Annotated in this window: 44 protein-coding genes, 2 tRNA genes and 1 riboswitch; of the genes, 20 read left to right on the plus strand and 26 right to left on the minus strand. The window is 70.9% G+C overall.

The genetic code is table 11. The features are described 5' to 3' along the window. A partial coding sequence (locus HKK72_RS16180) for a Tex family protein (protein WP_410050309.1) occupies nt 1-2,548 on the minus strand: 2,548 nt, incomplete at its 3' end. Between the two features lie 144 nt (nt 2,549-2,692). Here HKK72_RS16180 and HKK72_RS16185 point away from each other — a divergent pair. Continuing rightward, complete coding sequence (locus HKK72_RS16185) at nt 2,693-2,935, plus strand: hypothetical protein (protein ID WP_222720781.1); 243 nt, start codon at nt 2,693-2,695, stop codon at nt 2,933-2,935. Nucleotides 2,936-2,943: 8 nt separating this feature from the next. On the opposite strand, the gene HKK72_RS16190 is transcribed toward HKK72_RS16185, so the two are convergent. Further along, nucleotides 2,944-3,606, minus strand: coding sequence for a TetR/AcrR family transcriptional regulator (locus HKK72_RS16190; RefSeq protein WP_187235201.1), 663 nt, complete (start codon nt 3,604-3,606; stop codon nt 2,944-2,946). A 49-nt stretch (nt 3,607-3,655) separates the two neighbouring features. Continuing rightward, nucleotides 3,656-4,501, minus strand: coding sequence for an SDR family NAD(P)-dependent oxidoreductase (locus tag HKK72_RS16195; RefSeq protein ID WP_187235202.1), 846 nt, complete (start codon nt 4,499-4,501; stop codon nt 3,656-3,658). A 99-nt stretch (nt 4,502-4,600) separates the two neighbouring features. Here HKK72_RS16195 and HKK72_RS16200 point away from each other — a divergent pair, with 99 nt between their 5' ends. After that, on the plus strand, nt 4,601-5,179 hold the full coding sequence (locus HKK72_RS16200; RefSeq protein ID WP_187235203.1) for a TetR/AcrR family transcriptional regulator: 579 nt from the start codon (nt 4,601-4,603) through the stop codon (nt 5,177-5,179). Nucleotides 5,180-5,201: 22 nt separating this feature from the next. Here the strand turns inward: HKK72_RS16200 and HKK72_RS16205 are convergent, their stop codons facing one another. Both HKK72_RS16205 and HKK72_RS16210 read right to left on the minus strand, forming a co-directional pair. Continuing rightward, nucleotides 5,202-6,017 carry an SDR family oxidoreductase gene (locus HKK72_RS16205; protein ID WP_187235204.1) on the minus strand — a complete coding sequence of 272 codons (816 nt, stop codon included), beginning with the start codon at nt 6,015-6,017 and terminating at the stop codon, nt 5,202-5,204. Continuing rightward, complete coding sequence (locus HKK72_RS16210) at nt 6,017-7,366, minus strand: cytochrome P450 (protein ID WP_187235205.1); 1,350 nt, start codon at nt 7,364-7,366, stop codon at nt 6,017-6,019. Before HKK72_RS16210 ends, HKK72_RS16205 begins: the two co-directional genes overlap by 1 nt. Nucleotides 7,367-7,679: 313 nt before the next feature. On the opposite strand from HKK72_RS16210, the gene HKK72_RS16215 reads away from it, so the two are divergent. Then, nucleotides 7,680-8,546 (plus strand): siderophore-interacting protein, encoded by an 867-nt coding sequence (locus HKK72_RS16215; protein WP_187235206.1) that lies wholly within the window; start codon nt 7,680-7,682, stop codon nt 8,544-8,546. 69 nt (nt 8,547-8,615) lie between these two features. Here the strand turns inward: HKK72_RS16215 and HKK72_RS16220 are convergent, their stop codons facing one another. The 5 genes from HKK72_RS16220 to HKK72_RS16240 all read right to left on the minus strand — a co-directional run bounded on the left by HKK72_RS16220 (nt 8,616) and on the right by HKK72_RS16240 (nt 15,835). Then, the gene (locus HKK72_RS16220) at nt 8,616-10,052 is read right to left on the minus strand and encodes a sulfatase (protein ID WP_222720782.1); all 1,437 of its coding nucleotides are present in this window, start codon (nt 10,050-10,052) and stop codon (nt 8,616-8,618) included. 200 nt (nt 10,053-10,252) lie between these two features. Next, complete coding sequence (gene nrfD, locus HKK72_RS16225; RefSeq protein ID WP_187235207.1) at nt 10,253-11,287, minus strand: NrfD/PsrC family molybdoenzyme membrane anchor subunit; 1,035 nt, start codon at nt 11,285-11,287, stop codon at nt 10,253-10,255. Further along, complete coding sequence (locus tag HKK72_RS16230; RefSeq protein WP_261986875.1) at nt 11,284-12,144, minus strand: 4Fe-4S dicluster domain-containing protein; 861 nt, start codon at nt 12,142-12,144, stop codon at nt 11,284-11,286. Before HKK72_RS16230 ends, nrfD begins: the two co-directional genes overlap by 4 nt. A gap of 83 nt (nt 12,145-12,227) precedes the next feature. Then, on the minus strand, nt 12,228-15,479 hold the full coding sequence (gene fdh, locus HKK72_RS16235; RefSeq protein ID WP_187235209.1) for a formate dehydrogenase: 3,252 nt from the start codon (nt 15,477-15,479) through the stop codon (nt 12,228-12,230). A gap of 41 nt (nt 15,480-15,520) precedes the next feature. After that, nucleotides 15,521-15,835 carry a threonine dehydratase gene (locus tag HKK72_RS16240; RefSeq protein ID WP_261986873.1) on the minus strand — a complete coding sequence of 105 codons (315 nt, stop codon included), beginning with the start codon at nt 15,833-15,835 and terminating at the stop codon, nt 15,521-15,523. A 208-nt stretch (nt 15,836-16,043) separates the two neighbouring features. Between HKK72_RS16240 and HKK72_RS16245 the strand changes: the two genes are divergently transcribed. From HKK72_RS16245 to HKK72_RS16265, 5 genes are all read left to right on the plus strand, one after another. Continuing rightward, nucleotides 16,044-16,700, plus strand: a complete 657-nt coding sequence (locus tag HKK72_RS16245; RefSeq protein WP_222720783.1) for a TlpA family protein disulfide reductase — start codon at nt 16,044-16,046, stop codon at nt 16,698-16,700. Nucleotides 16,701-16,791: 91 nt separating this feature from the next. Then, entirely contained in the window at nt 16,792-17,394 is a 603-nt protein-coding gene (locus HKK72_RS16250) for a TlpA family protein disulfide reductase (RefSeq protein WP_187235210.1), read from the plus strand. 10 nt (nt 17,395-17,404) lie between these two features. Continuing rightward, complete coding sequence (locus HKK72_RS16255; protein ID WP_187235211.1) at nt 17,405-18,304, plus strand: cytochrome c biogenesis CcdA family protein; 900 nt, start codon at nt 17,405-17,407, stop codon at nt 18,302-18,304. Continuing rightward, the gene (locus HKK72_RS16260; RefSeq protein WP_187235212.1) at nt 18,301-19,224 is read left to right on the plus strand and encodes a 3-hydroxyacyl-CoA dehydrogenase family protein; all 924 of its coding nucleotides are present in this window, start codon (nt 18,301-18,303) and stop codon (nt 19,222-19,224) included. Before HKK72_RS16255 ends, HKK72_RS16260 begins: the two co-directional genes overlap by 4 nt. Further along, nucleotides 19,221-19,967 carry an enoyl-CoA hydratase/isomerase family protein gene (locus HKK72_RS16265; RefSeq protein ID WP_187235213.1) on the plus strand — a complete coding sequence of 249 codons (747 nt, stop codon included), beginning with the start codon at nt 19,221-19,223 and terminating at the stop codon, nt 19,965-19,967. Before HKK72_RS16260 ends, HKK72_RS16265 begins: the two co-directional genes overlap by 4 nt. Before the next feature lie 43 nt (nt 19,968-20,010). On the opposite strand, the gene HKK72_RS41025 is transcribed toward HKK72_RS16265, so the two are convergent. Together HKK72_RS41025 and HKK72_RS41030 are read right to left on the minus strand one after the other, a co-directional pair. Beyond that, nucleotides 20,011-20,793, minus strand: coding sequence for a helical backbone metal receptor (locus HKK72_RS41025; RefSeq protein WP_315987288.1), 783 nt, complete (start codon nt 20,791-20,793; stop codon nt 20,011-20,013). Between the two features lie 62 nt (nt 20,794-20,855). After that, nucleotides 20,856-21,440, minus strand: a complete 585-nt coding sequence (locus HKK72_RS41030) for a hypothetical protein (protein ID WP_187235214.1) — start codon at nt 21,438-21,440, stop codon at nt 20,856-20,858. Between the two features lie 110 nt (nt 21,441-21,550). Between HKK72_RS41030 and HKK72_RS16280 the strand changes: the two genes are divergently transcribed. Together HKK72_RS16280 and HKK72_RS16285 are read left to right on the plus strand one after the other, a co-directional pair. Next, nucleotides 21,551-22,312 (plus strand): polysaccharide deacetylase family protein, encoded by a 762-nt coding sequence (locus tag HKK72_RS16280; protein WP_261986874.1) that lies wholly within the window; start codon nt 21,551-21,553, stop codon nt 22,310-22,312. A 165-nt stretch (nt 22,313-22,477) separates the two neighbouring features. Beyond that, on the plus strand, nt 22,478-22,621 hold the full coding sequence (locus HKK72_RS16285; protein WP_187235216.1) for a hypothetical protein: 144 nt from the start codon (nt 22,478-22,480) through the stop codon (nt 22,619-22,621). A 24-nt stretch (nt 22,622-22,645) separates the two neighbouring features. On the opposite strand, the gene HKK72_RS16290 is transcribed toward HKK72_RS16285, so the two are convergent. Then, nucleotides 22,646-23,479, minus strand: coding sequence for an ATP-binding protein (locus HKK72_RS16290; RefSeq protein WP_187235217.1), 834 nt, complete (start codon nt 23,477-23,479; stop codon nt 22,646-22,648). 126 nt (nt 23,480-23,605) lie between these two features. Between HKK72_RS16290 and HKK72_RS16295 the strand changes: the two genes are divergently transcribed. The 3 genes from HKK72_RS16295 (at nt 23,606) to HKK72_RS16305 (ending at nt 25,120) form a co-directional block, all read left to right on the plus strand. Next, a complete protein-coding gene (locus HKK72_RS16295; protein ID WP_187235218.1) occupies nt 23,606-24,406 on the plus strand; it encodes a helix-turn-helix domain-containing protein in 801 nt (266 codons plus the stop codon). Continuing rightward, complete coding sequence (locus HKK72_RS16300; protein ID WP_187235219.1) at nt 24,397-24,576, plus strand: DUF397 domain-containing protein; 180 nt, start codon at nt 24,397-24,399, stop codon at nt 24,574-24,576. Before HKK72_RS16295 ends, HKK72_RS16300 begins: the two co-directional genes overlap by 10 nt. A 76-nt stretch (nt 24,577-24,652) precedes the next feature. Next, the gene (locus HKK72_RS16305; protein ID WP_315987289.1) at nt 24,653-25,120 is read left to right on the plus strand and encodes a hypothetical protein; all 468 of its coding nucleotides are present in this window, start codon (nt 24,653-24,655) and stop codon (nt 25,118-25,120) included. A gap of 57 nt (nt 25,121-25,177) precedes the next feature. On the opposite strand, the gene HKK72_RS16310 is transcribed toward HKK72_RS16305, so the two are convergent. From HKK72_RS16310 to HKK72_RS16320, 3 genes are all read right to left on the minus strand, one after another. Then, nucleotides 25,178-26,416, minus strand: a complete 1,239-nt coding sequence (locus HKK72_RS16310; RefSeq protein WP_187235220.1) for a hypothetical protein — start codon at nt 26,414-26,416, stop codon at nt 25,178-25,180. Further along, the gene (locus HKK72_RS16315) at nt 26,413-26,949 is read right to left on the minus strand and encodes a SigE family RNA polymerase sigma factor (RefSeq protein WP_187235221.1); all 537 of its coding nucleotides are present in this window, start codon (nt 26,947-26,949) and stop codon (nt 26,413-26,415) included. Before HKK72_RS16315 ends, HKK72_RS16310 begins: the two co-directional genes overlap by 4 nt. Nucleotides 26,950-27,031: 82 nt before the next feature. Further along, nucleotides 27,032-27,418: a YciI family protein gene (locus HKK72_RS16320; RefSeq protein ID WP_187235222.1), complete on the minus strand. Its 387-nt coding sequence runs from the start codon at nt 27,416-27,418 to the stop codon at nt 27,032-27,034. A gap of 220 nt (nt 27,419-27,638) precedes the next feature. After that, a riboswitch (TPP riboswitch) is annotated at nt 27,639-27,757 on the plus strand. A 178-nt stretch (nt 27,758-27,935) separates the two neighbouring features. On the opposite strand from HKK72_RS16320, the gene ftsH reads away from it, so the two are divergent. Both ftsH and HKK72_RS16330 read left to right on the plus strand, forming a co-directional pair. Continuing rightward, nucleotides 27,936-29,918: an ATP-dependent zinc metalloprotease FtsH gene (ftsH, locus tag HKK72_RS16325; RefSeq protein WP_187235223.1), complete on the plus strand. Its 1,983-nt coding sequence runs from the start codon at nt 27,936-27,938 to the stop codon at nt 29,916-29,918. 56 nt (nt 29,919-29,974) lie between these two features. Then, nucleotides 29,975-30,907 (plus strand): DUF6891 domain-containing protein, encoded by a 933-nt coding sequence (locus HKK72_RS16330; RefSeq protein ID WP_187235224.1) that lies wholly within the window; start codon nt 29,975-29,977, stop codon nt 30,905-30,907. Between the two features lie 38 nt (nt 30,908-30,945). Here HKK72_RS16330 and HKK72_RS16335 read toward each other — a convergent pair whose 3' ends face one another. From HKK72_RS16335 to HKK72_RS16365, 7 genes are all read right to left on the minus strand, one after another. Next, nucleotides 30,946-31,725, minus strand: a complete 780-nt coding sequence (locus HKK72_RS16335; protein WP_187235225.1) for a DUF72 domain-containing protein — start codon at nt 31,723-31,725, stop codon at nt 30,946-30,948. A gap of 109 nt (nt 31,726-31,834) precedes the next feature. Continuing rightward, nucleotides 31,835-32,602, minus strand: a complete 768-nt coding sequence (locus HKK72_RS16340; RefSeq protein WP_187235226.1) for an SDR family NAD(P)-dependent oxidoreductase — start codon at nt 32,600-32,602, stop codon at nt 31,835-31,837. Further along, complete coding sequence (locus tag HKK72_RS16345) at nt 32,599-33,465, minus strand: ABC transporter permease (RefSeq protein ID WP_187235227.1); 867 nt, start codon at nt 33,463-33,465, stop codon at nt 32,599-32,601. The genes HKK72_RS16340 and HKK72_RS16345 overlap by 4 nt, the downstream gene beginning before the upstream one ends. Further along, nucleotides 33,462-34,394: an ABC transporter permease gene (locus HKK72_RS16350; protein WP_187235228.1), complete on the minus strand. Its 933-nt coding sequence runs from the start codon at nt 34,392-34,394 to the stop codon at nt 33,462-33,464. Before HKK72_RS16350 ends, HKK72_RS16345 begins: the two co-directional genes overlap by 4 nt. Continuing rightward, on the minus strand, nt 34,391-35,341 hold the full coding sequence (locus HKK72_RS16355) for an ABC transporter ATP-binding protein (RefSeq protein ID WP_187235229.1): 951 nt from the start codon (nt 35,339-35,341) through the stop codon (nt 34,391-34,393). The genes HKK72_RS16350 and HKK72_RS16355 overlap by 4 nt, the downstream gene beginning before the upstream one ends. Before the next feature lie 32 nt (nt 35,342-35,373). Beyond that, the gene (locus tag HKK72_RS16360; RefSeq protein ID WP_315987290.1) at nt 35,374-36,378 is read right to left on the minus strand and encodes a LacI family DNA-binding transcriptional regulator; all 1,005 of its coding nucleotides are present in this window, start codon (nt 36,376-36,378) and stop codon (nt 35,374-35,376) included. Nucleotides 36,379-36,475: 97 nt separating this feature from the next. Further along, nucleotides 36,476-37,147 carry a FadR/GntR family transcriptional regulator gene (locus HKK72_RS16365; protein WP_187235231.1) on the minus strand — a complete coding sequence of 224 codons (672 nt, stop codon included), beginning with the start codon at nt 37,145-37,147 and terminating at the stop codon, nt 36,476-36,478. Nucleotides 37,148-37,533: 386 nt separating this feature from the next. Between HKK72_RS16365 and HKK72_RS16370 the strand changes: the two genes are divergently transcribed. The 5 genes from HKK72_RS16370 (at nt 37,534) to HKK72_RS16390 (ending at nt 42,002) form a co-directional block, all read left to right on the plus strand. Further along, nucleotides 37,534-38,754, plus strand: coding sequence for an ROK family transcriptional regulator (locus tag HKK72_RS16370; RefSeq protein WP_315987292.1), 1,221 nt, complete (start codon nt 37,534-37,536; stop codon nt 38,752-38,754). A gap of 155 nt (nt 38,755-38,909) precedes the next feature. After that, a complete protein-coding gene (locus tag HKK72_RS16375) occupies nt 38,910-39,890 on the plus strand; it encodes an N-acetylglucosamine kinase (protein WP_315987291.1) in 981 nt (326 codons plus the stop codon). 281 nt (nt 39,891-40,171) lie between these two features. After that, nucleotides 40,172-41,218 carry an NAD-dependent epimerase/dehydratase family protein gene (locus HKK72_RS16380; protein WP_187235233.1) on the plus strand — a complete coding sequence of 349 codons (1,047 nt, stop codon included), beginning with the start codon at nt 40,172-40,174 and terminating at the stop codon, nt 41,216-41,218. Nucleotides 41,219-41,358: 140 nt separating this feature from the next. Then, the gene (locus tag HKK72_RS16385; protein WP_187235234.1) at nt 41,359-41,754 is read left to right on the plus strand and encodes a luciferase family protein; all 396 of its coding nucleotides are present in this window, start codon (nt 41,359-41,361) and stop codon (nt 41,752-41,754) included. Nucleotides 41,755-41,795: 41 nt separating this feature from the next. Then, nucleotides 41,796-42,002, plus strand: a complete 207-nt coding sequence (locus HKK72_RS16390) for a three-helix bundle dimerization domain-containing protein (protein ID WP_187235243.1) — start codon at nt 41,796-41,798, stop codon at nt 42,000-42,002. Between the two features lie 145 nt (nt 42,003-42,147). Here HKK72_RS16390 and HKK72_RS16395 read toward each other — a convergent pair. The 3 genes from HKK72_RS16395 to HKK72_RS16405 form a co-directional block, all read right to left on the minus strand. Continuing rightward, a tRNA-Met gene (locus tag HKK72_RS16395) sits at nt 42,148-42,224 on the minus strand. A gap of 62 nt (nt 42,225-42,286) precedes the next feature. Next, complete coding sequence (locus HKK72_RS16400) at nt 42,287-42,796, minus strand: OsmC family protein (protein WP_187235235.1); 510 nt, start codon at nt 42,794-42,796, stop codon at nt 42,287-42,289. 148 nt (nt 42,797-42,944) lie between these two features. Beyond that, nucleotides 42,945-43,021 (minus strand) — tRNA-Met (locus HKK72_RS16405). Nucleotides 43,022-43,159: the final 138 nt, after the last annotated feature.

The raw sequence follows: 43,159 nt of genomic DNA on the forward strand, positions 1-43,159 counted from the left end.
GTTTGTCGAAGGCCTGGTCCAGGCCCTTGTCGAGGCCGGCGCGCCGGAGCGCGTCGGCGAGCGCCCCGCCACCGGATCCGCCCCGCTCGCCGGCCGGCGCGCCGCCTCGCGAACGGTTCGAGCCGCCGGACCCGGACCGCTGTTCACCGCGGCCGCCCTTGCTCCCGCCCCCCTGGCGTCCGCCGCCTTGGCGTCCGCCGTCGGACCGTCCCTGGCCCTTGCCGCCCTGGTCCGCGCCGGCCTCGCGCCCGCGGCCGTCACGCCCGCCACCGTCACGGCCCTCGCGGCCGGTGCCGGTCTCTTCGTCGAGCCGCAGGGTGAGCGAGATGCGCTTGCGGGGGATGTCGACGCTCAGCACCTTCACCCGTACGATGTCGCCGGATTTCACCACGTCGCGCGGGTCGTTGACGAAGTTCTTCGACATCGCCGAGATGTGGACGAGCCCGTCCTGGTGCACGCCGACGTCGACGAACGCGCCGAACGCGGCGACGTTGGTGACCACGCCCTCCAGCAGCATTCCCGGCTCCAGGTCCTGGAGCCTGTCGACGCCCTCCTTGAAGGTCGCGGTCTTGAAGGCCGGCCGGGGGTCGCGGCCGGGCTTGTCCAGCTCCTTGAGGATGTCGGTCACCGTCGGCAGGCCGAAGACATCGTCGACGAACCGGCGCGGATCGAGTTCGCGCAGCACTCTGCTGTTGCCGATCAGGGACGGGACGTCACCGCCCGCCTCCTGCAGGATGCGGCGCACCACCGGGTAGGCCTCCGGGTGCACGCTGGACCGGTCGAGCGGGTCGTCGCCGTCCGCGATGCGCAGGAAGCCGGCGCACTGCTCGAAGGCCTTCGGGCCGAGCCGCGGCACCTCCTTCAGCGCGCTGCGGGACCGGAACGGGCCGCCCGCGTCGCGGTGTGCCACGATGTTGGCCGCCAGCCCCTCGCCGATGCCCGAGACGCGCGTGAGCAGCGGGACCGAGGCGGTGTTCACGTCGACGCCGACAGCGTTCACGCAGTCCTCGACCACGGCGGTGAGCGAACGCGACAGCTTGAGCTCGGACAGGTCGTGCTGGTACTGCCCGACGCCGATCGACTTGGGGTCGATCTTGACGAGCTCGGCGAGGGGGTCCTGCAGCCGGCGGGCGATCGACACCGCACCGCGCAACGACACGTCCAGCTCGGGCAGTTCCTGCGAGGCATAGGCCGAGGCGGAGTAGACCGAGGCGCCGGCCTCCGACACGACGGCCTTGGTCAGCTTGAGGTCGGGATGCTTGGTGATCAGCTCGGCGGCGAGCTTGTCGGTCTCGCGCGAGGCGGTGCCGTTGCCGATGGCGATCAGCTCGACGCCGTGCTCACCCGCCAGCCGCGCGAGGACCGCGATCGACTCGTCCCAGCGGCGCCGCGGCTCGTGCGGGTAGATCGTCTCGGTCGCGACCACCTTGCCCGTCGCGTCGACCACGGCGACCTTCACCCCCGTGCGAAGGCCCGGGTCCAGTCCCATCGTGGTGCGGGTGCCGGCGGGCGCCGCGAGGAGCAGGTCCCGCAGGTTGGCGGCGAAGACCCCGACCGCGTCCTCTTCGGCGAGCTGCCACAGCCGGGAGCGCAGGTCGATGTCGAGGTGGGCCAGGACGCGCGTGCGCCAGGACCACCGCACCGTGTCGAGCAGCCAGCGATCGGCCGGCCGGCCGCGATCGGCGACGCCGAACCGCCGCGCGATCTCGACCTCGTAGGGACCAGGGCCGGTCCGCTCCTGGTCCTGCTCCTCCTCGGGCTGGAGGTCGAGGTCGAGGATCTCCTCCTTCTCACCGCGGAACATGGCCAGGATCCGGTGCGAGGGCAGCTTGGCGAACGGCTCGGCGAACTCGAAGTAGTCGGAGAACTTCGCGCCCGCCTCCTCCTTGCCCTCGCGCACCCGCGAGCTGAGCCGGCCTCGGGACCACATCTGCTCGCGCAGCTGCCCGATGAGGTCGCCGTCCTCGGAGAACCGCTCGGACAGGATCGCGCGCGCCCCGTCGAGCGCCGCGGCCGCGTCGGCCACCCCCTTGGCGGAGTCGACGAAGGCGGCCGCCGCCGTCTGCGGATCATGGCTCGGATCGGACAGCAGCTGATCGGCGAGCGGCTCCAGGCCGGCCTCTCTGGCGATCTGCGCCTTCGTCCGGCGCTTGGGCTTGAAGGGCAGGTACAGGTCCTCGAGGCGCGCCTTCGACTCGGCCGCCAGGATCCGCGCCTCGAGCGCCTCGTCGAGCTTGCCCTGAGCCCGGATCGACTCCAGGACCGCCGCCCGGCGCTCCTCCAGCTCGCGCAGGTAGCGCAGGCGCTCCTCGAGCGTGCGCAGCTGCGCGTCGTCGAGCGTTCCGGTCACTTCCTTGCGGTAGCGGGCGATGAAGGGCACGGTGGCCCCGCCGTCGAGCAGCTCGACCGCCGCCCGCACCTGCCCGTCCCTGACGCCGAGCTCCTCGGCGATCCGCTGATGAAGTGTTCCTCCGGGGGCCGTCCCCGGTCCCGCAGCTGACGTCGTCACGATCCTGTTTCCGCCTTCGCACTGAGGTTCGGAGTGCATTGTGGCATCCGCCACCGGTCCGCGAGCCCCGACACTCAAGGTGGCACGGGCCGAGGAGTCGGATCCGTGACACGCCTCCCCGCGTCGAAGTCAGCAGAGCCGGAGGCCACGCTCGCGTGGCCCGATCCTTCTAAGGGGCAAGTGATGGGAACGCATAGCCGAATCGCGGCCATCCCGGTCGCCGCCGTCGCGGTGATCCTTCTCGCGGGCTGTGCCGACCGAAGCGAGGTCACGACGTTCACCGACGAACACGGCCGGGCGTGCACGGCCACCGTGGTCATCGACGGGGACGACAGCGACAGGGAGGCCACCACCCTCGACTGCGAGTACCCCCCGGAGGGCAGGACCCCGGGCCCGACGACGCAGCGGCCGCTGCCCAAGCCGTGAACGGCTGCTCAGCTCCCCGTGCTCGGCCGCAGCACACGCGTGAGGTGGTCGCGGGCGAACCCCCGTACCGACTCGTCGTCGTCGAGCGCCAGACCTCCGCCGGGGACGAGCAGCAGCGAAAGCGCGACCCGGACCAGGATCTCGGCGGGCGCGGTGAAGTCCTCCCCCGCGTCCGGGCACGACCGCCGCAGCCGCTCGGCGATGAGGTCGCGGGCGGCGAGCATCATGGCGCCGCCGTTCATGCCGAGCTGGGGCAGGAACGCCTCGGGCTCGCTGACCAGCACACGCGACAGCAGCGGATGACGGCGGGCATTGCGCAGCCCCACGACGAATCCCTCGACGAGCGCGTCCTCGGGCGTCGACAGATCCTCGATGGCCTCGGCGATGGCGGCCAGGAACCTCCGGCACTCGCGCAGGATCACCGCCTGGACCAGTTGGTCCTTGCCCGCGAAGCGCCGGTAGATCGTCGTACGGGCGACCCCGGCCCGCCTCGCCACGTCCTCCATGCCGACCCTGCGCAGCCCGTACGTCTCGAACTGCGCCAGCGCGGCGTTCAGAATCCGCGTGTCCAGGCCGTCGGCGCGAGGGACCTCGGCCAGCAGCCCCGCCAGCCCCTCCGCACCCGTCCCCACCCCGTTCCGGGCGGCCGCCCGGGCCGCGTCCGTCCTCATGCGGCGCAGCCTACGCGGCCCGGGGCGGCGGGCCGGCGATGGCGTCCGCTCACCGCCGAGCCTGGGTGATCTCCGCCAGCAGGTCGGTCGTCACCTGATGGAGCCGCGCCGCGGCGGCCTGGTCGAAGTCCTTGCCGGTCAGCGGCAGCGCCCTACTGCGCCGGAAGGCGGTCACCGCCGGCTTCGGCGGGTCGTCGAGCAGGCGGGCGATCGGCACGACGGCCTTGTCCACCGGCTGGGCGAAGAGCCGCGCGAGCCCTTTGGTGACGGCCCGCTTCGGCTGGGGCAGCGGGTCGGCCATGCCGGTGTTCACGAACAGGGGGTTGTAGAGGACATAGCGGGTACGGGCATCCGGGTACCGGGCCGGGAAGCCGGCTCCGAGCAGGTCGATGCAGCGAGAGCCCTGCATCGCCGCGCGCATCCCCTTGTATCCCCGGCGCGACTGGAGGTCGTCCCAGACGATGCGCCCGGGCAGGCCGCCGGGTCCGGCGATGTTCATGATGACGGGCCGGTCCGCGCGTTCGAGGTGCTCCATGAGGCCGTGGCCGATGACGAACCGGCTCAGGTAGCCGAGTGCGAAGGTGAACTCGAGCCCGTCCTCGGTCTCCTCGCGCACCGAGCGGAAGCGCTGCGCCCCGAAGACGAGGCCGTCCACGGCGTCGGTGGTCGCGCGTACCTCGTCGATCACTTTTCGCATGCCCGCCAGAGTGCTCAGGTCGGCGCGCAGGAACACCGCCCGGTCCGCCGCGCCCGACCGCTCCGCCTCGGCGAGAAGGGCGTGGCCCTTCCGTTCTCCGCTGGCCACTGCGATCACCCGGTCTCCGCGCCGCAGAAGGTACAGCCCGAGGCCTCTGCCGATCCCGTCGGTACCCCCAGTGATCACGTACGTGCGCATGCCACGACTCCCGACCCGAAGAAAAGTCATCAACTGATGACAAGCAGGCTAGGGCCGATTCGGCAGATAAGTCAACGACTGATGACTTATGCTGACTTCATGAACCGGCCCAGAACCCGCGACAAGGCGGCGACCCGCGCGGCGTTGCTGGACGCCGCGCGCATGCGGTTCGCCCAGCACGGCTACGACGGCACGGGCGTACGCGAGATCGCCGGTGACGTGGGCGTGGACCCGGCGCTGGTCTTCCGTTACTTCGGCTCGAAGGACGCGCTCTACGCCGAGGCGGTGCAGGCCGAGATCCCGGCCGGGCTCGGCGCCGACCGGCGCAGGCCGCTCACCCACATCACCGACGCGTTGCTGCACGACGTCGTCTTCGCCGACTGGGACCAGTTCGACGGCGAGCATCCGCTGCTGGTGATGCTGCGCTCCTCGGGCCGCCCGGTCATCCGCGACCGGCTGCGCGAACAGATCTGCGCGGGCTACCTCGCGGACTTCGCCGAGCGGCTGGAGGGCGAGGACGCCGCTCTGCGCGCCGAGCTGATGGGCGCACTGCTGCTCGGCATGGGCGTGATGCGCTCACTCGTCGGCTCGCCCGCACTGAGCGAGGCGACCTTCGAACAGACGCGCGTACTCGTCGCCCGACTGGTCGCCACCCTCACCGAACCGCCGCCGGACTGACCGGAACCGCGCCGGGCCCGAGTCAGCCGCGCATCCGCTCGTCGTAGGCCTTGCGGGCCTCCTTGTCCGGATTGAGGAAGATCTCGTCGAGGCCGTACCACCGGGCCATCCGGTCGCGCATGCCCCTCGACATCAGCGGGCCGAGCCGCAGCTGACGGCCCAGCTTGGCCGGGACGATCACCTGTGGCCGCGGCTTGGCGATCAGCCCGAGCACGGCCGCCGCGACCTCTTCGGGCTCGGCGTTCCGCTGGCCCCTGGCGCTCTTGGTGCCGGCGATCAGCTCGGTGTTGGTGAAGGTCGGCATCACCGCGCTGACCTCGATGCCCTGCCGTGCGAACTCGAGCCGCACCGCCTCGGTGAAACCGACCACGGCGTGCTTGCTCGCGTTGTAGGTCGCCATCCCGGCCGCCGGCATCACTCCCGCGACCGAGGCGATGTTGATGATGTGGCCCTGCCCGCGCGGCACCATCCTGGCCAGTCCGAGCTTGGTACCGAGGATCACGCCCCGCACATTGATGTCGATGCACCTGTCGGCGAGGACGTCGTCCTCCTCCAGGAGGGGGCCGATCGGCATGATCCCGGCGTTGTTCACGAGAACATCGACCGGGCCGAGCTCGGTCTCGACGCCGTCGAGGAACGCGGTGAACGACTCCCGGTCGGTGACGTCGACCGGCAGGGCCGGCGCGCTCAGTGTCTCGGCGGCGCGCTTGGCCGTGGGCTCGTCGATGTCGCCGATGGCGACCTTGGCGCCCGCCGCCTGAAGTGCCGTGGCGGTCGCCAGGCCGATTCCGCGGGCCGCACCGGTAATCGCGATGATCTTGCCGTTCGGATCCGCCATCAGATCTGCTCCAGTCGCACGGGAAGCCCGTCCTTGGGCCGGGGAAGGGAGGTCGTGTCCAGAGGCCATTCATAGCCCTCGGGCACGCTCCAGCGGTAGCGCTGGAGCACCTGATGAAGCACCGACTTGATCTGCATTCCCGCGAAGTGCAGGCCGATGCACTTGTGCACGCCCCCGCCGAACGGCTCCCAGGCGTAGTGGTGCACCTTGTCCTCGCGCCGGTCGTCGGCGAACCTGCCCGGGTCGAACCTCTCCGGGTCGGGCCAGTACTCCTCGAGGTAGTGGTTGGTCAGGGTCGGCAGGAAGACGAAGGTGTCCTTGGGGATGTGGAACCCGAGCACCTCGGTGTCCTTGACCGTACGGCGGGGCAGCGCGGGCACCGGCGACACCAGCCGCAGCGCCTCCTTGATCACCAGGTCGAGCGTGGTGAGCTTCTCCAGGTCCTCGAACTCCAGGACCTTCTTGCCCAGCGCCTGGGACTCCTCGCGGACCCGCTCCTGCCACTCGGGGTTCCTGGCCAGGTAGTAGGCCATGGTCGTCATCGTGATCGTCGAGGTGTCGTGCGCGGCCATCAGCACGAAGATCATGTGGTTGACGACGTCCTCGTCGGTGAACCTTGCGCCGTCGTCGGTCTCGGCCTCGCAGAGCGCGGCGAACAGGTCGTCGCCGCCCTTCTCCCGCTTGGCGGGCAGGTGCTGGTAGAAGAACTTCTCGAGCGTCTTGCGCGCCTTCAGGCCCTTGTGCCAGCGCAGCCCGGGGACCGGGAAGCGGACGTAGGCGGTGCCGGCGCGCACCGCGTCGATGAACGCGCCGTTGATCCGGTCCGCCTCCCGCCGGTCCAGTTCGACGCCCATGAAGACGTCCATGGCCAGGTCGAGCGTGAGGTGCTTCAGGTGGTCGTACACCTTGAAGCCGTCGCGCGGCCGCCACCCGTCGATGCCGTGCTCGATCGACGGCGCCATGGTCTGCATGTAACTGCGCAACCTCGGCTTGTTGAAGGCCTGCTGCATGATCCGGCGGTGGTGGAGGTGCTCGTCGAAGTCCAGCAGCATGATGCCGCGATGGAAGAAGGGGCCGATGAAGTACGTCCAGGCGGGCCCGTTCGCGAACGCCTTGTCGCGGTTGACCAGCACGGTCTCGGCGGCCTCCGGCCCCTGCAGGGTGACCATCGGCCTGAACAGGACGTTGCTCCACGACACCGATCCGAACCGCTCACGGCGTTTACGCGAGTAGGCGAACGGATCGCGCATCATCTCGAAGGTCGTGCCGATCACCGGGAGGCCCGGCGATCCGGGAACAGGCTTCAGTTCGCTGCCCTCGGGCGGGGCCGCGAGTTGACTGGGGGCCATGGATCCTCCAACGCGCACGCTGTGGTTCGACGGACGAACCAAGGGGGACAGATGCACGTTTTCTGTAGCTTTGTTCTAACGTACGTGAGCTGTGATCGTCCAGGGATTCGATCAGCGTAGATAACTCCGGGTTATCTCGCAGTAACTCACCAAAAATCACACAATGTCAGCGCTACCGGGCAAACCGAGAGCCGGCACGGCGGGTAAGTTAGGCTTACCTAAGACCGAATGGACCCTGAGACCCAGTGGATCTAAGACTCAGTGGATCTAAGACGCAGTGGATCTGACGCAGTGGACAGGTGGAGAGGTGCCGATGGCGAACGAACCGGCGCGCAAGCAGCCGAAGGTCAACCGGGGCCGGGTCAGGGCCGTCGAGCGGATCACTCCGCACATGATCCGGTTGGTCATCGGCGGCGACGAGCTCGCCGGGTTCGGCGCGGGCGAGTACACCGATCACTACGTCAAGCTGCTGTTCCCCCAGCCGGGCGTGGCGTATCCGGACCCGTTCGACATGGACGCGATCCGGCGTGACCTGCCCCGCGACCAGTGGCCGCGCACGCGCTCCTACACGGTGCGGTCATGGGACCCCCGGGCGCTGGAGCTGACGATCGACTTCGTCCACCACGGCGACAAGGGCATCGCGGGTCCGTGGGCCGCGCGGGTCGAGCCCGGCGAGGAGGTCCTCTTCCTCGGGCCGGGCGGCGCCTACGCTCCGCGCGCCGAGGCCGACTGGCATCTGCTCGCCGGTGACGAGAGCGCGTTGCCGGCCATCGCCGCGTCCCTGGAGCGCGTGCCCGCGGGCGCGCCCGCACGGGTGTTCATCGAGGTGTCGGACCGGCGGGAGGAGCAGCGGCTCGGCACGTCCGCCGACGTCGAGATCGTGTGGCTGCACCGCAATGGCGCGCGGGTGGGAGACGCGCTCGTACGGGCGGTGCGCGAGCTGGAGTTCCCACCGGGCGTCGTGCAGGCGTTCGTCCACGGTGAGGCCGGCTTCGTCAAGGAGCTGCGCCGGCACCTGCGGATCGACCGCGGAGTGCCGCTCGACCGGCTGTCGATCTCAGGCTACTGGCGGCTCGGCGAGGGCGATGAGGGCTGGCGCGCCGCAAAGGCCGAATGGAACCGCCAGATCGAACAGGAAGAGGCGGCCGCCCAGGCCGCGTCCCGCCCCCTGTCCGCGTGAGCTGGGCCCCTGCGTAAGGTACGTGGTGAGCTGGCCGCCGCACGCGGCGTCAGGCGGCGCGCGCGCCGGTCACGGGGCGGGCGGGTGGCCCGCGACGGGCGTGGCCGCTGTGCCCGCGCTGGCACGGTCGAGGGCGAGCTGAGCCGACAGCGCCGGAATGCCCAGGTCGCGCTCGGCCTGTGGCGTCGCGTTGTGCAGGAGATTGTCGAGTTGCCAGGGGTCCCGCTCCAGGTCGTAGTACTCCCGGAACGTCACCTTGCCGCTGCCCGCCGGGTTCCCCGACCGATCGAGGACGGTGTCGTAGTACTCGGTGTACTGCCGGGATCCCGTCCGGTGCGCGGCCCAGCTCTGGGGCCGCTCGTCGGCCCTCTCCCGCCACCACTCGATCAGCAGCCGCTCCCTGCGGTATGACGTGAGCAGCGAATGGCCGTCCATCGGGTGCGCGCGGGCGCCCGTGAGACCGGCGGCGTCGAGGATGGTGGGCGCGATATCGACGCTCGCCACGAGCCGGTCGTCGGAGCGGCCGGTGTTCAGCCCCGCCGCGGGCCAGGAGAGATAGAACGGCACCCGGATGGCCGGCGAGTACGGCACCGACTTACGGTGCCAGCCGTGGTCGGACCAGGAGAAACCGTTGTCTCCGAGAAAGAGCACCAGGGTGTTTTCGAGCTGGCCCAGCTCGGCCAGCTTCACCCGGACGGCCGCGGCCAGGTCGTCCACCGACAGGAGGGTACGGAACTGCGCGTCGCGCACCGCCGCGCCCCGCGCGGGCTTCGCCGTGGCGCGCTGGATGAACGGCGGCTTGTCGGTCTTGTCGGCCTCGAAGACCGACGGCCGGCCATGCCAGGCCGGCACCCGCGCGCGTGCGTACCTCGGCTCGGGCCGGTGCGGCCCATGGGGCGCGTACGGCGCGAGGCAGAGGAACCACGGGCGGCGGTCCGAGGCACTGCGCTGCAGGAACCCGAGCGCCCTGTCCTTCACCACCGTCGTGGTGTAGTCCGGGAGCGGCCGTACCGTGCCGTTGAAGTTCCAGACGCCGTTGTCGTAGGTGGGCTTGGCCAGCAGCGACCACTCCTCGAAGAACGGCGGATGGTCGAGCACCTGCCAGCCGTTGAGGAACTTCCCGCACAACCCGGTGCGGTAGCCCGCCTCCTGCAACTGGCGCTGCACCGTGCGGGCGTGGTCCAGTCTGGAGCTCTGCCGGTTGCCTCGTACCCCGTGGTTGTGGGCGTACTGCCCGGTGAACAGCGACGAGCGCGCGGGCGCGCAGAGCGGCGTGGTCGCGAAGCCGTTGGCGAACCGGGTGCCCTGGCCGGCCAGCCAGTCGAAGATCCGCGGCGTCGCCCACTCGGTGTACAGCGGTTGATCGTCGGTCACGATCACCAGGATGTTCGGGCGGGACGCGGCGCTCGCCCGGCCGATGCCCATCGCCGCGACGGCCGTCGCGGCCACGGCGGCCGAGGAGCCGGAGAGGAAGGTCCGCCGACTGATCTGGGTTCGTACGGTCACTCCGGATTCCTCCCGGCCGCTCACCTCAGGGCTCTGAGGAGGCTCTGAGAAGACGGAGTCAAGCGCCTGCCCACGTGCCCGGGCCGCGCGAAATGCCGACTTGGCACAGCCGTTCCGGAAAACAGAACGGGCCTTGGGCGCCCGCGTCTCCTCGACCGCAGGTCACCGGGCCGACCCGCTCCGGCACACCATCTCGGGCGCTACGGCGACGGCCGTGATCCGGGACCGGCCGGCGGTCCCGGATCCGCACGCTGGGCCATGACGGTGTACTTCGGATCGGCGACCGAGATGAGACCGGCCTCGAAGACGCCGAAGCGCGTGCAGGCCGACGAGGCGATCAGCGCGGCTCCCGACGCCATCGCGCCGCGCCGGCTGCGCCCGCCGGCGGCCAGCCCGGCGAGCGCGCCGGTCGCCATGAGCGCCTCGGACGCGCGCATCAGCAGATTGGCCCTGCCCTGGTGGTACGGCTCGGCGAGCGGGCCGAGCCGCCGACGCATCCGGGTCATGGCGGTGAGTTCGAGCGCCGTGCCGACGGCCGCCGCGCCCCGGGCCAGGTCGGTCTGCTCGGCGGGCGCGGCCAGCATGCCGAGTCCGCCGGCGGCGGCCATCGCGGATCCGGTGAAGACGAAGGGCATTTCACGGTAGCCCTCGTGCCACGCCGGCACGGCGGTGTCGCACAGCAGCACGGCGGTGTAGGTCACGATGGCCGGACCGGTGATGGCCGCGCCGGCGGTGGCCAGCCCGCCGAGGCGCGGGCATCGGCCGGTCACGTCCGTGACGGCGGCGATCCCGGCCGCGGGGGCGAAGACGGTCAGCAGCCATGAGCCGACGCTCATCGGCGAGGTGGGCTTGAAGACCCGGAGCATGTAGACGAAGCGTTCGGGGCGGCCCAGATCGTGGATCAGCGCCGCCGCCGACAGTGAGATCGCGCCCGCGGCGCCGACCTTGCCGGCCCGGGCGAGCCTGTCACGCCCGGTGGCGTGGGCCGCGGCGGCCAGAACGGCGGAGGCCCCGGCCAGCCCGCCAAGGAAGAGGTAGCCCGCGATGTCGAGCGGTCGCCAGCCCGGCCGCTTGATGATCGGCTTGCCGTAGTAGGACCTGAACCGCTCGGTCGCCGGCGTGCCGCCACCGCGACGGCCGCGGCGCCGGTGCCGGCCGCCCTTCTCGCCGGGCAGCGCCTCACGGGCCCGCTGCGCGTCGCGCAGGCCCTCGCGGGTGAGTCTCGCGTCGCTCATCGCCGCCTCGGCATCTCGACCGCGCAGGTCACCAGGGCCACAGCGCCGAGCAGAGTGAGCGCGGCCGCCCCGGCGTGCCGCCACATCGACGGCAGATCGTGGGTGGTGACGAGGGGGTCCGGGGGGAGCCCGTAGACCTCCGGGTCGTCGAGCAGCAGGAAGAAGGCGCCGGCCCCGCCGATCCCGTCATCGGGGTCGGCGCCGTACAGCCTGGCGTCGGTCACTCCCGCGTCGTGCAGCCGGCCGACCCGGGCCCCGGCGCGTTCGCGCAGTTCGTCGAGCGGGCCGTACTGGATGGAATCGGTCGGGCAGGCCTTGGCGCAGGCCGGTTCCATCCCGGCGCCGAGGCGGTCATAGCACATCGTGCACTTCCACGCCCGGCCGTCGCCGTCGCGCTGCTCGATGACGCCGAACGGGCAGGCGGGCACGCAGTAGCCGCAGCCGTTGCAGATGTCGGGCTGCACCACGACCGTGCCGAACTCGGTGCGCATCAGCGCGCCTGTCGGGCACACGTCCAGGCAGGCGGCGTGCGTGCAGTGCTTGCAGACGTCGGAGGACATCAGCCAGCGCAGTTCTCCGCGCTGCCCGTTTCCGCGCGCGTCGGGCCGGGTCGCCCCGGCGGCCAGGCCGAGCACGTCGATGTCCGCGTGCTCGACACCGGGCTGCTGCGGGCCGAGCGGCTTGCGCTGCTCGATGAAGGCCACGTGCCGCCAGGTGTCCGCGCCGAGCCGCTCGGTGTTGTCGTAGGACATGCCGGTGAAGGTCAGGTCGCCGCCCGGCAGGGCGTTCCACTCCTTGCAGGCCACCTCACAGGCCTTGCAGCCGATGCAGACGGAGGTGTCGGTGAAAAAGCCCATGCGCGGCGGGGGGTCGAGGTGGCCGGCGTCGCCGGCGACGTCCGGCTCCGGGCCGGACCACAGGTTCGTGCTCGTGCCCATGCTCAGACCCCGGCGCCCGTGCGGTCGGTGATGCCGGCCCTGCGCTGGTACTCGCGTACGAGCGCCGGCAGCGCGGGGCCTCGCGGCCTGCGGCCCGGCCGGATGTCGACGGTCAGGGCCTTGTCCTCCTGGATGTGCCCGTTGGGGTCGAGGGCGATGGCCACGAGGGAGTTGGCGTCGTCGCCCCGGGTGTAGCCGTTGCGGCCCCAGTGGTACGGCACGCCGATCTGGTGGATGGTCCGGTCCTGTACCCGCAGCGGCACCATCCGGTCCGTGACCATCACCCGGGCCTCGATGGCGTTCCGCGCGCTGACGATGGTCGCCCACCCCCGGTGTTCCAGCCCCCGCTCGGCGGCGAGTTCGGGCGAGACCTCGCAGAAGAACTCCGGTTGCAGCTCGGCGAGGTAGGGCTGCCAGCGGCTCATCCCGCCCGCGGTGAAGTGCTCGGTGAGCCGGTTCGTGGTGATGACGTAGGGGAACACCTCCGAGCCTGGTTCCGAGCCGCTCGGGTGGTAGCGGTTGTGCTCACGTGGGAACACCCGCCGGACCGGATTCGTCCGCTGCGCGTACAACGCGTTGTCGACCGGCGAGTCCTGCGGCTCGTAGTGGGTCGGCAGGGGTCCGTCCACCAGGCCGGCCGGCACGAACAGCCAGCCCTTGCCGTCGGCCTGCATGATGAACGGGTCGGTGCCGGACAGCCCCTCGGGCCCAGTCGCGTCCGGGTCGGGTTCGTACCAGGGCGGCTTGTCGATGGTGAAGTCCGGCACGTCGTGGCCGGTCCACCTGCCCGCCTGGTCGTCCCACCACACCAGCGCCTTGCGGTCGCTCCATGGCCGGCCCTCGGGGTCGGCCGAGGCCCTGTTGTAGAGGATCCGGCGGTTGGCCGGCCAGGCCCAGGCCCATTCGTGGGCCATCCAGTCCTGTTCGGTGGCCGGCTTGCGGCGAGCGGCCTGGTTGACGCCGCCTGCATAGATCCCGCAGTAGATCCAGCAGCCGCAGGAGGTCGAGCCGTCGGCCCTGAGCTCGTCGTACGACGACAGGTGCCGGCCCATGCCGTCGAAGCCGTTGATCTCGGCCAGCACCGCCGACGCGCTGGGTTCGTCGATCTCGCCCTCCACCGGGTAGTCCCAGGTGAGATCGAGCACGGGCCGGTCGCGCTCGTCGGCCGACCCGGCGAGCCTGGCCCGGATGAGGCGCCCCAGGTGGTACATGAACCACAGGTCGCTGCGGGCATCGCCGGCCGGCACGACGGCCCCGTCGTGCCACTGCACCAAGCGGTTGGTGTTGGTGAAGGTGCCGTCCTTCTCGGTCTGCGCCGCCGCCGGGAAGAAGAAGACCTCGGTGCCGATGTCCTCGGTCCGCAACTCCTCCGTCTCGATCTCGGGACCGTCCTTCCACCAGGTCGCGCTCTCGATCAGCGAGAAGTCGCGCACCACCAGCCAGTCCAGGTTGGCCATGCCGAGGCGCTGCACCTTGGTGTTGGCGGAACCGACGGCGGGGTTCTCGCCCATCAGGAAGTAACCCTTGCAGTGCCCGTCGAGCTGTGCGATCGCGGTGTCGTAGGTGCTGTGACTGCCGGTCAGCCGGGGCAGGTAGTCGAAGCAGAAGTCGTTGCCCGCCTGCGCCGCGTCGCCCCACCACGCCTTGAGCAGGCTGACCGCGTAGGACCGCATCCTGCCCCATTGACCCTTCTCGGCCGCGTCGGCGGCGACGAAGGAGTCGAGGTCCTCGTGCGCGTGGGCGTGCGGCATCGGGAGGTAGCCGGGAAGCTGGTCGAACATGGTCGGGATGTCGCTGGAGCCCTGGATGCTGGCGTGTCCGCGCAGTGCCTGGACGCCCCCGCCGGGGCGGCCGACGTTGCCGAGCAACAGTTGCAGGATGCAGGCGCCGCGGATGTACTGCGCGCCGACCGTGTGCTGCGTCCAGCCGACCGCGTAGGCGAAGGCGCTGGTGCGGTCGCGCCCGGAGTTGCGGACGAGCGCGTCGCAGACCTTGCCGAACAGCTCGGGGTCCACCCCGCAGATCTCCCGCACCTTCTCGGGGGTGTAGCGGGCGAAGTGCCGCTTAAGGATCTGGAACACGCAGCGTGGATGCCGCAGAGTCTCGTCGGTGTTCGGCGGGCCGCCCCTGAGCGCCGGTCCGCCCGCTCCGTAGGTGTCGGCACGGGTCATCCGCACCGATCGTTCCCGGACGCGCTCCTCGTGGCCCTCGTCGCGCTCCCCCGAGGCGGCTACGACGTCCATGCCCTCGTACTTCCAGGTGCTGAAGTCATAGTGGCGGGTCTGCTCGTCGAAGCCGGAGAACAGCCCGTCGAGATCCTCGGTGTCGCGGTACTCCTCGGTGATGATCGTCGACGCGTTCGTGTACGCGAGAAGGTACTCACGGAAGTAGGCGTCGTTGGCCAGCACGTGGTTGATCAGCCCGCCGAGGAACGTGACGTCGGACCCCGCTCTGATCGGCACGTAGATGTCGGCCAGGGCACTCGTACGGGTGAACCGCGGATCGACATGGATGATCGTGGCCCCACGTGCCTTGGCCTCCATCACCCACTGGAACCCGACCGGGTGCGACTCGGCGAAGTTGGACCCCTGGATGACGATGCAGTCGGAGTTCTGCAGGTCCTGCATGAACATGGTGGCCCCGCCCCGGCCGAACGACGTGCCGAGCGCGGCCACCGTCGAGCTGTGGCAGACCCGTGCCTGGTTCTCCACCTGGACGACGCCGAGAGCGGTGAACAGCTTCTTGATGAGGTAGTTCTCCTCGTTGTCCAGGGTCGCCCCGCCCAGGCTCGCGATGCCGAGCGTGCGCCGCACCCGGACGTCATCGGCGTCCCATTCCCACGTGTCGTTCCGCGTCCGGATCACCCGGTCGGCGACCATCTCCATCGCCGTGTCGAGATCCAGCCTCTCCCAGTCGGAGCCGTACGGGCGGCGGTAGAGCACCGTGTGCCGCCGCCCCGGCCCTGTGGTGAGCTGCAGGGTGGCCGAGCCCTTCGGGCAGAGCCTGCCCCGGCTCACCGGCGAGTCGGGATCGCCCTCGATCTGGACGACCCGGCCCTCGGACACATAGACGTTCTGCGCACAGCCGACCGCGCAGTAGGGGCAGACGGACTTCACCACCGCGTCGGCGGTCGAGACCCGCGGCTGGATCGATCCGGTGCGCGGCGACCGGACCGCGGCGCCGCGGCCCAGCGAGTCACCACCGGTGGCCTGCCGGTACACCGGCCAGCCCTTGATCCGGCTCCGCATGCCCATGGCGCTCCCCCCGGGTCGGCGTCGACGCACCTAGCCGGATCTCAGTGCTCGTCCCAATGACCGTCGTGCTCGGCGTGCCGGCATCCGTCGTGGATGTAGTCCATGTGGTCGCCGTGTGGGATGGCGACGTGGCCGCATCCGTCTCCGTGCATGTGGGTGTGGCTTCTGTGCTGAGTGTGGCCCTCGGCCTCGCACTCATCGACATGGTCGTCGTGGATTCGGTGCAGATGGCCGTCGTGGAAGTAGTCCACGTGATCGGTATGGGGGACCGACACGTGACCGCATCCCGGACCGTGGGCATGATCATGACCAACGTGCTCGGTGTTGTTCATCGTGCAGGAAACATGAGTCGTCATGGATTCGTACCTCCCCCGTGCGGCCCGGCCCCTCCGGGTCCGCCCCTTTGTTCCTGCCCCATCCGACGCACCACGAACGCCCTCACCTCGGGTTTCGCTGCGTCACCCCGGTTGACGGCGGTCTCCTGCGGGGACATCTCCCTACGGACGTCCGTGACGCTGTGCAACAGATCGCCACGTTGCGCGACCACGAGAGTACGGCGGACGCGTGGGGATCGACGAACGCGCCCCGGACAACGATCGGATCTTCACCGTGCTGAAAAGTTCGTGTCACAAGCTGATGACCACGCTGATCATGGCGATGGCCGGAGCGACATTCCTCGGCGCCGGCTGCGGCGAGGGCGGCTCGGCCCCGGTGATGCGGGCCCGGTCCGCCTTATCGGCCCCGGTCGACGCCGGGGAGGGCCCTGCCGACCGGTCCGGCGGCAGGCGGCTGCGCAGTCTGCCTCCGGAGCTGAGGTTCGAGGGGACGACCCTGGACGGCAGGCACTTCACCGGATCGGATCTGGCCGAACGGCCGGTGGTGTTCTGGTTCTGGGCGCCCTGGTGCCCCAAGTGCGTCGCCGAGGCGCCGCACGTCGCCGCCGTGGCCAGGAAGTACGGCGACCGCGTCGCCTTCGTCGGGGTCGCGGGCCACGGCGACAGCAGGAACCAGATGCGGCGGTTCGTCTCCCGGACCGGCGCCGGCGACGCCGACATCACCCAGCTCGACGACAGCACCGGCAGGCTGTTCGCGCACTTCCGCGTGAGCAGCGTGCCCGCCTTCGTGTTCATGACGCTCGACGGCACGGCCACCCGCGAGTCGGGGCGGCTCGGCGAGACCGCGCTCGAACAGCACGTACGCAGGATCGCAGGCGGACGGTGAGGGCCGTCCGCGGTCCTTTAGGCGACGTCACCCGACCCGAGGTTCTCATTCCGTAAGGTTTCGGAAGGGGTCCGGCGACTACCGTGACCCCATGAGGAAGGTCGCCATGACAATGGCCGCGGCCGCGTTCTTCGCGACCGGCTGCGGCGGCAGCGGGACCGACGGCGGGACTGACGGCGAGACGGGCGCCGGGACGGCGACCGGGGCATCGTCTCCGGCTCCGGCCGCGACCGGCGCGGCGTCTCCGGGGCAGAGCCCCGGGGACGGGCGGCTGCGGGCGCTGCCCGCCCAGCTGAGGTTCGAGGGGACGACCCTGGACGGCAGGCACTTCACCGGATCGGATCTGGCCGAACGGCCGGTGGTGTTCTGGTTCTGGGCGCCCTGGTGCCCCAAGTGCGCCTCCGAGGGCCCCGATGTCGCCGCGGTCGCCGAGAAGTACGGCGACCGCGTCGCCTTCGTCGGAGTCGCCGGACTGGACAGGAGCAAGGACCAGATGCGGCGGTTCGTCTCCCGCACCGGCACCGGGGACATCACCCAGCTCGACGACCGCACGGGCCGCCTCTACAAGCATTTCAAGGTCACCTCGCAGTCGTCGTATGTGTTCATGACCAGGGCCGGCAGCACCACCCGTGACTCGGGACCGCTCAGCGCGTCGGCGCTGGAACAGCGGGTGCGGGGACTCGCGGGCGGGTAGGGAGGGGTCGATGGACGAGATCCCGCTGGCACTGGCGGCCGGCCTCGTCGCGGCGTTCAACCCCTGCGGGTTCGCGCTGTTGCCCTCCTATCTGGCGCTCCTGGTCGCCGACCCGGGCGCGGGCGGGGTCTGGCGGGCGCTGCGGTTGTCGACGCTGATGACGGCGGGGTTCGTCACCGTCTTCGGAGTGTTCGGGTTCGTGGTGTCGGCGCTGACGGCGTCGGCGCACGAGTACCTGCCCTGGATGACCGTGGTCGTCGGGATCGCCCTGACCGCGCTCGGCGCCCGGCTGCTGACCGGCCGCGAGCTCCTGCTGCCGCTGCCGCGGCTGCGCACGGGCGGGCCGTCCGGTTCACTCGCCGCGCTGTACGGGTACGGCGCCTCGTACGCGGTGGCGTCCCTCTCGTGCACCGTGGCGCCGTTCCTCGCCGTCACCGGCATCGCATCGGGCAGCGGCAACGTGCTCGACGGCCTCAGCGCTTTCGTCGCGTACGGCGTCGGCATGGGCCTGGTCGTCGGACTGCTGTCCATGATGGTCGCGCTGGCGCGACAGGCGGCGGTCGCCCGGCTGCGGCGCCTGCTGCCGCACGTCTCCCGGGTCAGTGGAGCGCTGCTGTTCGTCGCCGGGATCTACGTCGCCTACTACGGCTGGTACGAGTGGCGCGTCAACTCCGGCGCGCCCGCCGACGACCCGATCGTGGCCGCGGCCACCGAGCTTCAGGGCACGGTGTCGGGGTGGTTGGAGCGGATCGGGATCGGGTGGGTCGCCGCCGCGTTCGCCGTCCTCGTGCTGGCCGCCGCCGCGACTGCGCGGGCGCGCGCCGTCTCGCGGGCCCGCCGTGCGCGGTCGGTGCCTGGTGACGGGGATACTGAGATCGGCGAACACCTGCGACCCGAGGAGAGCCGATGACCGATTCCGACCACCACGCCGTCGTGGTGGGCGGCGGGACGATGGGCACCGGCATCGCCTACGTCCTCTCGCTGGCCGGCCACAGGGTCACCCTGGTCGAGCCGGATCGGCCACGAGCCGTCACGGCCGTACAGAACATCGGCGCGGCGGCGCGCAGGGCGGCGGCGAAGGGACGCCTCGACCCGGCCCTCGCCGAGGAACTGCCCGGCCGGATCACCGCCGTATCCGACCCGGCCGACGCCGCACCTGAGCCGTACGCGGCGATCGAGGCGGTCCCCGAACGGCTCGAACTCAAGCGCGGCGTGCTCGGCGCGATGGAGCGGCTGCGGCCGCGGATCCTGGCGACCAACACCTCGGGCCTCTCGGTGACCGGGCTGGGCGCGGCGCTGGAGCGGCCCGGGCGCTTCCTCGGCCTGCACTTCTTCAACCCGGTATGGTCCATGCCGCTCGTCGAGATCGTGGTGGGCGAGCGGACCAGCGAGGAGACGCTCGACGCGGCCCGCGAGCTCGTCGGCGCGTTCGGCAAGGAGTCGATCGTCGTCCAGGACGCGCCCGGCTTCGCCACGAGCCGGCTGGGCATCGCGATCGGCCTGGAGGCGATGCGCATGCTCGAGGACGGCGTCGCCGAGGCCGCGGACATCGACAAGGCCATGGTGCTCGGCTACCGCCACCCGATGGGGCCGCTGCGGCTCACCGACCTGGTCGGGCTCGACGTCCGCCTGGACATAGCCCGCCATCTGGCCGACACCCTCGGGCCCCGGTTCACCCCGCCGGACGTGCTCGTCCGCATGGTCGCTGAGGGGCGCCTGGGCAAGAAGACCGGCCGGGGCTTCTACGACTGGACGGCGCAGGAGCGGCGCGCGGACGGCGGCCGAGCAGCGACCCCCGGCGATGCCGCCGGGCGGGAGGACAGGGCATGAGCGACCTCATAGAGCTGGACCGCACCCGCGAGGATCGCCTCGTCGTCACGCTCAACCGGCCGGAGCGACGCAACGCGCTCGACCGGGCCATGATCGATGCGCTGCACGACGTGTGCTCCGAGCTCGAGGAGCGGCCACGGCTCGCGATCCTGACCGGTCAGGAGGGCGTGTTCGCCGGAGGCGCCGACATCGCCGAGCTGCGCGACAGAGGAGTGGCCGAGGCCCTCGAAGGGATCAACCTGCGGCTGTTCGAGCGGCTCCGCAGGGTGCCGATGCCGACCATCGCGGCGATCGACGGCTGGGCGCTCGGCGGCGGCGCCGAGCTGGCCTACGCCTGCGACTTCCGGCTCGCCACGCCGCGTGCCGTCTTCGGCCAGCCCGAGGTCGGCCTGGGCATCGTCGCCGGCGCCGGGGCCGCCTACCGCCTGCCCCGGCTGGTGGGCGAGTCGCTGGCCAAGGACATCCTCATGACGGGTCGAAGGCTGACCGCGGCCGAGGCGTACTCGGCCGGCCTGCTCCACTCCGTGCCCGAGCCGGCGGACCTGATGGACGCCGCGCACCGGCTGTGCGACCGGCTCGCCGCCCAGGCCCCCCTCGCACTGCGCCTGACCAAGCTCGCCATCGACGCCCCGGACGCCGCGCACCCCGCCGTGGAGATGCTCGCCCAGGCGGTGCTGTTCACCGACCAGGACAAGCACGACCGGATGACCGCCTTTCTCGACCGCGGGCGCAAGCGCTCCTGAGCCCCGGCGGCCCGTGGTGCGGCCCGTGCGGCGGCCGGCCACGTCAGCCGGCCGGGGTTCGTACGGGGTGGAGCAGCGCGTCGGCGAGGACGGCCGGCGCCTCCACGAGCGACGGGCCGTACCAGGTCAGGTGTCGTCCGCTGACCAGCGCGACGTCAAGGCCGGGAAAGCTCTCGGGGCCGTCCTCGGCGGTGAAGCGGTAGGGCTCGTCGGGCAGCACGACGAGGTCGGGCCGGGCGGCGCGCAGATCGGTCAGCGCCACCTTCGGGTAGCGCTCGGCATGGCCTGCGTACAGGCCGTCCACGCCCAGGCGGGCCAGCACGTCACCGGCGAAGGTGTCGCGGCCGAGCACCATCCAGGGGCGCCGCCAGATCGGCACGACCGCAGTGCGCCGGGGCCACGGCGCCGGCCGGCTCCAGGCCCGCTCGGCGTCCGCCAGCCATGGCGGCGCAGGACGGTCGCAGATCGCGGTGAGCATGCGGCGCAGCGAGACGAGCGCCTCGCCCAGGTCGCGGATCACCGTCACCCACACCGCGATCCCGGCCGCCCGCAACGAGTCGAGATCCGCGGCGCGGTTCTCCTCCTCGTTGGCCAGCACCACATCGGGTCGCAGGAGCCGGATCCGTTCGACGTCGGGGTTCTTCGTGCCGCCGACCCGTACGACGTCGAGACCGGCCGGATGGGTGCACCAGTCGGTCGCGCCCACGAGCACTCCCGGCGCGGTGGCGGCGACCGACTCGGTGAGCGACGGCACCAGCGACACCACCCGCCGCACCTCGCCGGGCAGCGTGATGGGTCGCTTGAGATCGTCGCGCGAGGTCGTCACCACAGCACCGTACGCCCGGCGCGGTCTCGGCGAGCCGGGCGCCCGGTGTGCTGCCCGACCGCCTACTCGGTGTTCTGCCCGACCGGCTGCGAGGCGTGCTGCTCGGCGCGCTGGTCCTCCGGGCCGTCGCCGGGTGTTCCGGCGGGCGCGGGAGCGCGGTGCGCCTCCCACCACGAGGTCCACCGGGCCTCGACGCGGCCGAAGGCGGCGTCGTCCAGACCGTAGGTGGTCAGCAGGACGAGCACGCCGCCGGCGGGGCGGTGCGGAGCGCTCGGCTGCTCCGCGAGGACGAGCAGCCCGTCGCCTACGCCTTCCACGGTGAGCACGAGCCGGCCGGGCGAGCGTGCCCAGACCGTTCCGCTGAGTTCCTCGCCCGTGGTCGCCGGGGCGCGGTAGGGCGCGCCGGGCGGCAACGCAGCCGCCTCGGCAAGGCCGAGCGCGTCGGCCGGCGAACGCCCATCGGCGAGAGCTCCGTCGAAGATGATGGTGCGCCGCTCGGACAGCCCATGGCGCTCGACGGCGAAGCGCAGTTGCTCCAGGAAGATGCGCCAGCCCTCGGTGATGTCGTCGTAGTAGGCGTCCCACTCGGGATTGGAGCCGCGCGGCGCTCGGGTGAGTGTGACGATCGTGCCCTCGGGGGCCGCCACTAGTCTTCGTCTTCGGTACCCGCCCGGCGGCGAGCGGCCCTGACTCGTAGGGTGAGCGCATGGATCTTCCTACCGACCTGAGTCGTCGGCGGGCCCTAGGGCTAGGAGCTTTGGGCGCTTTCAGCGTCAGCGCCACCGGTTCGGTACTGCTGCGTGGCGACGCTCCCCCGGCCGACCCGCGGATCTCCTCGGCGCTGCCGGTTCTGAGCCCCAGACCGGCGCATGCGGTGAAGAAGAGGCCCAAGCCCAAGCCGAAGCCCGTGCCCGCGCGGCGGGCTCCGGCCTTCAAGATCCATGACGTCCGCCCGGACGCTCCCCCGCGCTCGATCGCGCTCACCATCGACGACGGCCCCAGCCGGGAATGGACGCCGAAGGTCCTCGCCCTGCTCGAGCGGCACGACGTCCAGGCGACGTTCTGCGTGATCGGCCAGGAGGTCCGCCGGTTTCCCGAGCTGCTGCGCGAGATCGTGGCCGCGGGTCATCAGGTCGCCAACCACACGATGCACCATCCGGTGTCGCTCGCCCGGCTGCCCGCCCGTCGCATCGAAGCCGAGATCAGAGACGCCCATCGGTACATTCAGGACGTCGGCGGCACCACGCCGAAGCTCTTCCGCGCGCCGGGCGGCAACTGGTCGCCGGCCGTGATGAAGACGGCGGCCAAGCACGGCATGCTGCCGATCGACTGGGACATCGATCCCCGGGACTGGGCCCGCCCCGGCGCGACCCGCATCACCCGCTCGCTGCTGCGCGGCAAGGCCGGCGACATCCTGCTCTGCCATGACGGCGGTGGCGATCGCTCGCAGACGCTGAACTCCCTGCGCAAGGTGATCCCCCGGCTCAAGGACCGCGGCCTGGAGTTCATCGCCCTCTAACCTGGCCGTCTTTTCCAACATAGCTGAAGCGATTTGATGCGCTTTACCGAATTGACCTCCATTTGTTCCTACCAGTAATTCGCCAAAGAACAGCTCCACCTGCCCAAACGTCGGTAATCTCTCGGCCAAGAAGCTGAGGGCAAGGCTGAGGGCAAGGCTGAGGCGGTGCTCACCGTTGTCCGTGCGCGTGGGCTCACGGTCACCGATGACGCACGTCAGCGGATCTCGGCCTGCACGGACCCGGAACAGCTCGGCACGTGGATTCGACTCGCCGCGACGGTGGACTCGATCGACGCCCTATTCGACTGAGCACACACACAACTCAAATCGCCTCTAACGGCCCCTCTCCGGCGAGCCGTAGGTGGCATCGAGGTCGGCGCAGTGACGAACGACCTGCTCGACCGCCTCGATGCCGTCGCACAGCGCAAGGCGTACGCCGCCGCGGCCGGGCACGTAGTGCAAGATCCCGTCCTCTCGAACCCACATGTGAACACCGGCCCGTACGCAGATCACCGTCATGCCATGGCCCTCCGTCCGCTGCAACCGGTTCAGCCCTCGGGTCTCGAGCAAGCGGTGAATCCGGTCGGCCGTCTCGCGCGGGGACCTCGGGAGCGGCATCGTCGCCGCCGGACACCTGGACGGAATGGGGAGGGTGATGAAGGCGGCCTTGCCGGTCACCGGACGAGCGCCGAGCCGCGACCAGGTCCGATGCGTTCCCCATTGACCGCCGTGTACGGCGGTCAATGCGTGCGCCACCTCCAGCCCACGCCCGCTCTCCGCGGTCAGCGGTGGTCGCGAGGGCCCTTCGGCGCCCATCTCCCGCCAGGGCCCTGAGTCGAAGATCTTCAGGACCACCTCGGGCCGCGCTCCCCAGCGCAGGTACGCCCACATCTCCGGGCGTCCCGCCGGCGACCCGGTCGCGGGCCGCCCGCCACCGTACCCGTGCACGTACGCGTTCGTGGCCAGCTCCGAGATCGCCAGTGTCGCGTCGTACGTCAGCTCCCCCGGCATGCCCAGTTCGCCGAACACCGTCCGCACCAGCGACCGCGCGATCCTCGCGCCCGTGGCATCGAGCGGTAACGGCCAAGCGGGAAAGCCGCCGATGCGGACGTCGTGCGGGTCGCCGCTCACCGACGGGGCCGCCGTCATCCCGATCACCTCATCCACGCGCTCTGTCCCCTGTGGTCAGGCTTTCCCAGAATCAGCACGGACGGTCATCGATTATTAACACTCTGTGAAATATTCGCCCTTCGGGCCCGGTCGGTTGCCACCCCTTGCCATCGGAGCGATGCCATGCCGAAGCGCTTCAGCCCTCTCGATCCCTCGTCATCCCCGCTTGCCCTCTTCGGTTCCGAGCTGCGCACCTACCGAGAGCGCGCGGGCCTGTCACACGACCAGCTGGGGAGTAAGACCGACTACACCGGCTCGTACGTCGGCGCGGTCGAGCGGGCGCAGGAGATGCCGAAACGGCGGTTCGCCGTGGCGGCCGACCTCGCGCTGGAAACGGTGGGCGCGCTGACCCGCCTCTGGGACGGGCTGCTCAAGCCGAGCGTCTATCCACCCTGGTTCGACTGGCCGATCCACGAGGCCGAGGCGACGCTCCTTCGCGCCTTCGAACTCTCTGTGGTCTATGGCCTGCTGCAGACCGGAGACTACGCTCGCGACCTGTTGTACGGGGACGAGGCGGCGGTCGAGGCGCGCATCGCCCGCCAAAGCGTCCTCACCAGAGAGGACCCGCCTCCGCCACTACTGGTCTGCGTACTCGACGAGACGGTCCTACGCCGGGAGGTCGGCTCCCCCGCGATCATGTACGCCCAGCTCCGTCATCTGGTCCAGGCTGCGTCCGAGCGGGTCAGCATCCACGTGATTCCGTCCCGGCGGCACCGTGGGATCAGTGGCTCCTTCGTGCTCGCGACGCTCGAGGATCGGTCCGAGGTAGCGTACATAGACACGGCCGCTCGCGGCGTCACCACGGGCGAGCCACAGGACCTGAGGATTCTCACAGAGAAGTTCGAGTCGATCCGGTCTCGGGCACTCCCCGTCGACCAGTCGCCCGATCTCATCACGAGAACGGCGGATGAGCTATGGACCTGAGCGGTCTGCGGTGGCGCAAGTCCAGCCGCAGCACGGACAACGGTGGCAACTGCGTGGAGCTCGCGGCGCTGCCGGGAATGGTCGCCGTACGCGACAGCAAGAACCCCGAGGGGGGCGTCCTCTTCTTTCCCCGCAAGACCTTCCGGGCCTTCACCGCCGAGTTGAACTGACCCCTCGCCCGGTCACGTGGCTTGTTGCCTTGCCGATCACGTGTGGTGGGCGGTGACGACACAGCGAGGAGAGCGCGTGACAGAGGTCGACGCGACGATGGCCAGGATCGGCGAAGGCATCGGCCTGGGCCACAGCGGCGACCGGGCGGCCGCACGGCGCCTGTTCGCCGACCTCTGGGAGGAGATCGGCGATGACGGCGACGCCCTCCACCGATGCGCGCTCGCGCACTCGATGGCCGATGTGCAAGACGACGTACGCGAGGAACTGGCCTGGGATCTGCGCGCTCTGGAGGCGGCCGACCGGATCACCGACGAGCGGGCGCGGCACGCAGGCGTCACGAGCCCGGTCAGTGCCTTCTATCCGTCATTGCACCTCAACCTCGGCGAGGCGTACCGCAAGCTCGGCGATGTCGATCGCGCGCGGGACCACCTGCGGCGCGGGCGCGCGGCCGTCGGCGCCCTGCCAGATGACGGCTATGGGCAGATGATCAAGGGCGGGCTCGATCGGCTCGCCGAGCGACTGCCCGGTGGCCCCGCGGCTTAGCGACGTCACGGCATCTCGCTCCGGAAGTCCTTCGGTGCGGGCCCGTCCTCTCTCGTGTCAGGGAGTGAATCCGCCGAACCCCGTCTCGATCTGGCCGCCCTTGAGCAGGATGGTGCCGAAGACCCGCACCCGCCCGGTCTCCAGGTCGGCGAGATGGCCTCGCTCGCCCATGGTGAACAGATGGTCGGCGTCTGGCGCCGTGGCATCGAGCGGCCAGGCCGTGGAGATGAAGACGGTCGACCGGCCCGCCCATCCGACGCGCGCGGCAGGCCAGGTGTTCCCGGGCATCTGAACCTTCCGCGTGCCGACCGGCTTACCGGTGCGCACGTCCACGAGCATGACCCGATCGAGTCGCGGCGCGGGTCCGTCTTGCACTCCGGGCGGCAGGCCGGGCAGCGTGGCGAGCGTGTGCCCGTCGGGCGCGACCATGTTGCCTCCCCCGCCCAGATGCACCTTGGGGCTGAGCCGCACGCGTTCGCGCAGCACGCCGTCAGGGCCGGCGAGCAGAAGCGTCGTGCGCCCCTTCCGGCTCTCGGCGAGGGTGACGGTCGAGGCGTCCCGGCCAAGGCCGACCACCCAGCTGCCGGGGAGCTTGTGGACTTTTCCGGTCGTGGTGTCGGCCAGCAGCGCACGATCAGCCGTGGCGGAGTGGAAGGAGATGGCGAGCCGCCGGCCGTCCCCCGAGAACGCGAGCGCGGCCGGGGTCCGGTGCAGATCGGCCACCGGAACCCGCTGCGCGACGACCGCGACCTGGCCGGACGTCAGGTCCCGGACGACGAACCGCTCGTCCGCCTGACGGTAATAGGCGATCTGCCGCCCGTCGTCGCTGATCTGGAGCGGCGCGGAGCCGTTCATGTACGTGTCCGTCCGCACCGTGTGGGCGCCGAGCCCGTCGGCCACGCGCCACTGCCTGCCGGACCTGCCGACCACCCGCCATTGTGCGCACTCGCCCGCGGGCGGGTTCCGGCTCATGTCCCCGACCCGCCGGCAGAAGTCGAGGAAGGCGTACTTCATCGGCTCGACCGGTCCGGCGGGCAGCGGCCCGGGAAGGGCGCCGGTGTTGAGCACGTTCTTCGTCGGGCTCGTCACCTCCCTGGACTTGGGTTCGCCGCCGCCGGCCAGTGACCCGGCGACGGCGACCGCCGCCACGCCGGCGGCCACGGCGGGCACCGCGAGGAGCCGTGTCCGGTTGCGGCGGCGGGCACGGTCGCGGGCGTCCGCCACGACGCGGCCGGCCAGGTCGGTCTGCGGCGCCCTCTCCGCCAGCTCGTTCAGCGCGTCGTGCAGGCGGGTCATCGGGCCACCTCCGTGGTCGCGGTCTCGGCGTCGGCGAGGAGGTCGGCAAGGCCCGGTTCCAGGGCCCGCAGCCGGGACAGCGCGCGGTGGGTCTGGCTCTTGACGGTGCCGATCGAGCAGTCCAGCAGCGTCGCCGTCTCGGCCTCGGAGCAGTCCTCGTAGAACCGCAGCACGATGACGGCGCGCTGCCGCGGCGCGAGCCGCCGCAGTGCCTGCCACAGCATCATCGTGCGCAACGAGTCGTCGGCGAAGTCCGGGTGGCCCTCCGGCTCGGGAGGCTCGGCGCTCGGATGGTCCCGGTGCCTGCCCCGGCTCCGCCACCACCCGATGTGCTCGTGGTAGAGCACCTTCCGTACGTACGCCTCCGGATTGCCCGAGGTCGCCACCCGCTGCCAGCGCACCGCCACACGTACGAGCGCGCTCTGCAGCAGGTCCTCGGCGAGATGCGCGTCCCCGGTGAGCAGATATGCCGAGCGCATCAGCGCCTGCTCCCGAGCGGCCACGAACTCCGCAAGCCCGTCATACCGCGCCATCGCACCTCCCACCCGTTATAAACGCCGGTCGGAGAGCACAGGTTGGCACCTTGGGCGAAGTTCTTCGCCGTACCTCAGCGGACTAAGGGGCGGCACCCGGGCCGAAGTCCTCCGGTCCGAACAGCTTGCGGACCTCGGACTCGCCGTCCCAGCCCGCCCAGTGCCTTCTGTGCAGTTCCATGAAGTCCGTGGCCGCCTTGATCGCCTCTTCCCTGGAGTTCACCTCGATCAGCGCATAGCTGGCGATCATCTCCTTGGACTCGGTGAAGGGTCCGTCGGTCACGGAGATCCTGCCTCCCGACAGCCGCACCCGGGCTCCCGTAGCGCTCGGGGCGAGTCCCGCGGTGTCGAGGAGCACACCCGCCTTGGTCGCCTCTTCCCCGTACTCGGTGATGGCGTCCATGAGCTCCCTGGGCGGCGCGCCGATCGCGGGGTTCTCCTCGGTCTTGAGCAACAGGATGTATCGCATCGTTCGTCTCGTCCTCTCCATGGGTCGGCGGCCGGGGTTCTTCGCCTGGTCGCGACCGGATTGTGGAATCACCATATTTGAGCCGCTGGGAGCGGGTGCCGGTGGAGAAATTGGGCGTTACGTCCCAGATGCCCGGGACCTTAGGCCCTGATACGAAACAGACCGTTGTGGGCAGCATGAGGTAGGCCTGCGAGACGAGCGAGGGAGCTCCGAGCGGACAACCTTCGAAAGAAGGAGTCCGACGGACGGGCTGAGAGGCCGGAAGGCCGAAAGGCCGTACGGCGACCTCCAACACCTGATCCGGGCAATTCCGGCGTAGGGAAATCGCCTCGTAGGTCTTTTCCACGGTCGGTTCGAGGCATCCTGACCGCTCGGGCGGCGAGCGTCGCGCGCGGCAACGAGCCGGTCAAAGCCTATGGCGCGCCCACGACCAGGCGACCGCCCGGTCCGTTGGGACGGGCCCAGGGGGACCCCATATGAGCGCAGGACATCTCGCGACGACACGGTACGGGCGCCGATGACCACTCGGGTACGGCTCCCGTTCCGCCATGCGACGAGATCGGCCCGGCCGAGGCCGCCGCGCGAACCGCCGAGGCCGCCGGGCGAGCCGCCGCCGACCCCGCCGGAGCAACCGACGCCGTGGCAGCGCTGGCTGCTGCCCATGTTGATCGCGACCATGTTCCTGTTACTGATCGGGCCGGCTCTGTTCTCCCCACCCGCGCAGCAGAGGGCGACCTACAGCGACCTGATGTCCAAGGTGAACGCCGGTCAGGTGAGCTCGGTGTCGATCGACGACAAGGGCGGCGTGCAGGGAAAGCTGACCGACGGCAGGTCGTTCACCAGCCAGATCCCGACCGCCCTCGGGAACACCCAGCTCGCACAGCGGCTGGAGGCCAAGCACGTCCAGATCACCGCGACGCGCAGCGGGGGGTCATGGAGCTCCTTGCTGCTCAGCCTGCTTCCGCTGTTCATCATCTTCGGGCTGTTCCTGTGGCTCGGCCGGCACGGTCAGCAGTCACTGGCGAGCGGCATCGGCGGATTCGGCCGCTCCAAGGCAAAGATCATCGAGGCGGAGCGGCCGACCACCCGGTTCACCGACGTGGCCGGCTACGACGGTGTCAAGCAGGAGATCAGCGAGATGGTCGACTTCCTGCGCGATCCCGGGCGGTACAGCGCCGCGGGCGCCAAGCCACCGCGCGGCGTGATCATGGTCGGACCGCCCGGCACCGGCAAGACGCTGCTGGCCCGCGCCGTGGCGGGCGAGGCCGAAGTGGCGTTCCTGTCCGTGACCGGCTCGGCCTTCGTGGAGATGTTCGTCGGCGTGGGGGCCTCCCGGGTCCGCGACATGTTCGACAACGCGCGCAAACGTGCCCCGTCGATCATCTTCATCGACGAGATCGACGCTATCGGCGGCAAGCGCGGCGGAATCGGGATGGGCGGGCACGAGGAGCGCGAACAGACCCTCAACCAGTTGCTCGCCGAGATGGACGGCTTCGACCAGGGCAGCGGCATCGTCGTCCTCGCCGCCACCAACCGGCCGGAGTCCCTGGACGCCGCGCTACTGCGGCCGGGCCGGTTCGACCGCCAGGTCACTGTGCCGTTGCCCAACCAGTCCGAACGGGCCGCGATCCTGTCCGTCCACGCCATGGGCAAGCGCCTGGCGCCGGACGTCGATCTGGATGTGATCGCGCGTGGCACACCGGGCTTCTCGGGCGCCGACCTGGCCAACCTCGCGAACGAGGGGGCCATCAACGCGGTGCGGGCCGGACGGACCGTCATCGATGCCAATGATCTCGACCAGGCCCGTGACCGGGTGCTGCTGGGCCGCCGTGAGGCCTCGAACGCGCTGCTGCCCGACGAACGGCACGCGGTGGCCGTGCACGAGTCCGGCCACGCGCTGCTCGCGGCGCTGTGCGAGCACGCCGACCCGGTCGCCAAGGTGACGATCCTGCCCGCCGGCGTGGCGCTCGGCGTGACCGAGCAGCTTCCCGAGGCCGAGCGGCACCTCTACAGCGAGGCGTACCTGATCGACCTGCTCACCGTACGGCTCGGCGGCCGGGCGGCCGAGCTGGTCGTGTTCGGGCAGGGCTCCACCGGAGCGGCCAACGATCTCGCCGGCGCCACCCAGATCGCCGGGCGCATGGTGCGCGAGTTCGGCCTGTCGCCGGCGCTCGGCCCCGTGGGGTACGGCTCCACGACGCCCCATGGCCTCGGTGAGGCGCCTGAGGAGACGCCGCTGCGGCTGCCGTACTCCGAGCACACCCAGGAGCTCATCGACGCCGAGGTCGCGAGCCTCCTCCGCCACGCCGAGCAACGGGCCACCGGCCTGCTGGACGCCCATCGCGGCGCGCTCGACCGGCTCGCGGCGACCCTCCTCGAGGACGAGACCGTCGACGGCGATGTCGTCGTCAAGGTGCTGAGGAACCACCCGCCCGCGGACGGTTCGGCCCGCCGGGCTGCCGGTCGGGCCGTCCCCGCCCGGCATCTCAGCGAGAAGTGAGGCCCCTATGGATGAAGGTGCCGCTTCGCGTCCGAGCCCGGTGGCAGGATGCCGACATGTCACAAGAAGACACCCCACCGCATGGCACAGCCGGGGGCCTGCCGATAACCGTCATCACCGAGGACGGGCTGGAGCACTCCCAGATCTCCGCCGAGGAGCTCGCAGGCCTGATCGCACGGCTCGGCGAACCCGGCGCCGGCCACCTGGTGGCCGATCGCGTCCCGGCCCGGCCTGAGGTGTATCTGCAGGCCTCGCGCGAAGGGGCAGGGCCCTACGAGATCGAGGTCCGCGACGGCTTCGCCGAGCAGCCGCACACCGCGATCGTTCACGATCAGTCGCAGATCACCGCCGCGTTCCTGCTCTGGGCCCGCGGGGAGAAGGCATGGCGCGGCGACCACGACTGGCATCAACCACCCGCACCGCCCGACCTCGACCCCGACACCCTTCAGGAGGCCGAGGAGCTGACCATGGAACTCCTCGGCGGCGGTTTCGGCGGATACGAGGAGATCGTGGAGTCGGTGGCGGACTACTTCACCGACTCGGGCGAACAGCCGGTGACGACCGAGCAGGCACGCCTCGTCGTCGCACCGCTGTGGCAGGCCCGGCTGGCCGAGCAGGAGACATGGCCGGAGATCACCGACGCCGACCGGGTCGAGGTCGCGTTCGACCGACTCTGGGATCGTGGCATCACCGCGGAGATGAACTTCAGCTGCTGCCAGAACTGCGGCGTCGCCGAGATCAGGGAAGAGGCCGACGAGGACGCCCGCGGGTATGTCTTCTTTCACGCCCAGGACAGCGAGAGGGCCGCGGCCGGTGCAGGGCTGATGCTGGCCTATGGCGCGTTCGACGACACGGCCGAGGACGCGGCGATCGGCCGGGAGGTCGTGGACGCACTCACCGAGGCAGGGCTGCCGGTCGTCTGGTCCGGCTCGGCGAGCGAGCGCATCCACGTCACGCCGCTCGACTGGCGCAGGCGCCTGCCGTCCTGACGGCGGTCACGTCCCTGACCCGTCCCGTCAGGCACCCGTCACATCAGGCTCCCGTCGCGCGACAGCGCGGGGGTACGGCTCACCGTGCGCCCCGCCGCGCGGGCGAAATCGGCGAACCGGGCGGCGTCGCGCACGGCCGCGCCGCCCGAGTCGTTGTTGAAGTAGACGAAGACGTCCTGGTCGTCGTCCCAGGTAGCGCAGACGCGCTGCAGCCAGCTCCGCAGGGCCTGGTCGCCGTAGCTCGGCGGCGGATGCGCCATCCCCTCGTGAAACCGCACGTACCCCCAGCGGGCCGTGCGCCACAGCGGGGTGAGCGGCCGGCCGAGGCGGTCGGTCCAGCACAGCGCGGCACCGCACCGCGTCAGCAGCTCACGAACGTCCTCGGTCCACCATGAGGCGTGCCGCGGCTCGACGGCCACCCGGACTTCCGCGGGGAAGCAGCGCAGGCACGCCGCCAGCCGTTCCGGCTCGGCCTGCAGTGTGGGCGGAAGCTGCACGAGGATCGGTCCGAGCTTCGAGCCGAGACCGGCGGCCGCGCCCAGCAGCCGCCGCACGGGCTCCTCGGGCTCCTTCAGCCGTTTCACATGGGTGAGGTAACGGCTCGCCTTCACCGCCATCACCAACGTGGGCGGCGTCCGGTCGCGCCAGCTCTCGAAGATCTCCCGCGTCGGCAGCCGGTAGAAGGCGTTGTTGTTCTCGACCGTGTCGAAACACTCGCCGTAACGCTCCAGCCAGACTCGCTGGGGCAGGCCATGCGGATAGAGCACGCCACGCCAGTCGGCGTACTGCCAACCGGAGGTGCCGACGAGCATCGGCATGACGGCTCCTCGGGGTCACAGCGGTACGACTCCCCGACCAGCCTGCGCCCCTTCGCACAGCCGTGACCAGGGGCGCGCGGCCCGCCGCGCCGGGACCTTGGTCCCGGTGTCATTCCGGCTTCAGCTGGTGCGTCGCCTGCTCCTGTGACGGGTCGGTGCGCAGCCGCGCGAGCAGGCCGCCGTCGAGCAACAGCGTGCTGCCGTTTAGCTGCCCGGCCGCGGGCGAACCGAGGAACAGCGCGGCGTCGGCCACCTCGTCCGGGCCCGTGGTGCGCCCGGTCGGCAGGTCGGCGGCGGCCCGTACGTCGCCGACCACACTCGCCGGCGCGATGCAGACCGCCCGGATCCCCGCGCCGCCCAGCTCGACCGCGATCGACCTGGTGAGCGCCTCGATCCCGGCCTTGGTGACGTCGTAGGCGCTCTGGTTCTCGTGCGCGCGGGAGGCTCCGGGCGACGACAGGCTGATGATGACGCCGCCCCGCCCGGCGTCCCGCCAGTGCCGCGCCGCCCGTACCGACAGCAGGTAGACCGAGCGCAGGTTCGCCGCGATGACCTCGTCCCACTGCCGGGCGCCGATGTCGATCAGCGGCGTGCGGTTCCCGGTGATGGCGGCGTTGTTCACGAGCACGTCCAGCCCGCCCGCGCGGTCGATCCGGGCGAACACCTCGTCGGCGAAGTCCTCGCGGGCCAGGTCTCCGGCCACCGTGGTGACCGCCGGCAGGTCGCCGAAGACCTTCAGGCCCTCCGGGTCCAGGTCCACCGCCAGCACGTCGGCCCCGGCCCGGGCGAAACCGCAGACGAGCGCTCGCCCGATCATGCCGGCCGCGCCCGTCACCAGGACCCGCTCCCCCGTGTAGTCGAAACGTGCCTCGCTCATTCCGCGGTGGCCTCCTTCACCTGCGCGACGATCTGCGTTGGGTTCACGAATATCAGAGCGAGAACCAGCAGCACCGAGGAGAGTGCCGTGTAGAGCACCGCCATGGCGTCGATGGCCTGCGCGGCACGGATGCCCGGTGTGAAGGCGGCGCTGTAGAGGGCGACGACGAGGGTCTGGCTGTCCGGCCCGGCCACGAGGAAGGTCAGCTCGAACATCGCGACCGTACGGACGAGGACGAGGATGCCGGCGGCCAGGATGCCGGGGACGAGCAGGGGCACGAGGACGCGGGTGAAGACCTGGCGCGTGCCGGCTCCGCACATCCGGGCGGCGGCCTCGACGTTGGTGTCGATCTGCTCGACGAACGGCGTCATCACGAGGATGACGAACGGCAGGGCCGGCACCAGGTTGGCGGCGATCACACCGGTCATCGTCCCCGCCAGGTGGAACTTGTAGAGGACCGTGGCGAGCGGGATCCCATACGTGATCGGCGGCAGCACGACCGGCAGGAACAACAGCAGCATGACGGCCCGCCGGCCGGGAAAGTCCCGCCGGGCCAGCGCGTAGGCGGCCGGCACGCCGAACAGCAGGGCGAGCACGACCACCGCGAGCGCGACCTCCACGGTGACCAGCAGCACCTGGCCCAGCCCGAACTCCCGCCACGCCTCGGTGTACCAGGCGGTGGTGAAGCCCTGCGGCAGCCACCCCGCGAACCAGTTCCGGCCGAAGGAGTTGACGACCACCGACAGGATGAGGGCGGCCAGGTTGAGCAGGAAGAACGCCACCACCGCCCAGACGACGACGCCGAGCACGCCGCGCAGGTGCGAGCGCCCGCGGGGACGGAGCGGAACACCCGTGACGCTCATGAGCCCTTGCCTCCCGCCGCCGGCCCCGTGTAGAGGCGGCCGCGCCACAGCAGCGCGGCGCCGATCACGATCAGTTCGAACACGCCCATCAGCACCGCGATGGTCGAGGCCATCGAGTAGTCGTACTTCTCGAAGGCGGACTGATACGCGGCGATGGCCATGACCCGCGTCTCGTTCGCCGGCTCGCCGACCAGGTTGGCGGACGGAAAGACCGAGAACGCCAGCACGAAGGCGAGCACGAACGTCGTCGCCAGGCCCGGCGCCAGCAGCGGCAGGGTGATCCGGCGCACCCGCTGCCAGGGGCTCGCGCCGAGCGTCGCCGCGGCCCGCTCCAGCGTCGGATCGATGCCGGACATGTACGCGAGCACCAGCAGGAACGCGAACGGGAACCCGGTGATGATCAGCGAGAGCAGCACGCCCCAGTAGTTGTAGATCAGGCGTACCGGCTCGTCGACGATGCCGAGGTCGAGCAGCACTCGGTTGAACCAGCCTTTCGGCCCGAGATAGCGGAGCAGACCGTCCGCGACCAGCACCGTCCCGAGCGTGACCGGAAGGACCAGGATCGCGGTCAACACGCGCTTGCCCCGGAACCGTCCACGCAGCCGGTAGGCGATGGGCACGGACGCGCCGACGTTGATGAGCGCGGCGGGCAGCGCCAGCCGCAGGGTCTTCCACACCGTCCCGCTCTGGTAGGAGTCGCCGAAGAACGCCGTGTAGTTGGCGAAGGCGCCCCCGCTGGACTGCGGCTGCACCGACAGACCGACGCCGTACAGCATCGGGTAGAGGAACAGCAGCAGGATCGTGATGACGGCGGGAGCGAGGAGCAGCAGCACCCGGTCGACGCCGCGCTCGGCGAGACGGTGCCGCAGCCCGGCGCGCGCCCGGCCGGGGCGGCCGGTGTCCGGAGCGGCGGTGCGCGTGGCGGTCATGCCGCACCGCCTGCGGCGTCGAACACGAGCACCCTTTCGGCGGGCACCGTCAGCTCGAGGTCGTCGCCCGGCCGCACCCGCTCCGGCAGCCGGAAATGGACCACCTGGCCGGTCTCGGTGACGCCTTCGGCAGCCAGTTCGCGACCGTGGAACTCCACCACCTCAGTGCGCACGCGCACGGAGTTGCCCGATGGCCGGTCCGACCGGCCGGTGCTCAGCCGGAAGTCCTCAGGGCGGACCGCGGCGATGACCCGCGCACGGGAGGCCGCGCCTTTCGCGGCCTCGGAGGCCGTGGCCGTCGCAACCCCAGAGGCCGGTCCCTGCGCCACACCGGAGGCCGGCCCCTGCGCGACACCGGTGAGCCGCAGCCCGGCGTCGCCGACGACGACCCGCTCCTCCTGCCTCGCGATGACCGGCAGCTCGAACAGGTTGCGGTAGCCCATGAAACCGGCGATGTAGACGCTCGCGGGATAGGTGTAGACCTCCTCGGGCGTGCCGATCTGCTCGACGCGGCCATCGCGCAGGACCACGAGCCGGTCCGCGAGGGCGAGCGCGTCCTCCTGGTCGTGTGTGACGTAGACGGTGGTCAGGCCGAGCGACTGGTGCATCTTCCTGATCTCGGTGCGCATCTGCAGCCGCAGCTTGGCATCCAGGTTGGACAGCGGCTCGTCCATGAGCACCAGGCGGGGCCCGACCACGATCGCCCGCGCGATCGCGACCCGCTGCTGCTGGCCGCCGGAGAGCTGTCCGGGCAGCTTGTCGGCGTGGCCGGTGAGCTCGACCAGTTCCAGGGCCTCGTCCACCCGCCGGGCCGTCTCGGCCTTGCCGACGCGCCGTACCGCGAGCCCGAACCCCACGTTGCGGCAGGGTGATGCGCCGCAGGCCACGAGCCCGGCGGTGAGGCAGGCCGCCAGGACACCGGTGCGGATCGTGCGTCGGGATCTCATGGGGATTCGGTCCTCCTTCGGCACGACCGGGCTCAGACCGGCGCGGTCGTGCTCCGAATGACGAGGCGCGTCGCCAGGTCCGGGGGGCCCGCTCGCCGCGGTGCCGCCGCGCCGAGCAGGGACAGGAGCATGGAGGCGGAGGCCTGGGCCACGCCGGCGATGGGAACGGACACCGTGGTGAGGGGCGGGGAGGTCATCGACGCCATCGGGATGTCGTCGACGCCGATGACGCTGATGTCACGGGGCACTCCGACGCGGCGGTCGGCCAGCCGCGACATGACACCGAGCGCGATGAGGTCGTTGTAGGCGAGTACCGCGGTGACCTCGGCGGTCAGCACCTCGTCGGCGGCCCGGTAGCCGCCGCTGAAGCGAGGTTCGTACGGACCCAGCACCGTGAGCCGGATCCCCTGGGCCGAGCACGCGGCGGTCAGATGACGGAGTCGCTGGCGGTTGGACCACGAGCCGCGCGGCCCGGTGAGGTAGGCGCAGCGCCGGTGTCCGAGGGCGCGGAGGTGCGTCACGGCCTGCTCGATTCCGGGCCCGTGGTCGATCCCGACCGAGGGAATCGTGCGGTTCAGCCGGTACGCCACGACCACGGGGGTGCGCGCCGCGGTCGCATGCAGCCGGGCGGCCGGCAACCGCGGCGAGCACAGGATCAGGCCGTCGACCTGTTCGGCCATGGCCTCGGCCAGCGCGACCTCGGTGGCGCGGTCCTCATCGGTGTCGGCGAGGAACAGCGCGTAGTCGGAGTCGCGCAGCCGGGACTGGACGGCCTTGATGAAAGGGGCGAAGAACGGGTTGGCGATGTCGGGCACGATCAGCCCGAGGTTGGCGGTCCGTCCAAGGACGAGGGAACGCGCCGCGCGGTTGGGCTGGTAGCCGAGCCGTTCGGCGCTTTCGAGCACGCGACGCCGTGTCACGGCGTTGACCAGCTCTGGAGCGTTGAGCGCGCGGGAGACCGTGGACGGCGACACGCCCGCCAGACCGGCGACGGCCCGGATCGTCACCGCGCCGCCCGGGCGCGCGGGGCCCGTCACGGCGTGGCTCCCGCTCTGACCGGAACGAGAGGCTTCGGATGTTCCGTCCATCTCGCTCCACGATGAAAACGTTTGTGGAACTTGTCAAGGGACGGCGCTAGAGGGCCTTCCTGAGCCACTGCTCGACACCGGCCACGTGCACTTCGGCCCACGCCCTGGCCACGTCAGGCTGCCTGTCCGCGATCGCGTCGAGGATCGCGTGATGCTCGGCGTGCGTTCGTTCCCACGCGCCTTCCTGCGTCAGCCCGCGCCATATCCGGCCGCGCATGGTCGGGCCGGCGAGGCTCTCGAGCAGAGAGCAGAGCACCGAGTTGCCCGACGCCACGACGATCCGGCGGTGGAACTCGAGGTCGCTGGCGACCAGTTCCTCGGACGTGGAATCGGCCGAGACGAGCGACAGATGCTCACGCAGCGCCGCCACCTCGTCGTCGCCGATCCTCGTCGCCGCCAGGGCGACCGCCTGAGGCTCGAGGAAGCGGCGCACTTCGAAGAACTCCAGCACGGTGGCGTCGTGGTGCACGTCCACGATGAAGCTCAGCGCGTCGAGCAGCAGGCTCGGCTCCAGGCTCGTCACATAGGTGCCGTCGCCCTGCCGGACGTCGAGCACCCGGATGAGCGACAGCGCCTTGACGGCCTCGCGCAGGGAGTTGCGCGACAGGCCGAGCTGAGCCGCCAGGTCGACCTCCCGGGGAAGCCGCTGCCCCGGGAGCAGGCTGCCCGAGACGATCATTTCTTTGATCTTTTCGATCGCCTCGTCGGTGACCGCCATCGCCTCGCGCCTCCCGAAGGTCGGATGTCTTCCGCTTGTCAGTATGACGCCACGGTTCATCCCGCCTCATCAGCTGAAATCCCGGTTTGAGGCCAGCTGGGACCACGGCCTCGCGCCGATCCGGCGGGCCGCCGGGTGCCGGGCCGCCGTGCGGTGCGATTCGGCTCCGCCACCCCCTTGACGCGGGGCGCGCCGGCGAGGTTCTATCTCCTTTTAGTTAGGCAACTTTCCTAACTGTAGGTCGCAATTGACCAGTCCACGGCATCCAGCGGCAGGAGACGATCATCGCCATCGGCGAGTCACGGGACGCCCTGATTCCAGGGCGATCGGAAAGAGAGGCCGAGTCGGCCGCTCCGATACCGGGCACCCCCAGCCTCCTGCGTGCCATCAACGACCGGGCCGCCCTCGAGATGCTGCTCGTGCACGGGGCGCTGACCCGCCCGCGGCTCGGCGAGCTGACCGGGCTCTCCAAGCCCACCGCCTCGCAGCTGCTCGCCCGGCTCGAGCAGGCCGGCCTGGTCGTACAGGACGGGATCAAGGAGGGTTCCACCGGGCGCACCGCGGAGATGTACCGGATCGACCCGGCCGCGGCATACGTCGCCGGGCTGGACGTCTCCCCCGCACGGATCAGGGCCTCCGTCGCCGACCTCGTCGGGACGGTGATGGGCGAGTACACCCTGCGCACGCCGGGCCGATCCGGTGCGGGCGTCGTCGTCGGCCGGGTGCGCACCGCGGTCGAGGGCGCGGCTCACACGGCCGGGGTCGAGCCCGATCGGCTGAACCGCGTCGTCATCGGCATTCAGGGGGCGGTCGATCCGGCCACCGGGCGGCTCGGTTACGCCGCTCACATCCCCGGCTGGCATGTCCCCGACGTCACCGGCCGGCTGGTCGAGGGACTCGGCCTGCGGGTGGCCATCGAGAACGACGTCAATCTCGCCGCGCTGGCCGAGCTGGATCGCGGGCAGGCGTCCAAGGTCCGCGACTTCGTGCTGCTGTGGGTGGGGTCCGGAATCGGGATGGCGGTGGTCCTCGGCGGGAGGCTGCACCGGGGCGCCACCGGCGGGGCGGGCGAGATCGGCTACATGCCGCTGGTCGGCGCCCCGCTCGTGCGGGACGTACGCCGAGCGCACACCGGAGGAATGCAGCTGGCCGCAGGAGCGCCGGCCATTCTGAAGCTGTTGCGCGAGCACGGCTTCAGGGGCACCGACGCCGTCAAGACCCTCGCCCGGGCCGCCGCGGCGGCCGAGGGCCCGGCCGCGGCCGGCGGCGTGCGGCAGGGGGTGCGGCGGCGAGAGCCGCAGGGTACGGGCGAGGAGGAAGGGACGCGGGCCACCGCCGCGCTCACCGAGTTGGCCGCCCGGCTCGGCATCGGGCTCGCGAACGTGGTCGCGGTGCTCGACCCCGAGTTGATCATTCTCTCCGGCGACGTGCTGCACGCGGGCGGCGAACCGCTGCGCGCGCTCATCGAACGTGAACTGCACGCGCTGACCATCCCGAGGCCCCGCCTGCGACTCAGCTCGGTAGAGGGCAACCCGGTTCTCGCCGGGGCGCTGCATCTGGCGCTGGCGCAGACCCGCGACGAGGTCTTCTCGAGTACCGTCCCCTGACCTCCGTACGCAGCGGATCTTCGTCCAGGACATCACACCGACAGGAGTCGCCAATTGAAAGCAGCACGGTTGAAGGCGGCACGGTTGAAGGCGGCACGGTTGAAGGCGGCACGGTTGAAAGCGGCAGTCACCGGTCACGCCCCGCTGGAGTGCGTGTGATCACCCCTCTGCTCGTGGCGATCGACGGGGGGAACAGCAAGACCGACGTCGTCGTGGTGGGCCCGGACGGCGGCGTCCTCGCCACGTTCCGGGGCGGCGGATTCCGGCCGTACGAGATCGGGGAGGCCGCGGCGGTCGAGGTGATCGCCTCGGCCGTCGCCGCCGCGCTCGACCGCGCGGGCGCCGCGCCGGGCGCCCTGGTGACCCATGTCGCCGCCTACCTCGCCAACGCCGATCTGCCGGAGGAGGAGGAACGCCTGACCAGGGCGCTGATGGCGCGTGGATGGTCCCGTACGACTCGCGTCGGCAACGACACGTTCGCGCTCCTGCGGGCGGGCGCCTCGAAGGGCTGGGGCATCGCGGTGGTCTGCGGCGCCGGGATCAACTGCCTCGGCGTGGGCCCGGACGGGCGGACCTCCCGGTTCCCCGCGCTCGGCCCGCACACCGGTGACTGGGGCGGTGGGATGCAGCTCGGCGACCTGGCCCTGTGGAACGCGGTGCGCGGCGAGGACGGCCGGGGCCCGCGCACCGCCCTCACCTCCGCGGTCGCCGCCCATTTCGACGTGGCGGCCGCCGTCGACGTCGGCCTAGCCCTGCACAGCGGCGAGCTCGGCGCCGAACGGCTGCTGGAGCTCACGCCGGTGCTCTTGGACGTGGCGGCAGGCGGCGACACCGTGGCCGTCTCGGTCGTCGACCGGCTGGCCGACGAGGTCACCGCCCTCGGCACGGTAGCGCTGCGCCGCCTCGGCCTCCTGCAGACCCCGGTCGAGGTGGTGCTGGGCGGCGGCGTGCTGACCGCACGGTATCCACTGCTGATGACGGGGATCGAGCGGCGCTACGCAGAGCGCGCCCCGCACGCCGAACTGGTCGTGTCCGACGCCCCCCCGATCCTCGGGGCGGCGCTGCTGGGCCTCGACGAGATCGGCGCCACACCCGAGACGTACGCCGCGCTGCGCGCCGCTCTCACCGAGAGCTGATCACCGGCGCCCGACGCCTCGCATCCCGACGCCCCGCACCCGACGCCCCGCACCCGACGTCTCGCACCGGACGCATCGCACCCGATGCCCGGTGCCTGAGGCCTGAGGCCCGGTGCCTGAGGCCTGAGGCCCGGTGCCTGAGGCCTGAGGCCCGGTGCCTGAGGCCTGAGGCCCGGTGCCTGAGGCCTCGGCCGGACCTGCCGCCACCCGGGCCGCCGGGCGGGGAGGAACGTGAATCCATAAGGCGGTTATCGAGGTGAACCGGCGGGCAGCCCGGCGGCATGCGAGTGGTCATCGTCGGAGCGAGCGGCAATGTCGGCACGAGCCTCGTCGAGGCCCTGTCCCAGGACGGCCAGGTCACCTCGGTGCTCGGCCTCGCGCGCCGACGCCCGGCCTGGCGGCCCGCCAAGGCCGAATGGGCCGAGGCCGACATCACCACCGACGATCTCGGGACGCACTTCCGTGCCGCCGACGCCGTCGTCCATCTGGCCTGGCGGTTCCAGCCGACGCACAACCCGATCATGACCTGGAACACCAACGTGCTCGGCTCCATCCGGGTCTTCCGGGCCGTCGCCGACGCCGGGGTGCGAACGCTGGTGCACTCCTCGTCGGTGGGCGCCTACTCCCCGGGCCCGAAGGACCGCCGGGTGGACGAGTCCTGGCCCACGCACGGCTGGCCGACCGCCGCGTACGCCCGCGAGAAGGCGTACCTGGAGCGGGTGCTCGACACCTTCGAGCGCGAGCACACCGGCTGCAGGGTGGTGCGGCTGAGACCCGGATTCATCTTCAAGGGCCAGGCCGCGTCCGAGCAGCGACGGCTGTTCGCGGGCCCGCTGCTACCCAATCCGCTCATGCGGCCCGGTCTGGTGCCGATCCTGCCCGATCCGGCGATGGCGTTTCAGGCGCTGCACTCGCTCGACGCCGCCGAGGCTTTCCGCCTGGCCCTCACCGAATCGGTCCACGGCCCGTTCAACATCGCCGCCGAGCCGGTCGTGGACGTTCCCGCCCTGGCCGGGCTGCTCGGCGCCAAGTCCGTCCGCGTGCCCTCGTGGCCGGTGCGGGGTCTGCTCGCCACCGCCTGGCACCTGCGGCTAGTGCCGGCCTCGCCCGATCTGTTCGACCTGGTGATGCGGCTGCCGCTCATGGACGTCACCCGCGCGCACACGGAACTGGGCTGGTCGCCCCGGTACAGCTCGCTCGACGCCGTGAGCGAGTTCCTCGACGGGCTCCGTACGGGTGCGGGCATGGACACGCCCCCGCTGGACTCGGCGGCCGGTGGGCCCCTGCGGATTCGCGAGTTCATGAGCCGTGCCGGGCAACGCCCCTAGCCGCGCCACCCCTACCGCAAGATCGCGAATACCGTACGGCGAAACCCCAATCAATGCGGCCAGATCTGGGCTTGTAGCGATTGGTAACAATTTGGAACGCCAGGTATCGATCAAGTGGCCCGCTACTGAACGATGACGGTATGGGCTCCATCCCCCAAGCCGGCGTATCGTTCGCCGAGCGCGTAGTGGATCAGCTGCGCGGCTGGCCTGCTCTGAGTGTGTGCCGTGTCGATTGCGGCGGGAGCAGGGGATTGGCGTTGAGCACCCGCCAGATCGTGCATCTTCACAGCGCGAACGAAGCCGAGCTCTACCTGACCTGGCCGGTGATCCAGCGAATGCACGAAGTGCTGGTGGACAGCGAGCGGGTGATGCTGGTTCCGGGCGAGGACTGGGTGCGGGTCCGCCTGGACGGCGACAGCGACGTGAGGCTGTTCACCTCGCTGGTCAGCGTGGCGATCCAGGCCAACTCCGCCGCCGTACGGGAGTGTCACCAGCCGGTGGCCCCTTGCCCAAAGCACAGGTTGACGTCAGTCTGAGAGGGCGCGGAACGCAAACGCCCAGCCAGTGTGGAGCAGACGTGACCGTAGATTCGGCAGTACGGGAACAGCAGGCCATGCACCAGGTGACCGAACGCCTCGCCCACAGGTTCGCCCAGACCTATTCCACCGATCAGGTCGCCGAGACCGTGACCACGATCCACCACCGGTTCGACGACCGGCCGATCCGCGACTTCGTCCCCATCCTGGTGGAGCGCTTCGCGCGTCAGCAGCTCATGCCGCACTGAGGCGACGCGAACGGCTCATCACCTGCGGGCGCCTGGACCGGCGGCCCGTACCGCCGCCGATCGCGTGCGCACCCGCCGCGACACCACCGATCGGAGGAAAGGCGGAAGGCCGGCCCCCATGGCGGGGAACCGGCCTTCGACCACGTGGTAGCGGGGGCAGGATTTGAACCTGCGACCTCTGGGTTATGAGCCCAGCGAGCTACCGAACTGCTCCACCCCGCGGCGATGTGATGACTGTATGGGTCCGCGAGGTCTTGCGCAAACCGGATAAGGGGATGGCGGGGTCACGTGGGCGAGAGGGAGCCGACCGAGACCTCGGGCGATGCGGTGAGGGTCTGGAGCACCACGCAGTAGCGTTCGGTCAGGCGCAGCAGGGTGGCGAGTTCCTCCGGCGAGGCGCCGGTGTCGAGGGCGAAGTCGAGACGGATCGCCGTGAAGCCGACCCGGGTCTCCTTGTCCACGGCCAGCGTGCCGCGGAAGTCCAGGTCGCCTTCGGCGCGGACCGTCCCGTCGCGGATGTCGAGCCCCAGCGACGTCGCGACCGCCTTGAGGGTGACCCCCGCGCAGGCCACCAAGGCCTCCAGGAGCATGTCTCCCGAGCACAGGGCGATGCCGTCGCCTCCGCTCGCCGGGTGCAGGCCGGCCTCGGCCAGCGCCCGGCCGGTCTCCACCCTGCAGGTCACGCCTTCGCCGAGAGCGCCCTCGGCCCTCAATGTCACCAGCGCGGTGCTGGGATCCTCCCGGTACCGGGCCTTCAACGGCGCCTGGCGATCACGTAGCTCCTGACGACCCATACGGGCTCCACTCCACATAGCCGTCCGCATTGCCGGGGCTGTGCCCTCCAGGATCGCCGGTCAGCTCACGTGCCGCCAGGAGCCGGCACCGGCGAAACATCAACAGGCCGGTTCCCAATGATCGGGAACCGGCCTGTGACCTGCCACTTGGTAGCGGGGGCAGGATTTGAACCTGCGACCTCTGGGTTATGAGCCCAGCGAGCTACCGAACTGCTCCACCCCGCGGCGATGCCCTAACTCTATGGGGACCCTGAACCTTAGGCAAATCGCCTCTCGCCGCGTCTCCCGCGCAACTCGCCGACGGCTGCGCGAGCGCACGCGGCTGCACGAACGCACAATGCGCCGCCCCCGGCCGGAGGTCGG

The sequence above is a fragment of the Actinomadura sp. HBU206391 genome (assembly GCF_014323665.1).
Lineage (GTDB): Bacteria > Actinomycetota > Actinomycetes > Streptosporangiales > Streptosporangiaceae > Actinomadura_C.

Excerpts from the sequence above, each read along its gene's own strand:
- HKK72_RS16385 (WP_187235234.1), top strand. The coding sequence starts at position 41,359 with ATGGGCTCCATCCCCCAAGCCGGCGTATCGTTCGCCGAGCGCGTAGTG.
- HKK72_RS16330 (WP_187235224.1), top strand. The coding sequence starts at position 29,975 with ATGTCACAAGAAGACACCCCACCGCATGGCACAGCCGGGGGCCTGCCG.
- HKK72_RS16215 (WP_187235206.1), top strand. The coding sequence starts at position 7,680 with ATGGCGAACGAACCGGCGCGCAAGCAGCCGAAGGTCAACCGGGGCCGG.
- HKK72_RS16365 (WP_187235231.1), bottom strand. The coding sequence starts at position 37,147 with ATGGCGGTCACCGACGAGGCGATCGAAAAGATCAAAGAAATGATCGTC.
- HKK72_RS16295 (WP_187235218.1), top strand. The coding sequence starts at position 23,606 with ATGCCGAAGCGCTTCAGCCCTCTCGATCCCTCGTCATCCCCGCTTGCC.
- HKK72_RS16310 (WP_187235220.1), bottom strand. The coding sequence starts at position 26,416 with ATGACCCGCCTGCACGACGCGCTGAACGAGCTGGCGGAGAGGGCGCCG.
- HKK72_RS16380 (WP_187235233.1), top strand. The coding sequence starts at position 40,172 with ATGCGAGTGGTCATCGTCGGAGCGAGCGGCAATGTCGGCACGAGCCTC.
- HKK72_RS16265 (WP_187235213.1), top strand. The coding sequence starts at position 19,221 with ATGAGCGACCTCATAGAGCTGGACCGCACCCGCGAGGATCGCCTCGTC.
- HKK72_RS16250 (WP_187235210.1), top strand. The coding sequence starts at position 16,792 with ATGAGGAAGGTCGCCATGACAATGGCCGCGGCCGCGTTCTTCGCGACC.
- HKK72_RS16320 (WP_187235222.1), bottom strand. The coding sequence starts at position 27,418 with ATGCGATACATCCTGTTGCTCAAGACCGAGGAGAACCCCGCGATCGGC.
- HKK72_RS16340 (WP_187235226.1), bottom strand. The coding sequence starts at position 32,602 with ATGAGCGAGGCACGTTTCGACTACACGGGGGAGCGGGTCCTGGTGACG.
- HKK72_RS16345 (WP_187235227.1), bottom strand. The coding sequence starts at position 33,465 with ATGAGCGTCACGGGTGTTCCGCTCCGTCCCCGCGGGCGCTCGCACCTG.
- HKK72_RS16205 (WP_187235204.1), bottom strand. The coding sequence starts at position 6,017 with ATGGCGGATCCGAACGGCAAGATCATCGCGATTACCGGTGCGGCCCGC.
- HKK72_RS16355 (WP_187235229.1), bottom strand. The coding sequence starts at position 35,341 with ATGAGATCCCGACGCACGATCCGCACCGGTGTCCTGGCGGCCTGCCTC.
- HKK72_RS16260 (WP_187235212.1), top strand. The coding sequence starts at position 18,301 with ATGACCGATTCCGACCACCACGCCGTCGTGGTGGGCGGCGGGACGATG.
- HKK72_RS16185 (WP_222720781.1), top strand. The coding sequence starts at position 2,693 with ATGGGAACGCATAGCCGAATCGCGGCCATCCCGGTCGCCGCCGTCGCG.
- HKK72_RS16335 (WP_187235225.1), bottom strand. The coding sequence starts at position 31,725 with ATGCCGATGCTCGTCGGCACCTCCGGTTGGCAGTACGCCGACTGGCGT.
- HKK72_RS16230 (WP_261986875.1), bottom strand. The coding sequence starts at position 12,144 with ATGGGCTTTTTCACCGACACCTCCGTCTGCATCGGCTGCAAGGCCTGT.
- nrfD (WP_187235207.1), bottom strand. The coding sequence starts at position 11,287 with ATGAGCGACGCGAGACTCACCCGCGAGGGCCTGCGCGACGCGCAGCGG.
- HKK72_RS16350 (WP_187235228.1), bottom strand. The coding sequence starts at position 34,394 with ATGACCGCCACGCGCACCGCCGCTCCGGACACCGGCCGCCCCGGCCGG.
- HKK72_RS16240 (WP_261986873.1), bottom strand. The coding sequence starts at position 15,835 with ATGACGACTCATGTTTCCTGCACGATGAACAACACCGAGCACGTTGGT.
- HKK72_RS16210 (WP_187235205.1), bottom strand. The coding sequence starts at position 7,366 with ATGGCCCCCAGTCAACTCGCGGCCCCGCCCGAGGGCAGCGAACTGAAG.
- fdh (WP_187235209.1), bottom strand. The coding sequence starts at position 15,479 with ATGGGCATGCGGAGCCGGATCAAGGGCTGGCCGGTGTACCGGCAGGCC.
- ftsH (WP_187235223.1), top strand. The coding sequence starts at position 27,936 with ATGACCACTCGGGTACGGCTCCCGTTCCGCCATGCGACGAGATCGGCC.
- HKK72_RS16190 (WP_187235201.1), bottom strand. The coding sequence starts at position 3,606 with ATGAGGACGGACGCGGCCCGGGCGGCCGCCCGGAACGGGGTGGGGACG.
- HKK72_RS16195 (WP_187235202.1), bottom strand. The coding sequence starts at position 4,501 with ATGCGCACGTACGTGATCACTGGGGGTACCGACGGGATCGGCAGAGGC.
- HKK72_RS16255 (WP_187235211.1), top strand. The coding sequence starts at position 17,405 with ATGGACGAGATCCCGCTGGCACTGGCGGCCGGCCTCGTCGCGGCGTTC.
- HKK72_RS16400 (WP_187235235.1), bottom strand. The coding sequence starts at position 42,796 with ATGGGTCGTCAGGAGCTACGTGATCGCCAGGCGCCGTTGAAGGCCCGG.
- HKK72_RS16315 (WP_187235221.1), bottom strand. The coding sequence starts at position 26,949 with ATGGCGCGGTATGACGGGCTTGCGGAGTTCGTGGCCGCTCGGGAGCAG.
- HKK72_RS16200 (WP_187235203.1), top strand. The coding sequence starts at position 4,601 with ATGAACCGGCCCAGAACCCGCGACAAGGCGGCGACCCGCGCGGCGTTG.
- HKK72_RS16300 (WP_187235219.1), top strand. The coding sequence starts at position 24,397 with ATGGACCTGAGCGGTCTGCGGTGGCGCAAGTCCAGCCGCAGCACGGAC.